This window comes from Pseudoalteromonas luteoviolacea (assembly GCF_018100925.1).
GTDB classification, from domain to species: Bacteria; Pseudomonadota; Gammaproteobacteria; order Enterobacterales; family Alteromonadaceae; genus Pseudoalteromonas; species Pseudoalteromonas obscura.
Genome location: NZ_JAGJEH010000003.1, coordinates 519,044 through 576,714, shown reverse-complemented (window position 1 = coordinate 576,714; position 57,671 = coordinate 519,044). Strand labels below are relative to the sequence as shown.

Below are 57,671 nucleotides of genomic sequence, written 5' to 3'. Positions count from 1 at the left end.
AAGCGGGTGACTCAGGCGCGTAAAGTCGATGTAGAACAGGCTCAAAAAGCACTTACTAATCAGTTAAGAAACCTGCGAATGGAGCAGGATTCCAAGCTATTGGACTTGCAGAACCAATTTAAGTCTTCAGTCAAAAATGTAGAAGACATATTGGAAGAGAATAACCAACTTAGAAAGCAGCTCAGTGATATTTCAGACGAATTGCAAAATGTCCGTGATCAACTTGGCAAAGACAGCGAAATTCAACAGCAGTTGAAAGTTGTAATTGATATGCAAAGCGAAATGATCGCACAGCAAGAAGCTGACAAAATGGCTGAGCAAGAGTCGAGCTTAAGCAAAACGTTATCAAACCCCATCGTAATTGCCTTACTCGCAACAATTCCTGCGTTGTTAGTTATTGGCGGGTTGGTGTTCTTTATGCGTAAACGCAAACAGGCAGCTGAATCGAGTGCTGAAGACGATGAATTCTTACCTCAAGCGCCAGTTGCAGCTGCAGCAGCTACGGGAGCTGCTGCCGCGGCGGCAGACCCTCTTGATCTTGACATGCCAGTCACAGATGATGTTGCACCGCTAGATGAAAGTATCCAGCTTGATGATGATATTTTACCTGAAGACGATGATATCGTTTTTGATTCTTTAGATGATGACGATGACGGGTTTGAGACGGGAAGCAGTACGCTCGATCAGGACGAGCTGGACAGTTTGTTAAATGATGACATTGTGTTCGATGACGAGTCGTCTTCGGAAGAATCGTCAGACGATATAGATGATTTCTTACAGCAGAGCTTTGATTCAACTGATGATGCACTGGGTGATGAAGTCACACTAGACGTAGAAGATGCAGCCTCAGACAGTGATGACATTCTTAGTGCCGATGATATAGATGACCTATTCAATGAAGTTGGTGACGAGCAAGATGATACGCTGGATGTAAGTGACGATGCACTAGCTGCACTAAGTGAAGAGCTGGCTGAAGAGCCAGAATCAGAGCCTGCGGGTGATGATGAGCTAGATTTAGATGACATTGATAGCTTAATTGAAGAGACGGAAACAGAAACTCCGGCTACTGAAGAAACAGTTGATAATGATAGCATCTTAAGTGCTGATGATATTGACGACCTACTGGATGGTGCGTTAGATGAAGATGATCTAGGTATCGAAGAAGATGGTTTGGAAATAGATGATGTTGATGGTTTGCTTGAAGATGCGCAGCAGCAAGTAAGTGAAGAGCAGCAAGATATTGATGATTTAATATCTCAAGCTGAACAAGAAAGTGAGCTTGCAGGTGAAGAAGATATTGATGCGCTTTTAGCTCAGGCGAGCAGCGAAACTGAATTTTCAGAGCCTGCAGATGAAGACGATCTAGGGGACGTTGACGATCTGTTGGCAGATATTGGTGAAGAAGCGCCGAGCTTGGAGGCCGAAACAGAGTTTGCAGAGCCAGAAGGTGAAGATAGCCTTGGTGATGTTGATGACCTTTTAGCAGACATTGGCGAAGAAACACCAAGCTTAGAAGCTGACAGTGAGCTGACAGAATTAGCGACTGAAGGCGATCTTGGTGACGTTGACGACCTGTTAGCAGACATTGGCGAAGAAACACCGAGCCTAGAAGCTGACAGTGAGCTGACAGAATTAGCGACCGAAGGCGATCTTGGTGACGTTGACGACCTGTTAGCAGACATTGGCGAAGAAGCACCAAGCTTAGATACTGACACAGAGTTTGCAGAGCCAGAAGGTGAAGATGATCTTGGAGATGTTGAAGACCTTTTAGCTGACATTGGCGAAGAAGCACCGAGCTTAGAGGCCGACACAGAGTTTGCAGAGCCAGAAGGTGAAGATGATCTTGGTGATGTTGACGACCTGTTAGCTGACATTGGCGAAGAAGCACCGAGCTTAGAGGCCGACACAGAGTTTGCAGAGCTAGAAGGTGAAGATGATCTTGGAGATGTTGACGACCTGTTAGCTGACATTGGCGAAGAAGCACCGAGCTTAGAGGCCGACACAGAGTTTGCAGAGCCAGAAGGTGAAGATGATCTTGGTGATGTTGACGACCTTTTAGCTGACATTGGCGAAGAAGCACCGAGCTTAGAAGCTGACAGTGAGCTGACAGAAGGCGATCTTGGTGACGTTGACGACCTGTTAGCAGACATTGGCGAAGGATCACCAAGCTTAGATACTGACACAGAGTTTGCAGAGCTAGAAGGTGAAGATGACCTTGGTGATGTTGACAACCTTTTAGCAGATATTAACGAAGAAGCACCGAGCTTAGAGGCCGACACAGAGTTTGCAGAGGCAGAAGGTGAAGATAACCTTGGTGATGTTGAGGACCTTTTAGCAGATATTGGCGAAGAAGCGCCGAGCTTAGAGGCCGACACAGAGTTTACAGAGCCAGAAGGTGAAGATGACCTTGGTGATGTTGACGACCTGTTAGCAGACATTGGCGAAGAAACACCGAACTTAGATACTGATACAGAGTTTGCAGAGCTAGAAGGTGAAGATGGCCTTGATCAGGAAGGGTCGATTATCACCTCAAATGTTGAAGTAGGCCATTTGGATGGCATGCTAGGTGAAGATGAAAATGTCCCTGAGGCGAAAGGCGCTTCACTTGCTGAAGCTGAGCCAGAACTAGAAGCAGAGCCAGAGCTAGAAGCAGAGCCGGAACTAGCAGCTGAGCCGGAACTAGCAGCTGAGCCGGAACTAGAAGCAGAGCCGGAACTAGCAGCTGAGCCAGAACTAGCAGCAGAGCCGGAACTCGAAGATGAGCCAGAACTAGCAGCTGAGCCAGAACTTGAAGCAGAGCCAGAACTCGAAGCAGAGCCAGAACTCGAAGCAGAGCCAGAACTAGCAGCAGAGCCAGAACTAGAAGCTGAGCCAGAACTAGAAGCTGAGCCAGAACTCGAAGCAGAGCCAGAACTCGAAGCAGAGCCAGAACTCGAAGCTGAGCCAGAACTCGAAGCTGAGCCAGAACTAGAAGCTGAGCCAGAACTAGAAGCTGGGCCAGAACTAGAGGATGAGCTTGAACTAGAAGCAGAGCCAGAACTAGAAGCAGAGCCAGAACTCGAAGCAGAGCCAGAACTAGAAGCTGGGCCAGAACTAGAAGATGAGCTTGAACTAGAAGCAGAGCCAGAACTAGAAGCAGAGCCAGAACTAGAAGCAGAGCCAGAACTAGAAGCAGAGCCAGAACTAGAAGCAGAGCCAGAACTAGAAGCAGAGCCAGAACTAGAAGCAGAGCCAGAACTCGAAGCAGAGCCAGAATTTGAAGCTGAGCCAGAACTCGAAGATGAGCCAGAACTAGAAGCTGAGCCAGAACTCGAAGATGAGCCAGAACTCGAAGCTGAGCCAGAACTAGAAGCAGAGCCAGAACTAGAAGCAGAGCCAGAATTTGAAGCAGAGCCAGAACTCGAAGATGAGCTTGAACTCGAAGCTGAGCTTGAATTCGAAGAGGAGCTTGAACTAGAAGCTGAGTCAGAACTCGAAGCAGAGCCAGAACTCGAAGCTGAGCTTGAACTAGAAGATGAGCTTGAACTAGAAGCAGAGCCAGAACTAGAAGCAGAGCTAGAGCTGGAAATCGAGCCGAGCGAACTTTTACAAGACATCGAAAGTACCGAACCACAAAATGTCGACGACATGTTAGATGCGTTGGAGGCTGAAGCAGAGCTTGCTTCTCTCGATGAGGAGCTGATGGCTGAAGATGTTGAGATCGACTTAGGTGATGATCCTCTTGGTGATGAAGTAGATTTACTTGCGGAGGAATCTCTTCCAGAGGAAGATTTTGTAACACCAAGTGCGCAGTTAGAAAGTTACCCTGAGCTTGAATTAGAAGAAGTTGGTGAGCCGGAAATTTCATTAGATGATGGGCCTCTACCAGAGGGAATGAGTGAAACTGAGCGCCAATTAGCACAGAGCTTAGATAGCCAACGTGACTTAAATGCAAACATTGAAGGCGATTTAGAAGAGTCTTTTGGTGATGAACTAGATGATTTATTCGATGACTTTGATGAAGCTCCAAGTGCTATCTCTGAAAGTAATATTAGTGATGATGCGACGCAGACTCCTGTTACAGAGAGTGGTGAGAGTGAGCTATCTCCCGTAGCTGAAGATGAATTGGGTGACTTGGGCATAGATCTAGATACGCCTTTTGATGAAGATGCGGCGCTAGCTGCAATGGATGAGGAATTACCGAGTAGTGAAGCTCCTCAAAGTACAGATCTTCCAATGGCTGAACAAGAGTTGGAAATCGATCTAGAGACGCCTTTTGATGAGTCTGCTGCATTGGCCTCTTTAGAAGCTGAAAGCTCAGAAACGTATTCATCGAATGAAAATGATGAAATAGCGACGTTAGAATCAGCAACCGCTCAAGAAACCAGCATTAACCCAGATGCATTTTTAGCGGAATTAGAAGAAGTTGCAGAAGCGGGCAACGATGAGCAAGAAAGTTCGATAGATATTGATGAAAGTGCCATCGAAGATGAATTTATGGCAGATTTAGAAGGTACGGATTTTGATGCTTTATTGGATGAATATGCCGAGCCAGAAGATCTGGCTGGAAATGAACAAGAGCCAGAATTGGAAGTCGACTTTGATGCATTGTTAAGTGAAGACTTAGATGAACAGTTCGAGATTGAAGAAGATTTAGAGCAAAACCACGAACAATCAATGCCGGAAGACTTTGTGGAAATTGAAGACTTGATTGCACAAAGCGATGATGTTCTTACCACAGAGGAGCCTTATCAAGAACCAAATATGGATGTCGGTCTAGATGACTTTGAAGATTTACTAGCGGGAGATAACCCTAAAGATGTTGATCTAGAAGAAGATGGCTTCTCAGCAAAGCTAGACTTAGCACGGGCATATCTTGAAATAGAAGACTTTGACTCGGCAGTTTCAGCCTTGGAGGAAGTCATGGAGAATGGTCCTGAGTCGGTACAAGCGGAAGCCCGATTGCTAAAAGAGCAAATAAAATAGTGTTGGATAATTAACAAAGGGGGCGATATCGCCCCCTTTGCTTTTCTTCCCCTTGCCAATAGCATAAAATGCCCGGCTATAATTTAGTGAAGAGTTTGCAAGTGTATGCGTGTAGTACTAGGTATCGAGTATAACGGTGGCAACTACTCAGGTTGGCAGCGTCAAAGTCATGTAAGTAGTGTCCAAGAAGAAATTGAAACAGCGCTTTCGCGGATCTGTAACCATCCCGTCGAAATTGTTTGCGCAGGTCGAACGGATGCTGGTGTACATGCCACTGGGCAATTAGTACATTTTGATACCGATGCCGAGCGCGAAATGAGTGCATTTACACTTGGTATGAACTCGCAATTACCGGATGACATTGCGGTACGATTTGCCCAACAGGTTGATGACGAATTCCATGCACGCTTTAGTGCCACAGCAAGGCGATATCGTTATGTGATATACAACCATACTTATCGCCCTGGTATTTTAAGGAATGGGGTAACGCACTTTCACTATCCCCTAGATGTTGAAAGAATGCAGGCTGCATGTCCACATATGCTGGGTGAACAAGATTTTACCTCTTTCAGAGCAGTACATTGCCAGTCAAATACACCTTTTCGAAACATTCACCACCTTCAGGTCAACAGATTTGGAGACTATGTCGTCATAGACATCAAAGCGAATGCATTTTTACACCATATGGTTAGAAATATCACAGGGTGCTTGCTAGATATTGGAATTGGTGAGCAGTCGCCAGAGTGGATGGCTGAATTGTTGGCAGTAAAAGATAGAACACAGGCCAGTGCGACAGCAAAACCTAATGGTCTATACCTAGTTGATGTTGATTACCCAGAAAAGTGGGGGATCCCGAAAATGTCTGTGGGCCCGCTATTTTTGCCAGAAGTCGAGATTAAAAAATAAAAATTACTGAGAAGCTGGTAGTCCTGCATAAGCTATTTAAATTTAGCAAGTAGCTGTCTGTGTTGTGTACATTAAAATATCAGTTCCTCATACGTCTATTACTTGTTAAGACTACTAAGACCAGTTTTTTATACCGCTGTTGCCTTAAACATGTTTTAATTGGGAAAATCTGTCTGTGTGCACAGACTAATATACAGAATAAAGACAAGAGAGTTGCCAATGAGTTGGTTAGAAAAAATCTTGCCTAAAGCTGCTAAATCGGCAGGTAAGAAAGAGGTACCGGAAGGTGTCTGGGCAAAGTGTACGGCCTGTGATTCCATCTTATATAAAGCTGAACTAGAAAAGTCGCTATATGTATGCCCTAAATGTGATCATCATATGCGTATTTCAGCTCGTGAACGTCTAACACGTTTCCTAGATGATGGTGAGCTAGTTGAATTAGGTACACAATTTGAGCCTCAAGATGTGCTCAAATTTAAAGATTCTAAAAAGTACTCAGACCGTATCACCGCAGCACAAAAAGTCAGCGGTGAAAAAGATGCTTTGATCGCGATGAAAGGTCGCTTGAAAGGTATGCCAGTTGCTGCCGTTGCATTTGAATTCTCATTTATGGGCGGCTCTATGGCATCTGTTGTAGGTGCGCGTTTTGTAGCAGCCGTCAATGAGTGTCTTGAGCATAATATGCCTTTAATTTGTTTCTCTGCATCAGGCGGTGCACGAATGCAAGAAGCGTTATTCTCACTAATGCAAATGGCTAAAACCAGTGCTGCACTTGCAAAAATGAGCGAGCAGGGCCTACCGTTTATCTCTGTGTTAACCAACCCAACTATGGGTGGTGTATCAGCTTCATTAGCAATGCTAGGTGACATCAACGTGGGTGAACCAAAAGCATTGATCGGTTTTGCTGGCCCTCGTGTTATCGAGCAAACAGTACGTGAAACCTTACCTGAAGGGTTCCAGCGCAGTGAATTTTTACTAGAGCACGGTGCTATTGATGTGATTATTGACCGTCGTGAAATGCGTGACTCTCTAGCACGTATGATTTCTAAGTTTATGGACTTGCCTTCTACAGAACAAGAGCATAGAGTAGCGTAAATTTTTCGAAATTGAGCTAGCTATGTCACACATCAAACCTAGCCAATCATCGAGTTTAGATGATTGGCTTTGTTATTTAGAGCAACTACACCCGGCCAACATTGAGATGGGGTTAGAACGTGTTGCTCAAGTCGCCAATAATATTCACTTACTAGACACACCCAGTAAAATCATCTTAATTGGTGGAACCAATGGCAAGGGCACAACCGCGCGCTGTTTGGAAGCGATGCTGTTAGCTCAAGGCTATTCAGTTGGTACATACGCATCCCCTCATCTTATTCGTTATAACGAACGAGTTCGTATCAATGGCCAAGAATTAGCGGATCAAGATCACGTAGATGCTTTCTGTCAGCTAGAACAGGGTAGAGGCGAGACGCAGTTGACGTACTTTGAATATGGTACATTAGGTGCGCTTGCACTTTTTAAGCGCTACGAAGTGGACTATGTGTTACTTGAAGTGGGCCTAGGTGGTCGATACGACGCAACCAATATTGTCACACCATATGCCAGTATTATCACTACGATAGATCTTGATCATAAAGAGTATTTGGGCGATACACGCGAACTGGTTGGTTATGATAAAGCCGGTATTTTCAGAACCAACACACCTGCAATTGTAGGCGATTTGAATATTCCCCATACTGTGACGGATTACGGTTTAGAAATTGAGGCTGAAATGGTTTTATCCAAGCGCGATTTCTATTTTACCCCTCTTGAAAGTGGCCTGCGTTGGCAGTATCTAGATTATGATCTTACGCTTTCTCAACCTGCAATCCCTGCACAAAATGTTGCCACTGCCCTGACTGCCTTAGCACACTTGAATTTATTACCTGCTGAGCAAAAGGTACGTGAGGTGCTGGATAGCTTGCAAGTGGAAGGTCGCTTTCAGAAATTAAGTACCAAACCTTTGGTGTACACTGATGTAGCGCACAACCCTGAATCTGCACGCTATTTACGTACAAAGTTGCTTAACCTAAAAAATCAGGGCTTTAAAATTAACGCCTTAGTCGCTATGCTTGCTGATAAAGATAAAGCTGCGGTGATCGATGAGCTAGGTGATGCAGTCGATAGTTGGACATGTGCAGCCCTCAATGGACCACGCGCTGAAAGCGCAGAAAATATGCGCCAAGCATTGAGTAATACGCAACAAGAAGAGATCCTAGCGTTTCAAAGTGTTTTTGCGGCACTAGATGCAATGCTTCCAGAGCAAGATGACAACTCAGCGCTGATTATTTTTGGTTCGTTCTTTACCGTTGCAGACGCGATACAGTATTGGAAAAATAGAGAGTAAAACGTGAACTCAGGATTTGTAAACCGCCTTGTAGGCACCAGCATCATAGTAATTGCTGCGATCGTTTTTATTCCAAATATTTTGGACGGCGAAAAAGTGCACTATAAAGAAGGGTTTCAACAAATTCCTGAGCGTCCAGAATTCAAATCTATTGACCTGCAAAAGCCCATTGATGCACGAGCTCAGCTCGCTCCTGAGCCAAAAGCAGAGGTTGTTGAAGAGGTTATCGCAGATGATATAGATACTCAGATACCTGTCGATAGCACTGCGGATTCAGCATCAGTAGATAGCGCATTGGAAAGTCAGACTATTGCGAAATCTAAAGATACCGATACAAATGCAGTTACTAAACCGAGTGACAATCGTAGCGAGCAATCACCTGCACCAAAAGCTGAGCAGCCAATGACAGAGCAGGTTAATAAGCCAAAGCAAGCAGTCACGGTGGAAACAAAAGAGCCCAAATTGGCACGGCCGGAAGATTCTAACTTTTCAAAAATGGCCTATGTGATTCAATTAGGTAGTTTTTCACATAAAGCCAATGTGGACGCACTGATCGCTAAGCTGAAACTAAATGGCTTTAAAACTTTTACGCGTCCCGTCAAAACGCCGAATGGTACCCTGACCAAGGTGTTTGTCGGACCAGATTTAAATAAGCAAAAACTTGAAGCTAAGTTACCAGAACTAAAGAAGTTAACCAAGCTTAATGGTAGGCTTACCCAGTTCAAGGTTGCAAATTGATCTGGCAATTCTAGGGCGTGTCTTATAAAATGCGCCCAAAATTAACGACTTGTTGGTTATTATGATTTGGGTTGATTACGCCATATTTACAGTTGTCGGTATTTCTACCTTTTTTGGCCTGATACGCGGCTTTGTAAAAGAAGCTATGTCCCTTGTAGTTTGGGTTGGCGCATTCTTTATATCCAGTCTATTTTATCAATATCTATCCACTTTCCTTACCTTTGTTTCAGAACCCCTTTTGAGAAACGCAGCAGCAATAGCCATACTATTTGTCGCAACGCTGGTATTAGGTGGATTGGTTAATTTTATATTGGGCGAGCTGGTACAGCGTACCGGATTGTCTGGCACAGATCGTATTGTTGGCATCTTATTTGGTGCGATGCGTGGCGTGCTAGTAGTCAGCGCCCTGTTGTTTTTTCTCGATGCTTTCACTAAAGCCCCAGATACAGATTGGTGGAAGTCATCGGTAGTAATCCCTGAATTTGGATTTGTTATTGAATGGTTTTTTTCATATTTGGAAAATAATTCGAGCTTTTTAAATTCAGCAAACCGTTAATCGGCGAGGAATTTTTTAATGTGTGGTATCGTTGGGATAGTCGGAACATCACCTGTTAATCAGGCATTGTATGACGGCTTAACTGTTTTGCAACACCGCGGTCAAGATGCTGCAGGCATCATTACCATTGACAACAATACGTTTAGCCTTCGCAAAGCGAACGGCTTGGTTAAGGACGTGTTCCATACGCGTCACATGAAACGACTACAGGGCAATATTGGCATTGGTCATGTGCGCTATCCAACGGCTGGTTCTTCTAGCTCAGCAGAAGCGCAGCCTTTCTACGTAAACTCTCCTTTTGGTATTTCTTTAGCACACAATGGTAACCTAACCAATGCTGCCGAGTTGAAAGAGCGTTTATTTACCAAGGCTAGACGACATGTAAATACGACATCGGATTCAGAGATCCTGTTAAATATCCTTGCCTATGAGCTGGGTCGCAGCGATAAAATGAAGCTTGATGCAGACGATATGTTCACCGCTATTGCAGCTGTAAACGAGCAGAGCTCAGGTGGTTATGCAAGCATCGCGATGATCATTGGCCATGGAATGTTGGCATTTCGTGACCCGCACGGTATACGTCCGTTGGTATTTGGCAAACGTGATACTGATAATGGCACAGAGTACATGTTCGCCTCAGAAAGTGTTGCACTCGCGATAGATGGTTTCGACTTTGTACGTGATGTGGCGCCAGGCGAAGCAATTTACGTGACAGAAAATGGACAGTTCTTCTCAAAAATGTGCGCTGATAAAACAATGTTGGCACCATGTATATTTGAGTTTGTATATTTTGCACGTCCTGATTCTACCATCGATAATATGTCGGTATACGCGTCACGTGTAAACATGGGTACTAAGCTGGGTGAAAAGATCCAGCGTGAGTGGGCGGATAAAGACATCGATGTAGTTATCCCAATTCCTGAAACGTCATGTGATATTGCGCTGGAAATTGCATCCGTGTTAGAGCTGCCATATCGCCAAGGTTTCGTGAAAAACCGCTATATCGGCCGTACCTTCATCATGCCAGGGCAAGAGCAGCGTAAAAAGTCTGTACGTCGAAAGCTAAATGCAATCGATCGAGAGTTTGTTGGCAAGAATGTACTGCTTGTTGATGATTCGATTGTACGCGGTACAACTTCTGCGCAAATCGTAGAAATGGCTAGAGAAGCAGGAGCAAAGAATGTGTACTTTGCATCTGCGGCGCCGGAAGTGCGTTTCCCGAATGTATATGGCATCGATATGCCATCGGCATCTGAGCTGATTGCTCATGGTCGAGAGTTAGAAGACATCAATGCGAGCATTGGTTCTGACGGCTTAATTTATCAATCAATCGAAGATTTGATCGCTGCGGTTCGCATTGAAAACCCAGAGATCAGTCAATTCGAGACATCAGTTTTTGATGGCCAATATATTACTGGTGACGTGGACCAAGAATACTTAAATCGTGTTGATGCGTTGAGAAATGACTCAGCCAAGTCGACGCGAGAAAAGGCAATGTCTGCAAGTCTTGAATTACATAATCAGGAGACAGGTGAAGGCGAGTAACCTTTGCTTCACATTGAGTATGTAAAAAAGGGCGATGGTTGATACCATCGCCCTTTTAGTTTGATTTCGTTTTTAGGATAAAAGCAAAGAAAGCGTCAATCACAACGCTCCCCTAAGTAAATGTAGGGCTAATTATGCCATTCGTCCATAAAATCGCTGTGGCAGCCAAAATGATAACTAATAAAATAAGCCCACACGTCACCATCGAGCTTGCATAGATAAAACCGCGTTCCTCAGGTATATGCATTAGAATAGGCACGCCTGTATAAAGCAAGTAGACAGAATAAGCGACAGAGGCTATGCCAACACTGACTACAAACCACAGTTCGGGATAAAAGGCTGCAATTGCAGACATAAAGAGTGGTGTTGAAGTATATGCTGCTAATTCTAATGTTTGTGTAAAGGTTGGCGCAGCACCAAAAGTCACCGCCATCCAGTGAGCTAAGTAAGCAAGTGCAAATACGCCAATGATCAGGGCAAAATACATGGCTATGGCAATCAACAAGGCACTGTCATGTGTGAGATAAACTGCGTCACCCGTGCCTATTTTCCAGCCTAAATGAACCGAAGAAATATACCCCATGATACTTGGAATAAGCGCTATCAATACCATATGGGATAGACTAAACGTGGCATTTTCATGATGATTGTCAATCGTTTGCCATTCCTCGATTGGGTGCGCATAGAGCCCCCACAAATGGTTTAAAATCATACAAAGCCTCTCTTTAATTTTTGGGTGTTTTTTACACTACTTCAATTAACATATGAAATATTGGTTAAATTTTGTCAAGAAACTCGAGTTAAATGACTTGTTTGTTTGATCCCAATTAATCAAGATTGAGCAATTGCAGAGCGTCAAGATAGAGCGCTATGCGGGGTGTGTGGTAGAATAGGGCATTAGTTCGATAAACTTTGATGATGATGTTAGACAAATACGCTGAGCTGCTTGCTCCTATATACGATTTCTTGGGCACCTGTACGCCGGATAGCTGGATAGACGAGGCTAAAAAACCAGAAAACTTGCAGCGATTACTTGTTGATCATATGCATTGCGAATTAAAAGCAGCACAAAGTGCAGCTTTTTTGATCCGAAAATATGCGGTTGATAATGAATCTGCAAAAACCTTGCTTGGTTGGGTGAAGCCCTACGAGGATTTTGTATATCGTAAGGTGGGGGATGGTAAATTTTCAGCCAGTAAAAACGAGTTAATTGGCAGCCTGACAGCAAAACCTGAATTTGCCTATAACCAAGATATCCTTGAAAAAATGGTGCGTTTAATCAAAGAAGAGCTTCATCACTTTGAGCAAGTTCTAGAAATTATTCAGCAAAGGGGGCTGCGTGTACAAAGTTTAAACGCATCTCGATATGCAGCGGGCATGATAAAACATGTGCGCACATTTGAGCCAGCTGCTTTAATCGACAAACTGATCATAGGTGCTTTTATTGAAGCGCGTTCTTGCGAACGGTTTGCTAAATTAGCACCATTTTTAGACGATGAATTGGCGCGCTTTTATGTCTCATTGTTGCGTTCTGAAGCACGCCATTACCAAGATTATATTGAATTGGCTGAGCAAGTTGCACAGGCAACTGATCCTAAGCGTTTCGATGTTGCTGCACGCATCGCTGAATTAAAAATCATTGAAAATGCATTGATAGACTCACCGGATGAAGACTTTAAGTTTCACAGTGGCACACCGGTTAATGGTTCAGTAGCCGCATAAATTAGGTTATTTGCGGCCTGCGCGTCTATTTGGAAAATACTCTATCTGCCTTTTTTTACGCCTAGATGCGCGATACGCTTTTTCTCCTTTAAAAACTAGGCCAAACCATAGTAGGGCTGGCCAGTATAAAAAAGATAGGATCTCTAGATTCTCAAAAAAACTGTAGCAGATAAACACGGTCATTAAACACAATGCAGTTTGTGCGGTTTTAGAGTCTTGTGACTTCCATAAAAAATATACAAAGGTAATGGCCATAGGGACCGCAAGTGCTATCGCGCCTACGATCCCTTTAACAAATAATAGGCCATACCAGCTGTGATGGGAACCAATGGGCATTCTCTCAACCAGTTTAGGCCCGCGTTCAACAATGCCATGCCCCCAAATTGGTGCTTCAGCTTCCCAGCGCTGAATAGCAATATTAGCTAATGCTTGGCGAACCCGCGTTGAGCCCGGTCGCTGCTGTTTTACCGCTTCATAGGAATCCATGATCCATTGATAAACCGGTTCTCCGAGTAACAAAATAGCGGGGATAAAAAAACCAAGTAAAAATAAAAACCAAGGCTCTTTAAATTTGTCGCTAAACATCACCATGGGAAAAAGCATGATAAATATTGCGATACCAGCACGAGATTGAGAGAGAAGCAGCATGGCCCAGCAGCCTGCGATTGCCCAGCGGCGAATGCGCGCATTTTGCTCTTGAAGGCAGAACACCAGATAGATACAGGCCATAAACCCAGCAGCGGGTGCCCAAGGCGTGAAGAAGCGCCATCTACCAGCTCCGGTTTCTGGGTTTATCCCGTAAAAGCTGACCATAAAAAAGCTTTCCCCAGGACCCCCAATGACTTTTAATGGCGAGAGAAAAATATCGCCAGGAAGTCGGCCTAAATAAAAAATGAAAGAGACGACAGCGAAGATAAAGGTTTGTATTCCAATAATGCATACGGCGCGAACAATCACTTCTTTTCGAATTTGAATAAGGTTGCCAATCAATGGAAAGAGCGCAAGCAGAGCCCAACCTTTCATCCACCCAATGGAGGACTTGATGGTTTTTCCGATGCCCAAAGACCAGTTGAAGTGGGCGATAATGAGTGCCACCAGCATCACCAGCATAGCGACTATCCAAAGCCATACCATCGGGTTTATTGTGGCGTGCTTTTTATCAACTTCTACATAGAGGCGGGTGATCACCATAGCGAATAACAGCCAACCGATCACGGAACCAAGCACATACAAAGTGCCAGTTAAAAAAGAAGGGTAGGTCAGTACAAGGCCAGCCCAGACGACAAATTCCTCTGAGCTGACAAACTCTTTTTTTTCACCGGGCAATGCCGATAGTAGCAGCATGCATTATCCTTTTGCCTTTGGTTTATCAACGACCAGCGCCACGATCTCTCTGCGCTTGTTGACCATAAATATAGCAAGAGATGTGAAAATCATTGCAAAAAGGGCTGCTGCAACAGCAAGGCCTTTTTTCGGGCTGACAGCTTTAAATGCCAGCGAAGGCGGTGTCATTAGCTGAACAATCGGGTAGGAAGCGAATACGTCGGCTTTGCTTGCTTCTAGGCGCGCTGCTGCAGAAGTAAATACCGCTTCGGCCAAATCAAATTCACGCTGTAGGCGTTCAAGTTCAGCTGCTTCTCGCGCATAAATCTTAATTTTCTCGTTCAACAGTGTTTGCGCTTGGTCTAGTTCAACAAATTTTGCTTCTTTGCCTTTTTTGACCGCATATGCATTGATTAAATCTGCAAAAAGTTGCGCGCGTTTTGGATTGTTTTTTAAATCCAGCGTGGTAAAAATGTGCGCAGCATTTGGGCCGACCAAGCCTTGTGAACGATTTCTAAGTGACTGTTTTGAATGCTCAAAACGTGCAAATTCAGCTTTCACTTTAGGATGTCCATCGCCCCAGCGTGAGCGGTATTCGCTTAATTGAGAGGCACTGGAGGTTAGCTCAGACAGATAGCCGCGAAACTCACTATCTGACTGTAATACAAATGCTTGACCTGCCATTGCCGGTGATACACCTAAATCAACACTCAATTGACTCACGTAGTCTTCACCTTGGCCGATTTCAGCTTGGATCATCACCATCTTCTCTTTGATTGAAGACAGGGTTGCAGTCTCTCTTTGCAATTGCTCAGCAGATACAATTAATGAGCGCTGTTGAAAGTCAATGATGTTATTACGGGTGGCATTGAGTCTTTCACGATACTGATCGAGTACTGCTTTGATACTCTCGTCGCGACGTTTTACTTCATCGGCACGAAGGTGGTCTAGTTGTGCTTGCAGTGCATCATAAATTGCCCATGCTTTGTTTTGGGCAAGCATCGCGGACTTACCTGTTGTTTCAATATTCAGGATAGATGTTTGCTCTGTTAAACGTACTTTTGGGCTGCCAAATTCGTGTGCTGTCAAGTTAAGCGTCTTTGCTGCATTGTCTAGCAGATTACGGCTTTTGATCATTTCTTTATAATTGACACGCGGATTGTAGCCTTTGCCAAACGGTGCACTGGTTGACGATACAACCTGACCAACTTCGTCAATGTTTACTTGGCTGTTGGCTCCGGTGCCAGGCAAAACAATATCAAAATCGCTTTTATAGGTCGGTGCTTTTTGCAAATAGGCAATTACCAACAGTGTGATAACAACATAGCTAATCGCACATGCAGCTAGATATGGTCTGTGCAGCCAACGATAAATGGTTGCTCTAAAGCGACTGTATGGCGTTGTGACTTGAAGTGCTGTACCCATGATACACCTCCTAAAACACCTTGAATGGTGCGACTAAATCTAAAACTGTTTGTGCTACATCTCTAAGATTTGTAATATCAGAGTCGTAACACGCAATAGCGTCGTTTGGCATTACGTATGGATTTATTCTATCTCTGTAAGGCATACGCATTAATTGCTCAATTGAACGCTCGATAACCTGTGTTTGCTTGGTAATTGGGTGGGTGCTTACTAACACTACCCGGCGCGGTGCATTTGTATATGATTTACCACCCACACAGTTTGCAGACACTGCCGCTTGTAACAATCTTGTGCCGTATGGCAAGCTACTTGAAAAGCGCCCGATGGCTGCGTTTGAATTGCTTTCTGCTGAATCGATCAAATTAGACATAAAGACACGGAAACCTTTAGGTGTTATTTGCGACGGTCGAACTAAGTGAGGTTGAAAGCAACCAGTACTAGGCACAATCACTTGATCACCAGCAATCAATGCATAATCAGTAACTGGTTCGCCTGTCAGAATACCGGTGAGGTCTACTTCAACTTGCCAACCAGAACGAATTAAAATGACTTGATCCAGTTTTGCGTCAGGACGAATACCTGAAGCTGTTCTGACTGCTTCCGACAACAAACGTTTTTTGCTTTGATCGCCTGATGCTGCGAGACGCTCTTGCTGGACCTGAGAAGGAATAGAGGCATTTATCGTTACACGGCCCGGCTCAAAAACAGCGCCCGACACAGGCACTTCGATAGCAGCTAAATTTAGCACTCTAATATTGACATCTAGGGTATGTGCTTTGAATATGTTTGCTCTAATAAGGGCGAGTTCGATTCGCTCGCTCAGGTGTTTTGTTGTCAAACCAGCAGCGAAAATAGGTTCGATTACAGGCATTTCAAGCAACCCTGATGTATCTAGTATGTAACGACCATTAAACCCTTCACCATATTCCATCGATATTTCGATCAGATCGCCTGGGCTCAACGGCAGAGAACTTGCATCTTTCCCACCTAGTACAGGAACTGGCGCTTGGTTGTTTGGGTGTGTGGTGATGGCTCTGTCTACCCGATACTGTTTTGAAATGGCAAACTCATTGGCACCAGAACAGTCTAATCCAGCTGCAAATACGGTACCTGGTTGTGCTGGGTTAATTACGGTGCCTTGCGCATCAGGGTGGCCATAGAAACGGTTGTCGTTATCTTCTAACTCAGTTGTTCCGTCAATATGTGCACAGCCAGCAATCAGCGCGATATGGCACAAAAGTGCCAATATACTGAGCTTATTTTTGAGGCTGGTGACTGTCATAGTCTATTCCTTAATGAAACGATACTAACTTAAATAAAGCATTAATTAGGCCAGTTGTCTAAATCCTTTTAGATCAGTTGTTTATGGTTTTGTTTTGCATTTAAAAAGAGGTGTTTTGCAATTTGCAGTGTGGGGTGTTTGCAAAATAGAAAAACCAGCGAATGCTGGTTTTTCTATAAGTAGCGGCATCGAAGCCGTTTTACGTCGTTCAGTGTGACTTTTGAATGTAAGAGACTCCACGCATGGCGGTGTTTTCGATGGCGTTATAAATACAGGCTGGTAAAGCACTCAAGTAAGCGCAGGCCCAAGTAACTAAAGTTCGCTTTGGCTCTTCTTTTAGAATACGCCAATTTGTAGTAAGCGCTTGGTGCATAAGTTTTATAGCTTGTGTGCTATTTCTCGATTGAATTGCACGGCGACATAAATAGCGGAGCTGGTATGCTTTAGCTAGTGGTGCATACCTGTTAAAAAACGCTTCATGGCCGATTCTGTTTTGATCGACGGCATATTGCCAGCTGGTAAATTGTTTGTGCAAGTTTGACGACAGGCCTGATGCGTTAACTCGGTAGTAAGTCAGCGGCTGTGAAATACCCTCAAATTCAAAGTCAGTATCAAGTGCCATTCTCAACCACATTTCAATGTCTTCTGACTGACGTAGCTCCTCATCAAAATATTGTGTCCACGCACGCATACCATCTTGAAAGGCGACCGCTTCGAATACCGCTTTTCTGATAACGGGTGCTGAGCCATTGCCAACAGGGTTGCGACAGAAAATCTGCTTGGTAGTGATCTCTTTTAACGCTGGAAATTGGCCAATACCCAATGGCGCACCATCTTCATCGACAAATAAAGATGGACAATAGCTTACACCTACTTTGGGGTTGTTATCTAAGTGCGCAACGTGTAACTCTAATTTTTTTGCAGACCAAAAATCATCGGCGTCCAGCAGTGCGATGTATTCACCTTTTGCAGCGCGGATCCCCGTGTTTCTTGCACCAGATAAGCCGCGATTAAGTTGCTGAATCACTTGGATGCGTGGGTCATTGAATTGTGCAACTTTAGCCAGTGTGTCATCACTACAGCCGTCATCAACACATAGGATTTCAAAGTCTTGATAAGTTTGTTTCAGTACCGAGTTAATGCTTTGCTCTATGTATTTACCAACGTTGTACATTGGAATAACGACGCTAACTGTTGGATTGATTAAAGTATTCATAACAAGCTCCTTAGGCGGCTTTGATGGCGCTGAATTTGACAAGAAGCACGTTGATAGCTGGAAATATAAGCCACAAGGTGCTGCTTAAAAGTAAAACAAGTGCAAATGTGTCTGGCTGCTGGGGGGCTATAGCCAGCACACCGATTAGCGATACAGTCAAGCAAAACGCACATTGCTGCGTTTCTAACTTGAATAAGCCTTTGCTACGCAGCATGGCACTGTAGGTATCTGACCATACAGTGGTGATAGCAATCAGGCACAATAAGCTGGTAGTGGTAAAACTCGCTTGCCACTCAGTTGAGAATAAAAACGGCACATAGACTGGCACTAACACGGATTGGCAAACAAAAATGGCAGATACAGCAGTGGTTACCAACATAACTTTTTGGTTCAACTGATTTGTTTGCGCATTTTTTTGTTGTTGGCATACATAAGGGTATAGTGCCGTGATGTACGCTTGGCTAATGGACATTGCCAATCCAATCCCTGCACTTTTTGCAAAACTATAGAGACCAAATAACTCTGGTGATAGTAATCTTGCACCAATAAAGATGTCCATGTTCATGCGCAGTGAACGCAGGCCTTCAGCAGCAGCGAGCTGTGTTGATGAACCAAGTAAATAAAAGAAGGTATCGCGTTTGAAGCCAATTTTATGTGGCAATGTATCAACCACTGTAAAAGCACACAGCCACAGAATAGCGAAGGCCCATTTTGCATAAACAATCGATAACAAGCCCGCGTCAAAGTACAGAGCGACAGCGATGGTGGCATTTTCTAAGATGATGCAGCAGCTACTTATCATGCTAAACAGCGCCATACGATTATCACGCTGTACTAAGAATGCGCGTGTACTGACGATTGGAAACAATAAATAAGTAAAGGCCATTAGTGCGACTAACGTCGTTATATCATGCTCAGGAAATAGCCACTGCGTTGCGTACGCAACACCCAATTGTACAATGCAAAGCAAGATGCACAGTGCCCACTGGATACATAAGCCATTTGATAAAAAGTCTGATAAATCGCTTTCTTTGGCGCGGATAATCTGAGCGCCAGTGCCCGAGCGTAAAAGCAACCGAATAACTTCGTGAATACTCAGAGCCAGCATTGCAGCGCCATACTCCACAGGGATTAGGAACGCTGCCATCGCCATAATGCTGAGTAAGCGGGTTGCTTTAGCAACGACCTCAGCACCTACCAGCCAAGATGTGTTGCGTAGCAGTTGTGAAAGGGAGTGTTTACTTGATTGCATTGGCGCTTCTCAATAATCGGTCATACCTAAACCAATCAATAATTGCGCCAACTCAAATTTATAATTTAACTCTCTGTTAGATATAGTAATTAAAATTTATCGCCGCAGTTTCTCTAGTGTGTTATTGCAAATTGCGACGCATATATTTTTTAATTTGCAAAGTGGCTTTTAAGGTGATGGCTCCCATTTTTGTATCTTGCGATATAAAGTGGAAGGACTGACTTCGAGTAATCCAGCGGCCTTGACGACGTTGTCTTCACAAACCAGCAGTGCTTGTTCAATGGCAATCCGCTCTACTTCAGAAAGAGGGACTATGCTGTTTATCATAGGTGATGCGTTGCCATTTAAAGTGGTATCGGCTGTCGTAGTAGGCAAGGTGTTTTTTGCAGAAGCGACGTTTTTTGCTCTAAAGAGGTCTTCATTCGGTTTTAAGTGCAATTGCTGCATGAGCGTCTCTTCACTCACCATAGGTCCGTCAGACATTACAACGGCGCTGTGGATCAAGTTCTCAAGCTGCCTGACGTTGCCCGGCCAAGCATAATTCAATATGAGCTGTTCTGCCCGTTTCGAAAAGCCGACAAATAGTTTGTTTTCTATCTCGCTAAATTTGTTGAGATAAAACAGGGCAATTTGCAAAGGATCTTGATCGCGATCGGACAGGGCAGGCATATCTATGGCAATGACATTGAGACGATAAAATAAGTCTTCTCGCAATAGCTGCTGCTCAATGGCTTCGAGAGGATTGCGGTTTGTTGCACAGACAAACCTCACATCAACGGTTTCCACCTTCCCACTGCCCACTCGCTGGAATGTTCCGGTTTGAATAAAGCGTAAAATCTTGGCTTGCAATGCCATATCCATTTCGCCAATTTCATCTAGAAATAGGGTACCACCATCTGCGAGGGTTGCAGCGCCATCTCGGTTGTTTGTGGCTCCAGAGAACGCGCCTTTAACATGACCAAAAATTTCAGACTCCATTAACTCCGAAGGAATTGCAGCGCAATTGATACAAATAAGGTCTTTGTTATGGCGAGGGCTTAAATTATGAATAGCTTCAGCCGCGAGTTCTTTACCTGTACCACTTGGTCCTGTGATAAACACATTTGCTCGGCTTGGGGCGGCTTTATCAATACATTTATACACGACTTGCATGGCCAAAGAGCTACCTATGAAGCGTTGAAACTGCGATCTATGTTCACGTTTATAGCGTTTTAAGCTCGCGCGTAGCATGTTGCGCTCGGCAATGAGCATTTTGGTTTGTAGCGCTTGTTCTATGGTGATCCTTAAGTTGTCATTGTCCCAAGGCTTTTGCATATAACCCCAAACTTTACCTTGGTTTATGGCGTCAATCAGCGCTGCTTGCTCGGTAAAAGCGGTGAGCATAATGCGAATGGTATCAGGATATTGATCAGCGATAATAGCGAGTAGTTCATTGCCAGTCATCTCGGGCATATTCTTATCTGTGACAACCACATCAATAGATTCGTTCGCTAATATCTCAAGTGCTGCTGGCCCACTTTCTGCGGTATGAATATGATATTGCTCGGAGCGCAGTGCTCGGCTGAGGGAGCGCAAAATGTGCGGCTCATCGTCAACAAGCAAAATATTAAGTCCTGTTATGTTATCCATCTAAGCGCTCCTTTATTAATTTTTATTCTCTATTAAGATATAGCAGTCTAACTCTCAGAGTTCCAAAGACTTTTGGCAGAAAGTACTGAACAATTAATATTTATCACGATGCGACAAACGCGACCGCAACAAGCATAGACAAAGTTCTTGTTTAAGTATAAAGATCCGGCAATTTTTATTGTATAGATAAAGTGTAATGCACGACTAAGGTATGAGCAGAGAATAAAGTGCGCCCCACGCTAACAGAGCGCACTTTGGTTTGGAGAGCTTACTTAAATGTATGGACTATGGTTTCGTCTGAATCGAGCAGAAACAGTACTTGGTTTGTCTCTAACATACTATCAACGCGCACTAGCATGGTTTTTGCTGTCTGTGGTAGCGTAAGCGTATGTTGTAGCTGTCCTGAAGGATTAAATCTTAAAGTAGCAACCAACTCTTTATTACCCATCAGTTCGTCTTCCACAGAAGGTACTTCTACATCGAACGAATAAATTTTAATTGTTCTTCCTGCTAGAGATTCACCAAACACATTTTCACCGCTGAACTCCATGGTTACTTCGTCGCTGGTTCTAAATTTAAAATCAGGCATGACGTAAAGATCAGTCGAGTCAGTGGCAGCGGATTCTTTAAGCTCTGCTTGTGGCATATAGTCCTCCATAGAAGCAGCTGTCTCTTGAGCTGGTGTTTGTGTTGGTTCGGTTTGCTGCGGTTCACTGGCCGCTGCATTGGTATTTGTCGATACAGCTGGTTGCGTATTTGTTTGTGTTGCCGCAGGTGCTGGCGAGCTTGATTCTGAGCCGCCACCTCCGCCACCACATCCAGTCATCAGAGTTGCAAGTAGGGTGATACTGAACATCGCAGTTAAATTAGTTAATGTTTTCATGGTACGCTCCTAATTACTCTGATTCTGGCATGTAGTAGTGGGTGTCTCTGTCACTGGTTTTATACCAGTCCTGTGCCTGTGTACCGCTTGACTCAACCCAGGTTTCATAATTAGGGTATGCCCATAGCACATCAATATATTCACGCGGGTAGTTGAATTCTTCACTCACTGTCAACGCCCAAGGCAGGTTATCTGCGGTTCTGAAGTAACGGTTTAGGCTTGGATCTGATGAGTCATCAACCTTACCAAAGCGGGTCTGGTCAAATAAATCTGTCGGCGGATAATCAGCCATGTGGACTTCGATTGTGCGATCTGCTGTTCTAAAGATAAAGAAATCTAAATCGGCGATACTCAAGCTTGGTTGTGATGCTTCAAAGGTCACATCTAATGTAAACGGTATCGGTTCAAAGTAACTACACTCTTTCACTGTATTGAAATGCGTGCATTTGCCTGACTCACCAGTTTGGGTAAATAATTGTGTATTACTCCAAAGTTGTAAAACAGCATTACTTTGGTACTCTTCTACCGACTTTTCAAAAGCTTGACCATCTATGGTGATGGTTGCACTTTCGATTAAGCTCGGTACTGTGTTCATTAATCTTAGCGCATACCCGTTTTCATATGCTGCGCCGCGTGCCGTTATCCAACCGTGCAAAATAAACCCACTGACTTCGTTGTTAGCATCAAAGGTTGTTTGAATGCGCTGCTTAACAACTAAGTCGTTTAAGTCGTAGTCACCACGCTGTGGCCAATTATCTTCATAAGCAAGTGTTGAGACACCTGTTTGCGAAGGGAAGTATTGGCTGTGTGAACGTCTAAAGTTGTTCGGGAATTCATCTTGGTCGTCTGGAATTCCGTCAGCATCGCTATCATTGGCCTCAGGCATAACAACGAGGTTGCTCGATTGGATAGCAGTGCCTGGACTACTTTGAACACTGAAAACAGCATCGTTAAAGTCGTTATCACCCCAAGTACGTGGTAAGTCCTCGAAACCAATGACCACTTCTTGCTCTTGCTCATCATATAGCAACACGCAGTGCTGTCTTAAGTCCTCAGTTGGTTCTGGGTTGAGGGATGAAAGAGAATAATAGTATGGGATCTGCCAAGGTTTTACGCCGGTATAATACCAAAAGCCATTTGCAGCTACAAAAAAGCCAATACTGGTGCCTGCTGGGTGTGTACCAATACTGACTCTGTGACCATTGGTTAAGTGCGGATAACTTAAGTTTGGAAACACAATGGTTTCTTGGATTTGATCCGCGGATGTAGGGGGATTTTCTGGATCAAATGTAAAGTAGCCAAAAGAGTTTTTGTAACCAGCACCTTCGTGAATAAAAGTGATAAATACTTCTGCTTCCTCGGTCAAATGAATTGTAGACCCACTATCACCAGTAATGAACGCTTCGTTTACTTTCGCTTCAGGTAGTGCGTTGCTAATTCTCTGAAAGAAGTCGCTTCCATACTGATCTCGTGCATAGATGAGATCACTGGGTTTACCTGTATTTTGATTATAGCCACCAGGCCACACCTGACCTGACTGAAACTGCCATACGTAGTTGCCATCGACTTGTTGCACAGCGACCGCGTTGGATGCCAAAGTGCACAGTGCAGCAGAAAAGCACATCTTTGTTAAATAGCTCATAACGTGTAGACCTTGTTTTCGAATAAGTTAAGTACACGTGAGCAGCAACCATGCCAAAATATTAATTCATTATATTACAATGATATATGGTTTTTAGTGTGCGTTTTAGAGCCTATTTTTTGCAAATTCATATGCATATTTTTTAGATTTTTTAAAATGAAAAAAATATTTTTTATGCAAACTAAGGCTGAGTTTGCTTTATTTTAAAAAAGCGCGAAATCATATTAAGGAGTAGTAAGTGATAAAGAATAAAAGTGAGACTCTGGTATTTAGCGTTGCATTAAATGGCTACCAATGGCGTTATAGCCACTGTATAAAAAGCCAAAAGCAATACGCAAAAAAAATGGGCTATGACTATGTGGTTATCACTCGGCCACTATTTACCTCGTTAGGGGTAGAGTGCTGCTGGCTTAAGCTTTTACTATTAAAAGCAGCGTTGCAAGCTGGTTATAATAATGTGCTGTTTGTTGATGCTGATGCATTCATACAAGACGATTGCCCACAATTAGGATCGCTTTTCGTGGCAGGTAAGTTCATTTATATGGCTCATGGTTTTAGTGGAGAAATTAATTCCGGTGTGATGTTAGTACGTAATACACCGGCAGCGATAAAATGGTTTGAACAAGTACTTGGTGCGATTGAAACCCCAGTAGCAGAGTCGCAAGGGATTGGCTGGGGAGAAAATGGCCATGTGGCGCACTTTGCGAAAAGCTCCTCTGGGTTTCAGTTGATTTCTGATAAATGGAATAATACGCACTCGAAAGACATGAAGGATTATATCCGTCACTTTAATTATGGCCCTTTGAAAAATAGCTTTTTTGATAAAATGGTCCATAAAATCATTTTTAAAGTGAGTAAGATGCTTCTTAAGTGCGATCTCAATGATACCCAGCAACAAGGTAAAAAACTCTCAGTCGTTAATCGTAAATTGCCGGCGCTATTTAACAGAGTACGTCGTATTTATCCGCAATTTAGTAAGTAACTAAGAAGTGTAGCTGTAAGCCGGTTCGTGTTTTTTATATTAAAAATGACTTCTCGTTGTGCTTTGCAAATTAAAAAACTCTATTCAATAGAAAATTGTAAAATGAGATTAAATTCATTTAATTCAACACTTTAAATTTTTCATTTCATTTGGCACAGTCCTCGCAATTACCTCTACATCAAAGATTATGGAGGTAGTAACATGGCTGCTCAGACCAAAAAACATACAACTGCATCGACAGGCAAAACAAATGCAACACGTACTGCAATTAGATCTACGTTTGCATTGGTTTTGATGTTCGCTTTATTACCACTGTATTTACTGAACACACTACTTGCAGTGCTTTTTTTTAAAGCACCACTCAAAAGTGAAAACTGGATAGATGTCGGCGGAGATGTAGTAGCGCTTTATCGCTGGCAAGTTGGCCTTTTCAAATCAAGCGCTAATTTAATTAATGTTGCGTTGGGCCAAGTTCATTTTGTGGGCACGCCCATTATTCGCGGCACAACATCAATTCCAAACGTGAAACGGTTTAAATCGCCGTGCGAGAAAGCCGGGTTATATGATTGTTTGCAGCTACATAATGCCACAGGTCTAGTTGTGAGTGATGAGCTAACGCTGCTTGAGGCCCAAACGCAGCAAAATTGTATTCAAGATGCATTGATGGTTATGAAGCTAGTTATGTGCAAAACGCTGTACAAAAAAGGCGGTAGCAAACAGGCGGAAAGCCACATGTTTGGTATACCGTTCGCCAACACCAAGATGCACGATGCAATTGATTGGGTATGTCAAAATGAACAGTCACAGACAAAATGTCGTGTTGGATACTTCCTGAACGTTAACTCAATCAATTTAGCGGCTAACAACATCGAACTACACAGTACACTTTGCGGCAGTGACAAGAACTTCGTAGACGGATCAGGCATGCGGATCGCAGCGCAGCATTCAGGCATCGATTTGGCGGACAACATCAACGGCACAGATATGCTGCCCCTACTATGCGAGCAAGCTGTACAGACAAAACAGTCTTTCTTTTTGCTAGGCGCAAAAGAAGGTGTTGCCCAAAAAGCAGGTGAGTCATTGCAAAAACAATATGTAGGCTTAGACATTCGCGGCGCGCATCACGGGTATTTTAACAGTGATGACGACATTATCGAGCAAATTAATCAAAGCGGAGCGACTATTTTGCTGGTGGCTCTTGGCTCACCTCGCCAGGAACTATGGCTTGCTAAAAACAAACATCGTTTAAATTGCCAGTGTGCATTGGCAGTAGGTGGCTTATTTGACTTCTTTTCTGGGGCAATACCAAGAGCGCCGCTCTGGATGCGTGAATTGGGCTTAGAGTGGGTTTGGCGCTTAATGCAAGAACCTAAAACCAAGTTCAATCGCTATGTCATTGGCAACCCAGTGTTCTTATTCCGAGTTTTCATTTTAAAACAATCTATCAGAGGGCTTTAATCATGGATATCACAACTAAAATTGCGACAAACGTGACAACTGCATCAGCTCAAGCTGCGAACAAAGTAACTAAGCACCATATTGACGGTGTTCACCATGGCATTCCAGTGTGGTTCCAAAGAACGGTTGCTGCACTCGGTTTATTGGCTATTAGCCCTCTGCTATTGCTACTGATGTTAGCAATCAAACTAGAAAGCAAAGGCCCTGTAGTATTTCGTCAAACTAGAGTGGGTAAATTTGGTCGTCGTTTCACTATGTACAAGTTCCGTTCAATGTATATGCAAGACGACCCGCGTTTCCAAGCGCCTGATCAAAAAGACAGTGCTAGAGAGGGGGTATGTCAAAAGTACATTCATGACCCTCGTATTACTTGCATCGGCCGCTTCATTCGTAAATATTCGATTGATGAGCTACCACAGTTACTGAATGTAGTAAGAGGCGACATGATGTTGATCGGCCCAAGACCTGCTCTAGAAATGGAAGTGGCACAATACAAACCAGCACAACTGTCGCGCTTAAACTCAGAGCAAGGTCTAACAGGTCTTTGGCAAGTAACAGGTCGTGCAGATACGACGTTTGAGCAGCAAGTGCAATTAGACGAACAGTATATTGTTGAACAGAGCATCATGAGCGACGTTAAGATTTTACTAAAAACGGTACCATGCGTAGTAGGTGCAAAAGGTGCATATTAAATTTCAATCCCTTCACTTTACCCAGCCAGTAAGACGTTTACTGGCTTTTTTATTTTAAAAATCCCTGCATATTGCATTTTCGTTCTGCAAATTTTCATATTGAAAACCCCTAAAATTTAACACTCCTTGGTTTTAACTTGTTGATTATTAATGTTTATATTTTTAATTTTGTTTTGGCATAGCACCTGCAATATCTAGTTATATACACAGAGTTGGGAGTAACACATGCAGAGCAAACACGACACCTATGTTGTTGGTTACTACGGCATGCGCAACAGCGGAGACGATGCGCTGATGTTAGCAAGCATTGAGGGGGCCAAGAGAGCATTTGGCAGCAGCAATATTGCGGTTAATGCGAGTAATCAATATGGTCTGGTTAGGCAACTTGATGTGCAAGGCCAAGCCCCTATGTTATTTCGAGGTCATCAAAGATTGACCCATTATCAAAGAGCTTATGGCGCGAAGAAAATTGTATTTGGAGGTGGCTCAGTACTGCACTCAAGTCGAGATATCGCACAAAAATGTCATATGATTTCGCTCTGCGGTAAAGAGTCGAGTTATGCCGTGGGCGTTGGGATTGAGGCATTTAAGACGACGGCAGATGAAAAACAGTGCGCGAAGTTTTTAAACAAATGTCATTTTATCGGAGTCCGCGATGCACAAAGCTTAGATATTGCTAAGTCGATTGCACCTACTGCGAATATCGCTCAGACATTTGATTTAGCGCCTTCACTTCTACATTACTTCGGCAATGCGATTCAATCTATCGAGCGTCGGGGAGTTGCTTTTAATTTTTGCCAGCAGGCTATCAATGCATTTGGTGAAGCTGATGTTGTCAGCGAGCGGGCTAGGATACGAAAGGCAGTCAAGTTGGTCACAGCCATATGGGAGATGACACGTGAAGATGTTTACTTGGTCGATTTTAATGACCATGGCACCTTGGGTGATAACAATGTTCACGAACAAATCTTACGCAAGATACCTAGCTATGTGCCGGTAAAACGCATTCGTTACACGGTGAACCCGTTGCGTCTATTGCAAAGTATGGCGATGTTTAAAGCTGTGATAGGAATGAGGTTGCACGCTGCTGTGTATGCTTACATGGTTAATACCCCCTTTATCAGTTTGCAATACCATAGCAAATGTAAGCAGTGGTCGAATCAAATAGGTATGGCAGATTTATATCAATTTGATGCCAACAGCTATGAACCTCTAGACGTTATCAATATCACCAATCAAGTCGTTTCAGGGCAGTGTATTTCACCAACATTACCCGTAGAGCAAGCGGTCGCTTTATCAATGAATAATTGGAGCAATGAATATGAACAGCATCAAATTCTCAGTTGTCATCCCTCTGTACAATAAGCGTGATTGCATAGAGCGCGCAATAAACAGTGTCGTTGCTCAAAGCCATCAAGCTGACGAAATTATCATTATCGATGATGGTTCAACTGATGGTAGCGCGGATATTGTCAATGGCTTAAAAATCGCGAATATCAAATTGGTTACACAAGTTAACCAAGGTGTATCTGAAGCGCGAAATGCCGGTGCCAACCTTGCGAGTAATGAGTTTATTGCATTTTTAGATGCGGATGATACTTGGTCTCCCTTTTTCTTAAGTCGTATTGCTGCACTCATCGAGCAATACCCTGAAATGGGGCTATATGCAACGCGCTATCAAAAAGTTTACGGTGATAGTGATTATCAAGATGCGAAAATAGCCTTAACCAAATGGGATGCAAATGGTTACGAAATGGATAATTATTTTGAGGTAGCAGCAAGTGGAGACTTGCCATTTACGATGTCTAGCATCGTCGTAAGGAAATCAACGTTTAGAGATTTAGGTGGATTTCCTCGCGGTGAATGGATGGGTGAGGACCAGAGTTTTTATGTTAATTTTGCGCTATACGCTCGTATTGCATATTCCCCGTTGATAGAGAGCTTTTATTTTCAAGGTACGCAAAACAGTGCATGTGATAAAGCACCACCAAAAGAGCTGTGCCCATTCGCTGAGCGTTTACTGTGCGATGTGGCTGAAGGGCGGATTACAGCACGGTTAAAACCTATGGTGTTGAAGTATGTTGGTGCGCATATTTGTGATTTGGCTAAACGCCATATCAAACATGGTTCTTACGATTATGCGGCGCAGTTACTTTCGCACCCGGTATCACGTACTAAACCAATTCATTGGAGCTTATATAAATTGATTTCAGCGCCAATGGCAATATTCTCAAAAGCGGCATAGGTAACCAAGGTTAGTGAGTAGAGTACTTCAGTACTTTACTTGCTAAATTCATGTTGCTCCAAGGACTGAGACTGTTCAGTCACAAGTAAATACGAGCTTTGGCTATACCAATCTCCCAGAACCGTTCTCGTTTTAGTTTGACTTCTGTGTACTTTCGGTCGATGTGTATGGCCATGGATCATATGCTGAACATGGTACTTCTCGAACATATTGGTGACAGCATCATCGGTTACGTCAAGAATACTTGGAGCTTTACCTTGTTGATTGAGTTTACTTTTAGCTCGGGCATTTTTTGCAACTCTGCGACGATACCAAAGTGGCATAGAAAGCATGAGTCTTGGCCACCACCACCCTCGGCTCTTTTTACGAAACTTTTGGTACTCAGTGTCTTGGGTGCACATTTCGTCACCGTGAAGAATAAGCGTTGGGGTACCATACAAATCAATAACAGCTTGTTCTGGCAGCAACGTCATACCGCATAATTTCGCGTAGTGTTCACCAACTAAAAAGTCGCGATTACCGTGGATGAAGTAAATACTTACATTACTATCACTGATTGCCTTGAGCTTTTTAGCAATTGCTAACGCGAGCGGATCGCCTTCATCATCCCCGATCCATACTTCGAAGAAGTCCCCCAAAATATATAAAGCGTCCACATCACTGTCTATGTGAGTATCCAAGAAAGCGTAAAAAGCATTGGTGATATCAGGCCGGTGTTCGGTTAGATGGAGATCAGAAATAAAGTAGGTCTTGCGCATGGTGTCTCTTGTGTGAATAAGAGCGCCGCAGCGCTCAAATTGCAAAGTCGGGATTATTCAGTGATAGACGCACTTTCGATGATGACATCTTCCAGTGGTACGTCTTGGTGAAAACCCGATGAACCTGTTGCAACACCTTTAATCTTGTTGACAACGTCCATACCTTCAACGACTTCGGCAAAAACGCAATAGCCCCACCCTTGCGATGTCTCGCTAGAGAAGTTTAGGAAGTCATTGTCATTTACGTTAATGAAAAACTGCGCTGTCGCCGAGTGTGGATCTGGCGTACGTGCCATAGCCAGAGTACCAACTTTGTTTGTAAGTCCATTGTTTGCTTCATTTTGAATTGGCGCCTCAACTTCTTTTTGGCTCATGCCAGACTCAAAACCACCACCTTGGATCATGAAACCATCAATTACGCGGTGAAAGATGGTGCCGTTGTAGAAACCACTTTCAACGTATTTTTTGAAGTTTGCAACGGTTGCTGGAGCTTCTTTTTCAAATAGTGCGATTTTGATTTCGCCGAAGTTTGTTTGTAAAACAACCATAATGGGTCCTTGAATTACAATAATTAGATTAAAACGCTATTTTATAGTACATCTGCTGAACTACAAAGTGTTGAAATAACTTTGACAGTTTTACTGTTTAATTTTTGTTACCTAGATAGGGTAAAATTCGCCTTTTTACAGTGGTGGCGAGCTTTTTCAAGTGATATGATGCAAAGGTTTCAAACTCGAATTTAGGAAAATCACTACATGTTGCAGATATACGACACACTGACACGTCAAAAGTCACAATTTAAACCGCTTGTTGAAGGCAAAGTCGGCATGTATGTGTGTGGTATTACAATCTATGATTTCTGTCATGTAGGACATGCACGCACATATGTATCTTTTGATGTTATCAACCGTTATTTTCGCTACCTTGGTTATGATGTTACTTATGTACGTAACATCACAGATGTAGACGATAAAATTATCAAGCGTGCTGCTGAGAATAATGAAGAGATCAACGATTTGACCGTGCGTATGACTAAAGCAATGCACGATGATTTTGAAGCATTAAATATCCTACCTGCTGACATTGAGCCGACAGTAACGGGCCATATGGATGAAATCATTGAAATGATTGAGCGCTTAATTGCTAAAAAGCATGCCTATGTTGGAAAAAGCGGCGATGTGTTATTTGATGTTTCAACGTTTAAAGATTACGGCCAACTATCGCAACAAGACCTAGATATGTTGCAAGCAGGTGCACGTGTTGAAGTTGCTGAAGGCAAAGATGACCCACTTGATTTTGTATTGTGGAAAAAAGCTAAGCCGGGCGAACCATCTTGGACATCACCATGGGGAGAAGGCAGACCTGGTTGGCACATTGAATGTAGTGCCATGAGCTCGAAGCACTTAGGCGATTTATTTGATATTCATGGTGGTGGTTCAGATCTACAGTTCCCGCACCACGAAAATGAAATTGCGCAGTCTTGCTGTGCAAATAATGGCTGCTACGTGAATACATGGATCCACACGGGCATGGTGCAGGTCAACAAAGAAAAAATGTCTAAATCTCTAGGCAATTTCTTTACTGTGCGTGAAGTATTAAAAGCGTATGACCGAGAGACTGTTCGTTATTTCCTTATTAACGGTCACTATCGTAGCCAGTTAAATTATTCACAAGAAAACTTAGACCAAGCACGCTCTTCTTTAGAGCGAATCTACACGGCTCTGCGCGGTGTGGAGCTGGTGGAAGTTGAGCTGACGGGCAACGCATACGCCGAGCGTTTTGAAGCCGCTATGAATGATGACTTTAATACGCCTGAAGCTTTACCTGTCATTTTTGAGCTGGCGAAAGAAGTGAACTTGTTAAAAGATTCAGATGCAAAAGCCGCAGGAGAGCACGCGTATATTTTGGTGAAATTAGCTGAAGTATTAGGTATCGCTCAACAGACGCCGGAGAGTTTCTTACAAGGCGAACAAGACGATGATGAAGTCGCTAAAATTGAAGCTTTGATTGAGCAACGCAAAACGGCACGAGCTAATAAAGATTGGGCTGCTGCTGATGAAGCGAGAGATGCATTAACTGCTCTGGGCGTAGTACTTGAAGACAGTGCAGGTAAAACAACTTGGCGCAAAGCTTAATAGCGCGATAAGCATTTTAAAAAAGGAGCACTAAGTGCTCCTTTTTTATTAGCAAAAATACGTATGGCAGGGGCCATTAGAGTGACATGCGTAAGTGGTGCCATTACAACCCGTTTTAGTGCGATAACCACCTGCAATATTAGGTGTTTGGGCATAGGGTAGAGCGCGGCTGTCGTTACTTAGGGTTTTAACTTTCTTTTTATTTAAATTCAGTTTCATAACTAATCCTTTATCAATTTTTATGGCTGTTATCGCCTTTTCATATGCACTCTAGAGTAATTTTTCCAAAAGAGTACTGTAGGTGCATGTTTAGGCTAATATTTGTACGATTTAATTGCCAATGAAAAATTATCAAGTATGGTTATTTGGGGAGCGTGACTGACTCAATTTGGTTTTATGATGAACAGTGGTATTTTGGATATATATCACATTAATTTATGGAAAAAGAAGATGAAGGAAAAGATACTTGTTTTAACTTTATTGGCATTGTCGGGGCTGTCGTATGCCAAATCTGGAAAAGGTAGTCAGGTTGAGTTTTTAAACTCCTATGCCGTGCTGCCTGCGGGACACAATTTACCTTTTTCGGAAGCTGTCCGGGTGAATGATATCGTGTACTTATCTGGCCAAATAGGTATTCAACCTGGTACAACTCAGCTGGTGAAAGGCGGTATTCAAGGTGAAAGCAAACAGACTATGGAGAATATCCAAGCAAGCTTAGAAGCACATGGTTTGTCGATGAAAGATATTGTGAAATGCACAATTATGCTTGCGGATATCAAAGAGTGGCCCAAGTTCAATGAGGTATATACGAAGTATTTCTCAAAACCCTATCCTGCTCGCAGTGCTTTCGCTACAAATGGGCTTGCGCTAGGTGCTCGGGTGGAAGTTGAATGCATGGCTGTGCAAGCGAAATAAAATGAAAATGTGTCGTGCGGTGTTGCTATTCTATAGCATGACATATTTTGTCTTTGCAGTGACGCCGATTGACTCAGCTAGCCTGCTTATTTTCAGTTGAGTAGTACACGCTTAGCCAGTATGTACCCGTTCCGTATATGAGTGTTGTCTATTACAAGGAGCAAATATTCAATAAGGGATAAGCGACTATATATTGGCGTGACACTTGCTTTAAACAAGGCGAAAAGGCCGCAGTAGGCAATTGCTGGCCGACGTTTAAAGGAGATAATGATGCTGCTACACAGAACATCCGCAATGAACCACACAGAAAGCCTTTCGGATAAGCCTGCCACCGCAAAAAAGACCCAAGAGCGAGATACTCAGACACATATGTTTGCAAAAGAGATGAGTAGCCAAGTTGTTGAGTCGGAGCTTTCTTTAGCACTGAAGCAAAAAGATCTTTCGACATCGCGATTGAATGACAGCTTTTTAGCTAAGGCACAGCAAACTATGATGTTTAACCGCCTTGGCGTCAATGAAGAAAAAATCAAAGAGATAGAATCCCAAATGAGAGAGCTGGTTGATAGATTAGAATCAGGCGCGATAGAACAAAAGGAATTTGAAAAACAAATGTCCATGTTACAGTCAATGCTTGCTAAAGAGTATAGAGGGGGCAGGGATGGAGAAACTGAGGAACAATTGGAGCACCCATAGCAGGCGAATGCTCCAATTGGTTAACTAGCTGTGATATTTATCGCAAGCTTCTAATGTATTTTCTATAAGGCTAGCGACTGTCATTGGACCGACGCCTCCAGGAACAGGAGTGATGAAGCTGGCTTTTTGTTCTGCGATATCATACTGCACATCACCAACGAGTTTACCTGACTCTAAACGGTTAATTCCAACATCAATAACAATCGCACCTTCTTTTACCCACTCGCCCGGAATGAATTCCGGTTTGCCTACTGCAACGACAAGTAAATCGGCACGGCGAACATGCGACTCAAGGTCTTGTGTAAACTTATGGCACACGGTTGTAGTACAGCCTGCGAGCAATAGCTCTAGTGACATAGGTCTACCAACGATATTTGATGCACCAACAACAACGGCATGCATGCCTTTATAACGGACGCCTGTTGACTCTAATAATGTAATAATACCTTTCGGTGTACACGGTCTCAGCGCGGGCATTCTTTGTGCCAACCTTCCAACGTTGTACGGGTGAAACCCATCAACATCTTTATGAGGTTGAATACGTTCAAGAATTTTCTCTGCATCTAGCCCTTCAGGTAAAGGTAGCTGTACTAAGATTCCATCTACTTCTGGATCTGTATTTAGGCTATCGACTAGCTCGAGTAACTGTGCTTCGCTTGTATCGCTTGGTAGGTCGTAGGATTTTGATACAAAGCCAACTTCTTCACATGCTTTACGCTTTGAGCCAACGTATACTTGACTCGCCGGGTCTTGTCCGACAAGTACTACTGCTAATCCTGGAGCTCTAAGCCCTTGAGTTACGCGCTGTTCAACACGAGTTGCGACTGTATTGCGAACCTGTTTCGCAATTGCTTTGCCATCTATGATGTTTGCCGTCATGGGTGACCTTTATATATGGGGGTTAGTTACTTGAACGATTATAGAGTCTATATAGAGGGACTCTAGTAATAATTTTTACTACAGCTGATATATCTAGCAATTACAGAGTTGCATTAATAGATAAACCAACGGTGTTGCCTATATTTTCGCAAACTTAAGCTAATTAGCCAAGTTAGATTCCGAGATTAAGCATGTGTATTAGTATAAGTCACGGCGGAAGTTGGGCGAATTTTGGCTTTTTCAGCTGCTTTTTGACCCTTTTGTGTCAAAAATAGGCAGTTGAACGAATTTATAAAAAAAATGTTTGACCTCAACAACTCAAATCTCTATTATGCACCCCGTTGCCAACGAGGGGTGTTAAACAAAAACATTCTTAGTAAGTAACAAAATCGGCGATTAGCGCAGCTTGGTAGCGCACTTGGTTTGGGTCCAAGGGGTCGCAGGTTCAAATCCTGCATCGCCGACCACTTTCTTCTAAAGTTAGTGGGTGGATAGCACACAAGTGTTGTTTGTGTTGCGCCCGTAGCTCAGCTGGATAGAGCAACGGCCTTCTAAGCCGTGGGTCGAAGGTTCGAATCCTTCCGGGTGCGCCATTTAAACAAAGTCCACAAGTATGTAGTGGCGGCTGTAGCTCAGTTGGTAGAGCCCTGGATTGTGATTCCGGTTGTCGTGGGTTCGAGCCCCATCAGTCGCCCCATCTACACACTCAAAAATATATCGGCGATTAGCGCAGCTTGGTAGCGCACTTGGTTTGGGTCCAAGGGGTCGCAGGTTCAAATCCTGCATCGCCGACCACTTTTCTGAAAAATATATATTATCGGCGATTAGCGCAGCTTGGTAGCGCACTTGGTTTGGGTCCAAGGGGTCGCAGGTTCAAATCCTGCATCGCCGACCACTTCCTCTCATAAATTTCATCATTTTTTTTATCTCTTTAATTTACTCCTATTTTATCTATCAATTATTTGTTCTGATTGCTCGACTCTCCCGTTTTATAGGTTATAATGCCGCGTCTAATGTTTAACATAGTGCCCTGATGGGGCAGGCAGCAAGCCTGACATGTAATTGGTTTTGAATGAATGCGATTAAATGCGTTGTTTCCGATTACACTTTAATGTCGACTTGTTTGTGAAGGAAGGCGCGTTGCCGCCAAAAATGAAAATTGAGGTATATCATGCAAGTTTCTGTTGAGACGACTCAAGGCCTTGAGCGCCGTCTGACTATCACCGTTCCTGCAGAGAACGTTGAGACTGAAGTAAAAAAACGCTTACAACAACTGTCTAAAACACAGCGTATTGACGGTTTCCGTCCTGGTAAAGTACCAGTTTCTGTGATCAACAAGCGCTACGGTGCAGCAGTTCGTCAAGAAGTTGCTGGCGACCTTATGCAGCGTAACTACATCGAAGCAATTGTTTCTGAGAAAATTAACCCTGCGGGTGCTCCAAGCTTCGCGCCAAAAACTTTAGAAGCTGGTAAAGATCTAGAGTTTGAAGCAACTTTTGAAGTTTACCCAGAAGTTGAGCTTAAAGATCTAGATAAAGTAACTGTTGAAAAGCCAGTTGTTACAGTGACTGAAGATGATTTAGCAAACATGCTAGAAACACTTCGTAAGCAACATGCATCTTGGACTGAAGTAGATGCTGCTGCAGGCGAAAGCGACCGTGTAACAGTTGACTTCCTTGGTACAGTTGACGGTGAAGAGTTTGAAGGCGGCAAAGCTGAAGACTTCCCTCTAGAGCTTGGCCAAGGTCGAATGATCCCAGGTTTTGAAGATGGTATCGTTGGTAAAAAAGCAGGCGAAGAAGTTGTTGCAGACGTAACTTTCCCTGAAGAGTACCACGCTGAAAACCTAAAAGGTAAGCCTGCTCAATTCACTATCACAGTGAAAAAAGTAGAAGTTCAAGAACTTCCTGAACTAAGCGATGAGTTCGCAACTAAATTCGGCGTTGCTGAAGGCGGTGTTGATGCGCTTAAAGAAGAAGTTAAGAAAAACATGACGCGTGAACTTGACCAAGCTGTAAAAGCAAAGGTTAAAGAGCAAGCAATCAAAGGTCTACTAGACACAAACGAAGTTGAAGTACCTAAAGCGCTTATCGATCAAGAAATCGATGCACTTCGTCAACAGGCTGCACAGCGTTTTGGCGGCGACGCTAAAAACATGCCAGAGCTACCAGCTGAGCTTTTCCATGAGCAAGCTGTAACACGCGTTAAGACTGGCCTTCTTCTTGGTGAAGTGATCAAGGCAAACGACATCAAAGTTGACGATGCTAAAGTTGAGTCACTAATTGAAACTGTTGCTTCTGCATATGAAGATCCTTCAGAAGTAGTTAACTACTACAAAGAAAATGATCAATTAATGCAGCAAATGCGTAATGTTGCAATGGAAGAGCAAGCTGTAGAAGCTGTACTTTCAAGTGCAACGGTTACTGATGTTGAGCAATCTTTCGACGACATCATGAACCCTCAGCAAGCTGCAGAGTAAGTTTCTTACCTCGTCTTAGAGGAAAGCATTGACTTACAGCTAAGCTAACGCTTAAATGGCTCGTAATGCTCTGTTAAATGCAGTGCTGCGAGCCTTTTTCGTTATTAGAGTTAATAATTTAAGGTCTGTTCAAGAGAGAGTCTTGAATGACGCAGCAAACCTGCCTCGCATATAAAGGAACCAATAATATGAATGACGGTATGATAGACCCGCTAAACGCCTTAGTACCTATGGTTGTTGAACAAACAGCAAAAGGTGAGCGTTCTTACGATATTTACTCGCGCCTTCTAAAAGAAAGAATTATCTTTTTAACAGGCCAAGTTGAAGATCATATGGCCAACTTAATTGTTGCGCAGATGCTGTTTTTAGAGTCAGAAAGCCCTGACAAAGATATTTTCTTGTATATCAACTCCCCAGGTGGTTCTGTAACCGCGGGCATGTCGATCTACGATACCATGAACTTTATCAAGCCAGACGTGAGCACGGTATGCGTAGGGCAAGCTGCGAGCATGGGAGCGTTTTTGTTATCTGGTGGTGCCAAAGGCAAACGTTACTGTCTACCAAACTCTCGTGTTATGATTCATCAACCATTAGGTGGCTTCCAAGGTCAGGCATCTGACTTCGAGATTCATGCCAAAGAAATCTTAACAATCAAAGAAAAATTAAATAGGTTGATGGCTGAGCACACGGGTCAACCGTATGATGTCGTTGCCAATGATACTGACCGTGATAACTTTATGAACGCTCAAGAAGCGGTAGAGTATGGGTTAGTTGACGCGGTACATACAAGCCGCTAAAGATTAAAAACTAAAGAAAGGTGGTACATTACACCTTGAAATAATAAAACTTGGATCTATATCTTAAGGATGTCCAAGTTGACTTACTTTCGGTGTAAAAAAAGCTACTTTTGACCGAGTAGCACCACTTTGCTTTAGCTTAGTTATGCCAACTGAAAGTTTATTTGGTATAGTTAAAGCATGTATTGTGTTATCGAATTAGAGATAACTCACCAAATTTAAGAGGTAGTTGAATGTCAGACACTCCTACAGACGGCGACAAGAATAGCAAGCTCTTGTACTGCTCATTTTGTGGTAAGAGTCAGCACGAAGTACGCAAATTGATTGCTGGTCCATCAGTATATATTTGTGATGAATGCGTCGAACTGTGTAACGACATCATTAGAGAAGAGATCAAGGATATCGCGCCGCAGCATGATGCGTCTGATAAACTTCCGGTGCCTAAAGAGATCCGCAATCACTTAGATGACTATGTTATCGGTCAAGAACATGCCAAGAAAGTGTTGTCAGTAGCGGTTTATAACCATTACAAGCGACTCAAGAATCAGGGTATCAAAACAGACGTAGAACTAGGTAAAAGTAACATTCTGTTAATTGGCCCAACAGGTAGTGGTAAAACATTACTGGCAGAAACTTTGGCGAGATTATTGGACGTGCCATTTACCATGGCTGATGCGACTACCTTGACCGAAGCTGGTTACGTTGGCGAAGACGTTGAAAATATCATTCAAAAGCTTTTACAAAAGTGTGATTATGACGTTGAAAAAGCGCAGCGTGGTATCGTTTATATCGATGAAATTGATAAAATTTCACGTAAGTCTGATAATCCATCAATTACGCGAGATGTATCTGGTGAAGGTGTTCAGCAGGCGCTATTGAAATTGATCGAAGGTACAGTTGCATCTGTTCCTCCGCAAGGTGGACGCAAGCACCCTCAGCAAGAGTTTTTGCAAGTAGATACGTCAAAAATTCTATTCATTTGTGGTGGCGCATTTGCGGGCCTTGATAAGGTTATTGAACAGCGCAGTCATACCAATACCGGTATTGGTTTCGGTGCAGAAGTAAAAGCGTCTGACAGTGAACGTTCATTAAGCGAAACATTTAAAGACGTTGAGCCAGAAGATTTAGTTAAATATGGCTTAATTCCTGAGTTTATTGGTCGTCTACCAGTTGTTGCTACGCTAACTGAGCTAGATGAAGACGCATTAATACAAATTCTGAATGAGCCAAAAAATGCGCTGACAAAACAGTATGGTGCGCTATTTAAGATGGAAGGCGTTGAGCTTGAATTCCGTGAAGATGCTTTAAAAGCGATTGCGCATAAAGCAATGGAACGTAAAACAGGTGCTCGTGGACTTCGCTCTATCGTTGAAGCTGTGCTCCTTGAAACTATGTATGAGCTTCCTTCGATTGAAGATGTTAGCAAGGTTGTGATTGACGAGACTGTAATTAAAGGGGAGTCAGATCCCATTTTAATTTACGAAAATAGTGGTCAAGATAAAGCTGCATCTGAATGAATTATCAGATAAGTTAGAAAAGGAGCCTAGTGCTCCTTTTTTTGTCCAAGAGTTGAACTTTATAGAGGTCATCCCCATATACCTCTGTAATCTTAAAAATAAATGAAGTGCAAAGAGAACATAATGACGCTTGAGAGAACGGATCGAGTTGAAATTCCAGTGTTAGCACTGCGCGATGTCGTGGTTTACCCTCATATGGTGATCCCGCTATTCGTTGGTAGAGAGAAATCTATTAGATGTCTCGAAGCTGCAATGGAAAATGACAAGCAAATTTTTTTAGTGGCTCAAAAAGAAGCCTCCATCGATGATCCTAGCACTGACGATATCTATGAAGTCGGTACGGTTGCTACGGTTTTGCAGTTATTGAAGTTACCTGATGGTACCGTTAAGGTGCTGGTAGAAGGGACACAAAGAGCAAGAATTGATGAGTTTTTAGTAACGGATGAGTATTTCTTAGCGCAAGCTCAATTTATTGCCTCTGAAAATATTGCCGAGCAAGAGCAAGATATTTTTATCCGTAGCGCAGTAAGTCAGTTTGAAGGGTATGTAAAACTCAATAAAAAAATCCCACCTGAAGTACTGACTTCCGTGTCTGGTATTGATGAAACTGCGCGTTTAGCAGACACGATGGCAGCACACATGCCAATTAAGGTACCTGAAAAGCAAAAAGTACTTGAATTGTATAATGTGACGGAGCGACTCGAGTATTTAATGGCTTTGATGGAAGGTGAAATAGACTTACTTCAAGTTGAGAAAAAGATCCGTTCTCGCGTGAAAAAGCAGATGGAAAAGTCACAGCGAGAGTACTATCTCAATGAGCAAATGAAGGCCATTCAAAAAGAGCTCGGTGAGTTAGACGACGTCCCTGATGAATTTGAAACCCTGAAAAAGCGCATCAGTGAAGCTCAAATGCCTAAAGAGGCAGAAGAAAAAGCGGCGTCTGAACTGAATAAGCTGAAAATGATGTCGCCGATGTCTGCAGAAGCGACAGTTGTTCGCTCCTATATTGATACACTGATCAACGTTCCTTGGAAAAAGCGCTCCAAGGTGAAAAAAGATTTGGCGAATGCGCAAAAGATTTTAGATGCCGACCATTACGGGCTAGATAAAGTTAAAGAGCGTATTATTGAGTATCTAGCGGTTCAGCAGCGCATTAACAAGCTTAAAGGCCCCATTTTATGTCTCGTTGGTCCACCGGGTGTTGGTAAAACGAGCTTGGGTCAATCTATTGCGCGATCAACTGGGCGTAAATATGTTCGCATGGCGCTCGGTGGCGTACGTGATGAAGCCGAGATCCGTGGACACCGTCGTACGTATATCGGCTCAATGCCTGGCAAGCTGATTCAAAGCATGAGTAAGGTTGGGGTTAAAAACCCGCTGTTCTTACTCGATGAAATCGACAAAATGTCATCAGATATGCGTGGCGATCCTGCTTCTGCGTTGCTTGAGGTATTAGATCCTGAGCAAAATAGCAGTTTTGCGGACCATTATTTAGAAGTTGAATATGACCTATCCGACGTGATGTTTGTTGCGACATCAAATAGTTTCAACATTCCGGGTCCGTTACTTGATCGTATGGAAGTTATTCGCCTCTCAGGGTATACAGAAGACGAAAAGTTAAATATTTCAAAGCAGCACTTGATCCCTAAGCAAATTAAGCGCAATGGCTTGAAGGCTGGTGAAATCGAGATTGAAGACAGCGCGATTATTAACACAATCAGATACTACACGCGTGAAGCGGGTGTGCGTAATCTAGAGCGTGAGATGTCTAAACTGTGCCGTAAAGCTGTGAAAGCAATTTTATTGGATAAAGATCAAAAGAAAGTCGTAATTAACGCAGACAACCTAGAGAGCTTTTTAGGTGTGCAGCGTTTTGACTATGGTAAAGCAGAAGATGGCGACCGCGTTGGTCAAGTGACTGGTTTGGCATGGACTGAAGTGGGTGGTGATTTACTGACGATAGAAAGCGCTGCGGTTCCTGGTAAGGGTAAACTATCCTATACAGGTTCCTTGGGTGATGTTATGCAAGAGTCTATTCAGGCTGCGATGACTGTGGTCAGAAACCGTGCTGAAAAGTTACGAATTAATGCTGACTTTTACGAAAAACGTGACATCCATGTTCATGTGCCAGAGGGCGCTACACCTAAAGATGGTCCAAGTGCGGGTATTGCGATGGTCACAGGCTTAGTATCGAGCTTGACAGGTAATCCTGTGAAAAGCGATGTGGCTATGACTGGTGAGATCACACTCCGAGGTGAAGTACTGCCTATTGGTGGCTTGAAAGAAAAGCTTTTGGCTGCACATAGAGGTGGGATCAAGACTGTGGTCATTCCTAAAAAGAATGAAAGGGACTTAAAAGAAATCCCTGAAAATGTCTTAGAGGGCTTAGAGATCCACCCAGTTACTTGGATTGAAGACGTTTTATCAATCGCCCTTGCTCAACCTGTGGACAGTTTTACTGTTGAAACGCAAAAAACTGCTGCGAAAGCTTAAAAAAGTCGAGAAAAAGGGTTTTCAAATCCTAATGGTGTGCTAAGTTAAGCACTGGATTTAGGCCTAGGGCACGGGAAGCCCCGTAGATTCTAGGCTGTAATACATTTAAGCAATAGAGAATCGAAAGATTTCTCGTAGTTAACAACAAAAGTGATGTTAGTTTTAAACCACCATCGCTCTTGATAATAACAATGTAAGAGGATGATATTGTGAATAAATCTCAATTAATCGATCAAATCGCAGCTGATGCTGATATTTCTAAGGCCGCTGCTGGTCGTGCTCTGGATTCATTCATTGAGTCAGTAACCGCTGCGCTAAAAGATGGCGACTCAGTTGCCCTTGTAGGCTTTGGTACTTTTTCTGTTCGTGAGCGCGCTGCACGTACAGGTCGTAACCCTCAAACGGGTGCTGCAATTGATATTGCTGCTGCTAACATCCCTGCTTTTAAAGCTGGTAAAGCTTTAAAAGACGCGGTTAACTAAGAAAAGCTTATATTTTTACAATCACACTATTGTTAAATAGATGTAATTGGACGCATAAGCTTCAAGATAAAAAGCGTATCTGGTAAGATACGCTTTTTTTACATGAGCTAACTGATGCAAAGTACCTTGGTGCTTTGACTTAGATAAGAGATAGAACAAATGCTTGAAAAGATTAGAGAGGGCTCTCAGGGCCTTGCTGCCAAGATCGTTCTTGGTGCAGTTATCTTGTCTTTTGCGCTGGCAGGGATCGGTGGTTACCTAGGTCAAACCACAGAGCAACCAGTTGCAGAAGTCAATGGTGTTAAAATTACCCAGTTGGAATTTGCAAGGGCGTTCGAAAATGAACGTGGTAGATTAGAACAGCAATTTGGCGAGTACTTCGAGCAAATCGCTTCTGATCCAACTTATATGGCACAAATTCGTCAAGGTGTTGTAGATCGCTTGGTACAACAAGAGCTACAAAACCAACTTGCTATTGAGCTTGGGCTACGTGTGAGCGATGAGCAGATCAAGCAAGCCATTTTTGAAATGCCGTATTTTCAGATTGGTGGTCAATTCAGCAATGAGCGTTATTTACAGCTGATCAGACAAATGAACTTTCAACCAGATGACTTCCGTGAATATCTGCGCGAAGAGATGACGCGTAACCAATTGGTTTCTGCGATTGCTGGTTCTGATTTTGCGTTGGAGAGTGAAGTAAAACAGACGCTTGTTTTACAACAACAGACTCGTGATGTGGATTATCTAGTACTAGATAAAGAGACCTTAAAAGATCAGGTTTCGGTAACAGAATCTGAAATTCAAGACCATTACGAATTGAATCAAGACCAGTTTATGTCACCAGAGCAAGTTGCGCTGAACTACATTGAACTTAAAGCTGATGATATGGAACTACTAGAGCCTGTCACAGATGAGCAGGTAAGAGCTTATTACGATGAAAACCAAGCTCAGTACTCTGAAGATGAAAGGCGTCGTGTTTCACATATCCTAGTTGAGAACTTGGAAGATGCGGAAGCTGCTAAAACAAAAGTACAAGACCTATATGCTCAGCTTCAAGCTGGAGCAGATTTTGCGAAGCTTGCACAAGAGCATTCAGACGATGTTGCAAGCGGCGAGCTAGGCGGTGATCTTGATTGGATTGAGCGTGATATGATGGATCCAGCATTTGAAGAAGCCGCTTTTGCTTTGGCAAACGTAGGTGAATTTTCAGATGTTGTAGAATCAGAATTTGGTTTTCACATTATCCAATTGACAGATCTTCAAGCGCAAGAAGTAAAACCTTTTGCGGAGCTAGAAGCGGAATTACGTGCTGAGTTAGAACAAAATGCGAAAATTGATGCGTTTTACGGCAAGCAAGAAGAAGTACGTGAGTTAGCGTTTGAAGTTGCAGATACACTAGAAGATGCAGCGGCAGCAGCTGAAGTAGAAGTGAAAAGCACTGAACTTGTTGCGCGCAACTTATTACCTGCACCGCTAAATCAGCCTACGGTAACTCGTGCTATTTTCACACCAGAATTACTGGAAGACGGCGTGAACTCTGAAGTAATTGAAGTTGCACCTGAGCATGTAGTTGTAGTGAGAGTCGTTGAGCATAAACCAGCTTCTGTTAAACCGCTTGAAGAGGTGTCTGCGCAAATCAAATCACGTTTAGAGAATGACAAAGCATCTGAGCTGGCAAAAGAAAAAGCAGAGACGTTATTTGCACAACTTGAAGAAGGCAAAGCGCTTGCAGATATCGCTACTGCTGAATCGCTTGAAATGAAGACTGAAGCTTCGTTAGCGCGTCAGAGCTTTGCTGTTTCACCTGCTTTGGTGACTAAGGCGTTCAAATTGCCTCACCCTGCTGAAGGAAGCACATCTAAAGCAATGGTTGAATTAAATAACGGCGATTCAGCATTGTTAGTTGTTAAAGCTGTGAACATTGCAGATGTTGCAGGTGAGCTTGAACCTCAACAGAAGCAAAGCATTACTAGAACTCAAGTGAACAAGAACTATCTTGCACTGTTAAGCGCATTAGAAGGCACGGCGGATATCGTGAAGCCGAGCACGTTTGAAGTAGCAGAAGAAAACTAAGACACTTCTAATGATGAATAAAAAAACCACCGCAAGGTGGTTTTTTTATTTTAACAGAGGTCTTTTATTGTCAGATTTACACCGCCAATAGCTTTTTCATCACTTTGGATTGAGGGCGATTGAATATCGTGTCACAACAGCCATATTCGACAGCTTCACCATTGTTCAATACCAACAGTTTATCACTCATATGTTTTACTAGGCTAAGGTGATGAGTGATAAGCACATAGGTTAAATCAGTCTCTTGCTGCAGCTTAAGTAATAAGTTAACTATTTGCGCTCTGACAGACGGATCCAATGAAGATAGTGCTTCATCCAAAACTACTACTTTAGGATCTAAAATCAGCGCTCTGGCAAGTGCTACACGTTGTAATTGCCCTCCACTAAACATATGAGGGTAATATTCATAGTGTTCAGATAACAACCCAACACGAGATAATGTCAGCTCAATTTTTTTATTACGCTGCACTTCCGTTAATTTGGTATTGAAGCGCAGACAATCATCTAACATTTCACCTATAGTAAGGCCAGGGTTGAGAGAGCGTGTGGGGTCTTGGAATATAAGGCGAATATGATGGCATTCTCGTCTAGTTGTGCCATCGTCGACAATCATGTCACCATTTAATAATATCTGCCCTGAATCAGCGTCTTCGGCTCCGGCAAGCACTTTAGCAAGTGTACTTTTTCCTGAACCAGTTTCACCTATCACAGCCAGTGTTTGTCCTGGCGCTACCGCAAACGAAATATCATTCAATACTTTAACTTTATTGCGGCTAAATAGCCCAGAGCGTGTTTTAAACGTTTTACTCAGCGCCTGAACTTTTAACACGGGTTGCATTTTTTCTTCTCTCTATTGAGTGGAAAATGACATGCATAAGAATGACCATGAGACTTGACCAACAAAGGGGTTGCAACACATTCTTTTTGCGCCTGTGGACAGCGAGGTCCTAATCGGCAGCCAATGGGTAAGTGCTGCAAAGGCGGAATTGTGCCTTTTAGGGCGTAAAAAGGGGCTTTGTGGCCTAAGCCGTGGGCATAGTCTGGTAATGACTTGACCAGTGCTTGCGTGTAAGGGTGATATGGATCAGTGAACACTTTTTTGGTCGGGCCCGCTTCAACCATCTGTCCGCAATATAAAACATGGATTGCATGAGACCATTGAGTTATTTCTTCTAACTCATGGGAAATCATTAGTATCGACATGTTTTTTAGTTGGTTTAAACTCTTGAGCAGCCTAAAAACTTGAGCGCGTGTGGTGCTTTCTAACGCGGTTGTGGGCTCATCAGCAATCAGTAATTGCGGATTTCTCGCGATTGCCATAGCAATCATTACTTTTTGGCATACTCCTTCGGACAATTCATGCGGATAACTGCTCGATACTTTTTCATCTTCACGTATTCCTACTTTGTGAAGAAGTGCTTTTACTTTCGTCTTCCGCTCCTTTTTTCGGCCAAAGAAGCCGGCCTTGAAGCAATCATCAGGCAGCGATTCAGCTACCTGCTCGAAAATCTTCGCCGTTGGATCTAAGCTTCTGCGGGGTTCTTGATATATCATCGCCATATCCCGGCCAACCACTTTTCGGCGTTTTTCCGGGCTTAGGCGCATTAAATCGACACCACGCCAATGCATTCGGTCAGCCGTGATACGCCAGCGGGCATTGAGTACACCAACAATGGCTTTTGCAATTAAACTTTTTCCGGAACCTGACTCACCAACAAGTGCATGTACTTCGCCTTCTTTAAGGCTCAAGTTTACTTTATCAACTGCACGGATCACGCCATCTTCGGTCGGCAGTTCAATGGTGAGATTTTTAATGTCAAGTAGTTGCATTAGGTTGCCTTTCTAGCTTGGAGTGCTTTTCTCAGCCCATCTCCAACAAGGTTAGTGGCTAACACAGACAAAAACAATAGGGCACCAGGTAAACCTACAGTCCAAGGTGCGAGATATATAAGCCCCAAGTTTTCGGCCAGCATGGCACCCCATTCTGTAGTTGGAGGCTGAGCTCCCAATTTTAGAAAGCCAAGTGCTGCGATATCAAGGATAGCCGTAGAAAGCGCTAGGGTAAATATGACCACAACATGTTCATAAATATTTGGAAATACGCCACGAAATAGGATGTGAGTTCGACTTGCACCGTCCAATCTATAGGCGCCAATATAATCTTTATTCAACTCGTCTACGACTAGGTTGCGGATGGAGTGAATATGTTGCGGTAACAAAGCTAGAATAATTGCCCAAACCGTGTTCAGTAGTCCGGGGCCTAAAATAGCGATAATAATGATTGCCAAAAGCAGTGATGGTATCGCCAGCGTAATATCAAGTAAGTGATTTAAAATACTAGATTTAAACCCTCGGTTGATCCCTGCAAGAGTACCAAGAATCACCCCTAAAACAGTTGTTACAAGCGCGGCAACGATAGACAAACCAAAGGTATAGGTAGCACCATTCATCAGGCGAGAAAGCACATCTCTGCCAAGATCATCTGTGCCGAGAATAAAGTGTACATCACCATCATCATGCCAAGACGGAGGTATAAGCAGTGCGTCACTGTGTTGTTGGTCAATGCCATATGGGGCCAATAGCGGGGCAGTCATTGCTAATAGGGTTAGTCCGATGAACATCCACAGCCCAACAAGAGCGAGGTGATTCGCTTTGAAATTTCGCCATAGGCGAGATAGTGGTGAGCGGTTCGACTCTTCGCTATATAAACTAAACTTTGCCATGAGACTGGTTCCTAGACACGGGGTCAAGTAAAGAGTGAGTCAAATCCGCCAGCATATTTGCAAAGATAACGAACATTGACACAGCGAGCAGTCCGCCCTGAATGGCTGGATAGTCCCGTTGATAAATACTGTCTATTAACCATCGACCTATGCCGGGCCAAGAGAAAATGACTTCGGTGACCATAGCCAATGTGATCAGTGTGCTAAATTGTAGGCCAATTTGCTTTATGACAGGTAACAGAGCATTGCGCAGTGCATGGTCCAAAATAATTTGTCTGCGGTTTAGGCCTTTTGCTCTTGCGGTCTTAATGTAATTTTGTTCCAACACATTGAGCATAGAATCTCTAGTAAACCTGGTAAGTACGGTTGTTGGATACATTGCTAGAACAATTGTTGGTAGTGCTAAATGATGCAGTGCGTCAAGAAATGCTTGTCCACCATAAGGAAAGTCAAGCAGCCAAATGTCTAACAGAATAAAATTAGTAACGGCGGGAATTTCGTATAAAAGGCCAATTCGGCCAGACATGGGAAACCAGCCAAAGCCGAGGCAAAAAACCATAATAAGCAACAATGCGAGCCAAAAAACTGGAATAGAGAAGCCAAGTAGGGTGAGTGTACTAATGACTTTGTCAGGCCATTTTTTATGGTAGGCACTGGTAATGATCCCCGCAGGGATCCCTAATAGAATGGCGACAACCAAAGCGTAAAAACAAAGCTCAAGTGTTGCAGGGAGCAGCAGTGCAACATGTGAGGAAACGGTTTGACCAGATGATAAAGATACACCCCAGTCACCTTCAATTAATCGTCCGATAAAGGCGCTGTATTGCACAATAACGTTATCTTCGATGCGATACTTTTCTTCGAGCAATTGAGACTGACTAAAGCTGGTATTGATCTGTCCACTAAAGTTAGTCAGCAAATCCCCGGGAAATAGGTAATTTAAGCTAAAAGTGAATGCAGTTAGTGCAAATAGCATGAACAGCAGTAAGCTTAGACGTCGCAAAAGATAGTCCAGCATTATTGTGTACCCTTCCTTACATTTGCCAGCGAGACGCCACCAAAAGGTCTCAATTCTGCACCTGAAATTTCAGCGCTGCGAGCTTGAAATCGAACTCCGTGGGCTATTGGCACTAATGGCAATTCGCGGATCAGCATCTCTTGCGCTTGTTGATAGTAGAATTTGCGCATTTTCAAGTCATTTGTATCGAGTGCTTGAGTCAAAAGAAGATCAAATTCAGGGTTACACCAATTAGCAGGGTTTTTACCAGTAAATGTCGCCGTGCAACTCAAAAGAGGACTAAAGAAGTTATCAGGGTCCGGGGTATCTGCGGCCCAGCCCAACAAAACACTATCGTGTTCATGGCGGCCAATTCGCTCGATAAAAGTATTCCATTCATACTCAACTATTCTGGTACGGATCCCTATTTGGCGTAAATCACTTTGGATAAGCTCAGCCATTTTTCGTGCGTTGGGGTTATAGATCCGAGAAACAGGCATGGCCCATAAAGTCATTTCAAAACCATTTGGAAACCCTGCTTCCGTTAAATATTGTTTTGCTTTTACAGGATCATAATAAGGCATGGCCTGTGGCGTATATGCCCAAGAAGATGGAGGTAGAATAGATTGTGCAGCGATGCCATTACCATAAAATACAGCCTGCATAATTTTATCAAAATCGATACTATGAGCGAGGGCCTTTCTAACTAACGCATTATCAAAAGGGGGCTTTTCAGTATTGAATGCCCAATATCCAACATTTAAGTTAACAGCTTTGTCGACCACGATATCTTTACGCTGTGACAGAGCTTCTAACTGCGTTGCACTTGGATGAGAGGTAATGTCGCATTCTTTTGTCAGCATTTTAGCAATGCGCGTTGTATTGTTGGTGGTAATGTCATAAACCAATTGGTCGACAGCGTGGTTGTGTTTCCAGTAAGCGTGATGTTTGTGAAAGCGTACTAAATTGTCTCTTAAGAAGTGTTTGTATTTGTATGGACCTGTGCCAATGGGCAAAGTATCGAAGAGATGTTTTTTGTCTTCACTTGCTCTAAACATGGCATATTCTTCAGAGAGTATGACCGCAAAGTCCGTGGCGATATTAGACAACAGGCTACTTTCGGCGCTAAACAGCTCAAAGCGAACCGTATATTCATCGACTTTGATTATTTTTCGGATCAGTTGGTCCATACCGACACTTTGAAAGTACGGATAATTGGCGTCGTGTACAAAGTGATAGGGGTTATAGACGTCAAACAGGCGACTAAAAGAGAAGATGACATCGTCTGCATTCATTGTGCGGCTAGGGGTAAAGTAATCAGTTGTATGAAAAGCGACGTCTTTTCTCAGTTTAAAGGTAATTTTTTTACCGTCGTCACTGATCTGCCAGCTTGTCGCCAGCTCAGGCTTAAATTCAGCCGTGATTGGATCAATACTTATCAAAGAGTTATATAATTGGTTTGCAATTATATCTATGGTGGAACCAGTGGTTGTAACCTGTGGGTTAAAGGATACTGGATTCGCCTCTGCACAGTAAACAATACCTTGTGTTTTACTGGTGGGCTTTGTTTGTGGCACTTCTCCACAAGCAGATAGAATCAAGGCCGCTGCAGCGCCTATTGTGGTTGCTTTGTATCTTTGGCTAATGTTTAACAGGCGAGTCATTCTGGTGACCACAGCTAAGCCTCTTGTTGTGAGTCTAACAAATTGTATTTTTTCAAATATCCCCTTAGCTGATGATACGTCAATCCGAGGTTTTGTGCAGTTTTCTTTTGATTAAATTGGCTAAATTCAAGTGCTTTTTTCAGCAATTCTATTTCGTAATCACTGGAGAGTGTTTTTAAATCACATGGAAAGGAATGTTGTGTGTTTGTAATTGAGCTCACCATGGGGGTCTCTGCGGCCTCTACCACTGCTTCCTGAGTGGGTGAAACATGGCTTGTTAGGTCGGTAACTGGCGCTTTTATTCTTTGTTTTGGTCGAAATGGACTTTCGAATGGGTCAAATGTAATTTGGTGAACAGCGAGGTGTTCATTGCCATGGCGGTAAAGACTGCGCTCTATTACATTTTTCAGTTCTCGAATATTTCCTGGCCAATCATAGTCGAGTAAAGTTTCGGTTGCTTTACGAGTGAAGCCGCTAAACAAAGACCAACCCAGATCTCTGGCCATATTGATGGCAAACTGCTCAGCTAACAATAAAATATCTTCCTGACGCGCTCTCAGTGGCGGCAGAGTAATAACGTCAAAAGCAAGCCTATCGAGCAAGTCATGTCGGAACTCTCCTTGATCGGCTAGGCTGGGCAAATCTTCATTGGTCGCACAGACTAGTCGGGTGTCCACTTTAACGGTTTGCTTGCCACCGACACGCTCGAACTCACCATATTCAATAACACGTAGCAGCTTTTCTTGCACCATGGCAGATGTATTCGCCAATTCGTCTAAAAATAAAGTACCGCTATTTGCGCGCTCAAAGCGGCCTTCATGACGTTTACTGGCTCCGGTAAAAGCGCCCGATTCATGACCAAACAATTCACTTTCTAGTAGGTTTTCGTTTAGAGCGGCGCAATTGAGTTTGACGTAATTCTGGTCCCAACGCTCTGATAAGAAGTGCAGTCGGGCAGCTATGAGCTCTTTACCTGTACCACGTTCCCCGATAATAAGTACGGGTTTGTCTAGTGGAGCAAGCTGAGATACCTGATCGAGAACAGCTAAGAAACTGTCGGATTGGCCGAGCAAATTATCCTGTTGACGGAACTGACTCATAATTGACTAACTCTTAGTTTTTTTGACTAATATATAGTTTATTTGAAAAGAGTGTGGATAGAAAGCTTTTTGTTTTAATTGTAACTTATTGAAAAATAGTATTTATTTTTATTTTCAAAGTTGGCAAGCTTATTGATACATATTTATCAGCAATATAATTCACAACCAATGAGGTACAAGATTATGGGAATTTTTTCACGTTTTGCTGACATCGTTAATTCTAATATTAATGCAATATTGGATAAAGCGGAAGATCCAGAAAAAATGGTCAAATTGATCATCCAAGAAATGGAAGACACACTTGTAGAAGTTCGCTCCACTTCGGCAAAAACACTTGCTGAGAAAAAAGAGTTAGAAAGACGTGTTGAGCAACTTAACGGCCAGGCAAATGATTGGCAAGAAAAAGCTGAGTTGGCACTGACAAAAGAGCGTGAAGATTTAGCGAGAGCGGCTTTGCTTGAAAAGCAAAAGGCCTCTGATGCTGCGCAAAGTGTTGCCGAAGAGCTAAGCCATGTTGAGTCGCACATCGAAAAACTGCAACAGGAAGTGACCACGTTACAAGAAAAGCTGGCAGATGCCAAAGCACGTCAACAGGCTATTGTGTTGCGCCAACGCTCTGCAGAATCACGTCTAGATGTTAAAAAGGCACTTGATAGCACAAAAGTTGAAGATGCATTGAATCGCTTTGAGCGTTATGAAAATAAAATTGACGGTTTAGAAGCGCAAGTCGAGTCTTATGACTTAGGTAAAAAGTCACTGGCTGATGAGATTGCTGATCTGCAAAAAAATGAAAAAGTAGATGATGAACTTGAAGCTTTAAAGAAAAAACTCGCAAATAAATGAACCTAAGCGCACCTACTGTTAAAGTAGGTGCAATAAAATAAAAATACGCTGCCAAGACCAAATAAACAGGAGAAGGTTATGTTAGACGCAGAGATACTGGTTGCCCCAATTATTATTTTTATGATCGTGGTAGCCCCGCTGTGGCTCATTCTTCATTACAAGAGTAAAAAACAGGTGAGCCAGGGTTTAAGCGAGCATGAACACCGTCAGCTGATAGAGCTGGCAAATAAAGCAGAGAAAATGGCTGAGCGTGTCGAAACATTGGAGGCACTGTTAGATCAAGAGTCACCAGATTGGAGGCGTAAAGTATGAGTCATCGACGCAGAGAATTATATCGTGACCCAAAGCGTGGGAAATTAGCTGGGGTTTGTGCAGGACTGAGTGATTACTTCAACATGGAGCTATGGCTTGTACGCATATTGTTTGTGACAGCCGTATTATTGTCTGGAGGGCCATTATTTGTAGTTATCTATATCGCCTGTTGGTTTATTTTAGACCGTAAAGTCAGTGAACCAGAGAGTGCTACTCATAGCCAAGATGCAGATCCTGTTTCTGTTAAGTTTAAAGTATGGCAAAAAGGCGAGCCACCGCGCCAAGCGCTGTTTGACTTAAAAGACAGATTGGGCAAATTAGATGATCGCATTCAATCAATGGAGCGTTATGTGACATCGCCGGAGTTTACGGTGAAAAGGGAAATTAACAAATTATAATGGCTCGTGGCGACTATTCGCCACGCCTCTTTATTTATAGGGACTAGCGATAAGAATGAGCGTAAGACGTGTTACCCACAAAGCACTTGAAAAGCTGCAAAATACAGCACAAAAAACATTGCAACGTTCGTTAGACCAGCATGTTAAATTAGCTGTTACAGGGTTTAGTGGAAGTGGAAAAACAGCGTTTATAACGGCCTTGGTTAAACATTTAACGACTCAAGCAAACAGTCAAAACTTGCCGTTTTTTGATGTGGTAAGGGAGCAACGTTTAATAGCCTGCAAACAGGTACCCCAAACAGCACTCGATATTCCCACTTTTGATTATACTCATGCATCGACCTATTTATTGGGCGATCCTCCCAATTGGCCGCCATCGACTGAACGCATAAATACCCTGACATTGGCCTTAAAGTTTCGCAGCGCCAGTGGGTTGCGTCAACATGTGGCAAATGATCATACACTGTATTTAGAGCTAATCGATTATCCAGGTGAATGGCTAATGGATTTGCCGCTCTTAAATATGACTTATGAACAATGGAGTAAAGCACAACTCGATGTTTTATCGAATCCCGCATTTAGTACGTTTAGTGACTCTTTCTTGGCGGCATTGAAAACATTTGATGCAACACAACCTGTAGATATGTCTGTGCTCAATGAGTTAGCCGATATCTACTCAGATACCTTAATTAAGCTGAAACAAAATACCAAGCTGTCCCAGTTGCAGCCTGGGCGCATGTTGATCCCCGGAGATTTGGCTGGTGCGCCAATAGTGCAGTTTTTCCCTATTGCCATGCATGGAGAGCATGGTGAAGGTAGCCAATATACGCAATTAGAAAGTCGCTTTGAAGCCTATAAAAAACAGGTTATTTCTCCGTTTTACAAGGATTATTTTTGCGCATTCGATAGGCAGCTTGTCTTAGTGGATGTGCTTGGTGCACTGAATGATGGACCTGCAACACTGGCCCAAACTAAACAGGCATTGAAAGACACAGTGAGTATGTTTCAGCACGGTAAAAGTGGTCTATTTCAGCGTTTATTTAAGCCGAAAATAGATAAAGTGCTGTTTGCTGCGAACAAGTGCGATGCAGTGGCTATTACTGAGCAAGATAGCCTTACCCGTTTATTACATGAGCTGTTATGTGAGCAAGAGAATGAACTAAAATTCTCAGGAGTTGAAGTAGATACGATGACCATTTCTTCTGTGAAGAGCTGTCAGTCCAAACAAGTCAAAGAGGGGGAGGGTATACTACACTGTGTATACGGTCGACCTCTGACAGAGTCACAGTACATTACGTATTTGCCGCCTGAACCGCCAGAGCATGTTTTATCTGCGTCTCAGTGGCCACAAGAAGGCTTTAACTTTTTGTCTTTTTACCCTTTCCCCGCTTATCAAGGACAATTAGACCATATCCGGTTAGATCATACACTGCAGTTTTTGATTGGAGATAAGCTAACGTGACAAATTCGAAACATAGATACTCAGGTCGGCGAATAGAGACTGAAGAACCAAATCAAAGTGCTCGTGAAGCCACTCGACCTACCCACCGGTTTGGAGAGCGTATCGATGATGAGGTTGCACCGTTCGACTCTGAGCAAGTGTTTAAACCTTTCTCAGTTGATGAATCTGTAGATAACAGCTTGCAGCCTCAAAAATCAAAGCTGGGATGGCGACATGGGCTGTTGGCGAGTTTATTGATATTGATCCCAGTTGAGCTTGTTTTTACGATTTACAATGCCTTTCAACAAAGTATTATCTTGGCAAGTTTGTACTTACTTCTTTTTATTTCTGCACTAGGCTGGGGAGCCAAGTTTTTATTGCGTGAAGTAAAAGCGCTGCGAACGTTGAAGAATTTAGAAGCGCGCCGAGATCAGGCAGAACGCTTGCTCAACAGCAACCAGATTGGAGAAGCACAACATTGGCTTAGCCCTTTATTGGCAAACTTACCTACAGATACCGTTTCTACATTTCAAAAAAGCTTAAAAAGCCACTATACAGATCAGGAGGTTCTGCAGTTGTATGAAGTCACCTTGTTGCGGGATCAAGATTTGCAAGCCAAGAAAATCATAGCAGAGTATGCGACGACTTCTGCATTGATGGTGGCGTTGAGTCCGATGGCGGTCACTGACATGCTTGCAGTGTTATGGCGAGGTGTGAGCTTAGTCGAAAAGCTCAGTGCGCATTACGGTATTACTTTAGGCTATCGCAGCCGAATAAAGCTGTACAAGCTATTGGCTAAACAAATCGTCTTTGTGGGAGCATCAGAATTGCTGAGCGACCTTGCGGCGACGAGTTTGGGCGCGGAATTACTGGGTAAGCTATCAGCTAGGTCCGCTCAAGGGCTGAGCGCAGGTGTATTTACTGCTAGGCTGGGCTACAAAGCCATGGCGTTGTGTCGACCAATTCCACGTATGGAAAATAAAGCCAACTTTCTTGCTGATTTTGCAAAAAAGCTCACCAATCAATTGATTAAGCAAAACTAATAACTGAGTTTCAGATAAGTTGTTGCTTCTTAGGTGACAACTTATGTGTACAGAGTCACTATATTAATTCTTCTCACATAGCCTTCTGAACTTCCAGCATGCTTGTACATTTATCCATCATGGAATATCTAATTACATAAGATATAAACAGTTTGAATAATAACAACAGGCAAGCAATGAAGAAGTTACACGATCACACTAATTGTATTCACGGTCCAAACCACTTTGATGACCCGCATGGTGCACTAACGGCACCGTTATATCAAAGTTCCACTTTTAAATTTGAGAATGCTGCACAGGGCGCTGCTCGATTCGCTGGTGAAGAAGCTGGCTTTATATATACGCGACTTGGTAACCCAACGACCCGAGAATTGGAAGAAAAGCTGGCGCAGTTAGAGGAGATGGAAGATGCGGCTGCAACAGCAACAGGCATGGGAGCGGTTTCTGCTTCAGTATTGAGCTTTCTTCAACAAGGCGATCATTTGATTGCTTCAAGTGCACTATATGGGTGTAGTTTTGCTTTATTTGCACATATGCTGCCGAAGTTTGGCATCGAAGTAAGTTTTGTTGATATGACGGACAGAGAAGCCCTAGAGCGAGCAGTACAGCCAAACAGTAAAATGTTATTTGCGGAAACACCTATTAACCCAAATATGACGGTATTGGATTTGGCAATGCTCGGGGAGTTTGCCAATAAGCACAATCTATTGAGTGTGATTGACAATACCTTTATGACCCCATTGCTACAAAAACCCAAGCGTTTTGGTATTGATATTGTTATTCACAGCGCGACCAAGTATCTAAATGGTCATGGCGATGTTGTTGCAGGTATTGTGTGTGGCAGCAAAGAGCATATTGAGACAGTAAAATTAACGGTTTTGAAAGACATTGGAGCGACGATCAGTCCGCATGATGCTTGGTTGATAAACCGTGGCCTAAAAACGCTGCATATTCGAATGGCTCGGCATTGTGAGAGTGCTCAAAGAGTTGCTGAATTTTTAGAGCGCCACCCTAAAGTTGAAAAGGTTTATTACCCAGGATTGGCATCGCACCCTGGTCATCACTATCTTGGCGAACAAATGCAAGGTGCAGGAGGGGTGATTGCATTTGAGATAAAAGGTACGCTCGCTGATGGTGAAGCATTTATCAATGCTACGGCTCTGTGTACTTTAGCTGTGAGCCTAGGTGATCCTGAGACGTTAATTCAACACCCTGCTTCGATGACACACTCACCTTATACACAAGAAGAGCGCTTAGCTGCGGGCATTTCAGATGGGCTGATCCGCATTTCGGTAGGTCTGGAATCCGCAGATGATATCATCGCGGATCTAGATAATGCATTTTTATGTATATAAATGTTTACACTGGATTCATCTGTATGCGCCGTAATTAAAGGGTGTATTATTTTGTGTTCAATTTTGTAATTTATAGTTTACGAAATTGAGGTTCTTGAGGTGGGCCATTTCAGGCCTGCCTATTAATATTTTGCTCACTTTTACATAGTATCGAAATAACAGGTTTGAACGCTCCATCATGAGAAATGGGGATCAAAATAAAGAAGGTTACTATGGCTAAATCTAGTAAATACACTTCCAAGCAGCCTAATGAGCAAGGCGTTATTGAGTGGAGTGACGAAGAAAATAAAATCTGGTCTGAGTTAGTTGCAAGACAGCTAAAGTGTATTGAAGGTAAAGCATGTGATGAATATATGGAAGGATTGGAGAAAATCAATCTACCCCATGATCGCATTCCTCAGTTGCACGAGATCAATGCTGTGCTTGAAAGGGAGACTGGTTGGCAAGTAGCTCCTGTTCCCGCGCTGATCGATTTTGACGAGTTCTTCAGATTGCTTGCCAACAAACAATTTCCTGTAGCCACGTTTATTCGTTCACGTGAGGAGTTTGATTACCTTCAAGAGCCTGATATTTTCCATGAAATATTCGGCCACTGTGCAATGTTAACGAACCCTGCGTTTGCAGAGTTTACACACAAGTATGGTCAGTTAGGTTATGCCGCAGAGAAGAAAGATCGTGTCTACCTAGCTCGTTTATACTGGTTTACCGTTGAGTTTGGTCTAATGCAAACTGACAATGGTTTGCGTATCTACGGCGGCGGGATCCTATCTAGTCCTGGTGAAACCCAGTACGTGTATTCAGATAAGCCTGAAATTAACAAACTTGAAGTACAAGATGTACTTCGAACGCCATATCGCATTGATATCATGCAGCCCTTGTACTACACAATTAGTTCGATAGATGATCTATTTGATATTTCTCAAATGGACATTATGTCTTTAGTACAAAGAGCAAAAGAGCTTGGGCTGTTTGAGCCAAAATTTCCACCTAAAAATAAATTAGCAAGTTAAGGAACCACCCATGTCTGATTTAAGTGCACAAAATTGTGAAGCGTGTCGTGCGGATGCGCCTAAAGTGTCAGATGAAGAGTTAGCAGTATTGATCAAGCAGATCCCTGATTGGGTACCTGAAGTACGTGATGGGATCATGCAGTTAGAAAGAGTGTATAAGTTTAAAAACTTTAAGCTAGCGCTTGAGTTTACAAATAAAGTGGGTGATATGGCCGAAGAAGAAGGTCATCACCCTGGTTTGTTAACCGAGTGGGGTAAAGTGACAGTGACTTGGTGGAGCCATTCTATCAAGGGTCTTCACAAAAATGACTTTATCTGTGCTGCAAAAACTGACGAAGTATTTGCTGCACTGTAATTGTTTTATTTCGGAATGTTAAGGGCGCCTAGGGCGCCTTTTTTATTGTCAGTTTCAAGCGGGATCTGAGCCCCCTTCCGGTGAAAATGCACCTTATACTACAAACTGGAAGTTGCCGTGATTTCAGCGTCATCATTCAAGTTGGTCAGCTCATCTATTAGGTCTAAAACCTCAGGCTCGACGTAATCGAAGCCTTTATCTTGTTTAAGTGCCGTTTCGATGGTTTCAGCTAACGCTTTCAGTTTGGGTACTCCGGTATAGCAGCATGCGCCGTGGAACTTGTGGATGACTTTTAAGAGCAACTCTGGATCCGCTTGTTCACTGGCTTCATTGAGGTGTTCAATGGTTTCAGGAACACTTTG

General features: G+C 43.1%; 50 protein-coding genes and 5 tRNA genes (2 of these 55 running past the window's edge). 35 read left to right on the top strand and 20 right to left on the bottom strand.

The window, feature by feature from the left end; translation table 11 throughout:
• The 7 genes from J8M00_RS08620 to purF all read left to right on the top strand — a co-directional run.
• On the top strand, positions 1-4,965 hold the 3' portion of the coding sequence (locus J8M00_RS08620) for a FimV/HubP family polar landmark protein (RefSeq protein WP_211009854.1). Its footprint begins 417 nt before the window's first position; the window shows 4,965 of its 5,382 coding nt (coding positions 418-5,382); its start codon lies off the left edge, out of view; its stop codon occupies positions 4,963-4,965.
• A gap of 105 nt (positions 4,966-5,070) precedes the next feature.
• Positions 5,071-5,871, top strand: coding sequence for a tRNA pseudouridine(38-40) synthase TruA (truA, locus tag J8M00_RS08615; protein WP_211009853.1), 801 nt, complete (start codon positions 5,071-5,073; stop codon positions 5,869-5,871).
• Positions 5,872-6,090: 219 nt separating this feature from the next.
• A complete protein-coding gene (gene accD / locus J8M00_RS08610) occupies positions 6,091-6,966 on the top strand; it encodes an acetyl-CoA carboxylase, carboxyltransferase subunit beta (RefSeq protein WP_023397192.1) in 876 nt (291 codons plus the stop codon).
• 22 nt (positions 6,967-6,988) lie between these two features.
• Positions 6,989-8,257, top strand: coding sequence for a bifunctional tetrahydrofolate synthase/dihydrofolate synthase (gene folC, locus J8M00_RS08605; protein WP_211009852.1), 1,269 nt, complete (start codon positions 6,989-6,991; stop codon positions 8,255-8,257).
• A 3-nt stretch (positions 8,258-8,260) separates the two neighbouring features.
• Positions 8,261-8,995 carry an SPOR domain-containing protein gene (locus J8M00_RS08600; protein WP_211009851.1) on the top strand — a complete coding sequence of 245 codons (735 nt, stop codon included), beginning with the start codon at positions 8,261-8,263 and terminating at the stop codon, positions 8,993-8,995.
• A gap of 61 nt (positions 8,996-9,056) precedes the next feature.
• Positions 9,057-9,551 carry a CvpA family protein gene (locus J8M00_RS08595; RefSeq protein WP_023397189.1) on the top strand — a complete coding sequence of 165 codons (495 nt, stop codon included), beginning with the start codon at positions 9,057-9,059 and terminating at the stop codon, positions 9,549-9,551.
• A gap of 18 nt (positions 9,552-9,569) precedes the next feature.
• The gene (purF, locus tag J8M00_RS08590) at positions 9,570-11,096 is read left to right on the top strand and encodes an amidophosphoribosyltransferase (protein ID WP_211009850.1); all 1,527 of its coding nucleotides are present in this window, start codon (positions 9,570-9,572) and stop codon (positions 11,094-11,096) included.
• A 112-nt stretch (positions 11,097-11,208) separates the two neighbouring features.
• Here purF and J8M00_RS08585 read toward each other — a convergent pair whose 3' ends face one another.
• Positions 11,209-11,808: a Yip1 family protein gene (locus tag J8M00_RS08585; RefSeq protein WP_211009849.1), complete on the bottom strand. Its 600-nt coding sequence runs from the start codon at positions 11,806-11,808 to the stop codon at positions 11,209-11,211.
• Between the two features lie 209 nt (positions 11,809-12,017).
• On the opposite strand from J8M00_RS08585, the gene miaE reads away from it, so the two are divergent.
• Positions 12,018-12,818 (top strand): tRNA isopentenyl-2-thiomethyl-A-37 hydroxylase MiaE, encoded by an 801-nt coding sequence (miaE, locus tag J8M00_RS08580; RefSeq protein ID WP_211009932.1) that lies wholly within the window; start codon positions 12,018-12,020, stop codon positions 12,816-12,818.
• Positions 12,819-12,824: 6 nt separating this feature from the next.
• Here the strand turns inward: miaE and J8M00_RS08575 are convergent, their stop codons facing one another.
• The 8 genes from J8M00_RS08575 to J8M00_RS08540 all read right to left on the bottom strand — a co-directional run bounded on the left by J8M00_RS08575 (position 12,825) and on the right by J8M00_RS08540 (position 23,470).
• Positions 12,825-14,162, bottom strand: coding sequence for an O-antigen ligase family protein (locus J8M00_RS08575; protein ID WP_211009848.1), 1,338 nt, complete (start codon positions 14,160-14,162; stop codon positions 12,825-12,827).
• A 3-nt stretch (positions 14,163-14,165) separates the two neighbouring features.
• Positions 14,166-15,566 (bottom strand): GumC family protein, encoded by a 1,401-nt coding sequence (locus tag J8M00_RS08570; protein WP_211009847.1) that lies wholly within the window; start codon positions 15,564-15,566, stop codon positions 14,166-14,168.
• Between the two features lie 10 nt (positions 15,567-15,576).
• Positions 15,577-16,848: a polysaccharide biosynthesis/export family protein gene (locus J8M00_RS08565; RefSeq protein WP_211009846.1), complete on the bottom strand. Its 1,272-nt coding sequence runs from the start codon at positions 16,846-16,848 to the stop codon at positions 15,577-15,579.
• Between the two features lie 208 nt (positions 16,849-17,056).
• Entirely contained in the window at positions 17,057-18,064 is a 1,008-nt protein-coding gene (locus tag J8M00_RS08560) for a glycosyltransferase family 2 protein (RefSeq protein WP_211009845.1), read from the bottom strand.
• Positions 18,065-18,074: 10 nt separating this feature from the next.
• Entirely contained in the window at positions 18,075-19,316 is a 1,242-nt protein-coding gene (locus tag J8M00_RS08555; protein ID WP_211009844.1) for an oligosaccharide flippase family protein, read from the bottom strand.
• Between the two features lie 168 nt (positions 19,317-19,484).
• On the bottom strand, positions 19,485-20,945 hold the full coding sequence (locus tag J8M00_RS08550) for a sigma-54-dependent transcriptional regulator (protein WP_211009843.1): 1,461 nt from the start codon (positions 20,943-20,945) through the stop codon (positions 19,485-19,487).
• 268 nt (positions 20,946-21,213) lie between these two features.
• A complete protein-coding gene (locus J8M00_RS08545; protein ID WP_211009842.1) occupies positions 21,214-21,828 on the bottom strand; it encodes a hypothetical protein in 615 nt (204 codons plus the stop codon).
• Between the two features lie 13 nt (positions 21,829-21,841).
• Entirely contained in the window at positions 21,842-23,470 is a 1,629-nt protein-coding gene (locus J8M00_RS08540) for an LruC domain-containing protein (protein WP_211009841.1), read from the bottom strand.
• 238 nt (positions 23,471-23,708) lie between these two features.
• Here J8M00_RS08540 and J8M00_RS08535 point away from each other — a divergent pair, with 238 nt between their 5' ends.
• From J8M00_RS08535 to J8M00_RS08515, 5 genes are all read left to right on the top strand, one after another.
• The gene (locus J8M00_RS08535; protein WP_211009840.1) at positions 23,709-24,452 is read left to right on the top strand and encodes a putative nucleotide-diphospho-sugar transferase; all 744 of its coding nucleotides are present in this window, start codon (positions 23,709-23,711) and stop codon (positions 24,450-24,452) included.
• 201 nt (positions 24,453-24,653) lie between these two features.
• Positions 24,654-25,910 (top strand): WecB/TagA/CpsF family glycosyltransferase, encoded by a 1,257-nt coding sequence (locus tag J8M00_RS08530; RefSeq protein ID WP_211009839.1) that lies wholly within the window; start codon positions 24,654-24,656, stop codon positions 25,908-25,910.
• 2 nt (positions 25,911-25,912) lie between these two features.
• A complete protein-coding gene (locus tag J8M00_RS08525) occupies positions 25,913-26,602 on the top strand; it encodes a sugar transferase (RefSeq protein WP_211009838.1) in 690 nt (229 codons plus the stop codon).
• A gap of 225 nt (positions 26,603-26,827) precedes the next feature.
• Positions 26,828-27,967 (top strand): polysaccharide pyruvyl transferase family protein, encoded by a 1,140-nt coding sequence (locus J8M00_RS08520; RefSeq protein ID WP_211009837.1) that lies wholly within the window; start codon positions 26,828-26,830, stop codon positions 27,965-27,967.
• Positions 27,924-28,847, top strand: a complete 924-nt coding sequence (locus J8M00_RS08515; RefSeq protein WP_211009836.1) for a glycosyltransferase family 2 protein — start codon at positions 27,924-27,926, stop codon at positions 28,845-28,847. Before J8M00_RS08520 ends, J8M00_RS08515 begins: the two co-directional genes overlap by 44 nt.
• A 35-nt stretch (positions 28,848-28,882) precedes the next feature.
• Here the strand turns inward: J8M00_RS08515 and J8M00_RS08510 are convergent, their stop codons facing one another.
• Both J8M00_RS08510 and J8M00_RS08505 read right to left on the bottom strand, forming a co-directional pair.
• Positions 28,883-29,605 carry a UDP-2,3-diacylglucosamine diphosphatase gene (locus J8M00_RS08510; RefSeq protein WP_211009835.1) on the bottom strand — a complete coding sequence of 241 codons (723 nt, stop codon included), beginning with the start codon at positions 29,603-29,605 and terminating at the stop codon, positions 28,883-28,885.
• A 53-nt stretch (positions 29,606-29,658) separates the two neighbouring features.
• Positions 29,659-30,153: a peptidylprolyl isomerase gene (locus tag J8M00_RS08505; RefSeq protein WP_211009834.1), complete on the bottom strand. Its 495-nt coding sequence runs from the start codon at positions 30,151-30,153 to the stop codon at positions 29,659-29,661.
• A gap of 207 nt (positions 30,154-30,360) precedes the next feature.
• On the opposite strand from J8M00_RS08505, the gene cysS reads away from it, so the two are divergent.
• On the top strand, positions 30,361-31,740 hold the full coding sequence (gene cysS, locus J8M00_RS08500) for a cysteine--tRNA ligase (RefSeq protein ID WP_211009833.1): 1,380 nt from the start codon (positions 30,361-30,363) through the stop codon (positions 31,738-31,740).
• A gap of 48 nt (positions 31,741-31,788) precedes the next feature.
• Here the strand turns inward: cysS and J8M00_RS08495 are convergent, their stop codons facing one another.
• Positions 31,789-31,959 (bottom strand): hypothetical protein, encoded by a 171-nt coding sequence (locus tag J8M00_RS08495; RefSeq protein ID WP_211009832.1) that lies wholly within the window; start codon positions 31,957-31,959, stop codon positions 31,789-31,791.
• Positions 31,960-32,190: 231 nt separating this feature from the next.
• On the opposite strand from J8M00_RS08495, the gene J8M00_RS08490 reads away from it, so the two are divergent.
• Both J8M00_RS08490 and J8M00_RS08485 read left to right on the top strand, forming a co-directional pair.
• Complete coding sequence (locus tag J8M00_RS08490; protein ID WP_211009831.1) at positions 32,191-32,655, top strand: RidA family protein; 465 nt, start codon at positions 32,191-32,193, stop codon at positions 32,653-32,655.
• Between the two features lie 267 nt (positions 32,656-32,922).
• Positions 32,923-33,348 (top strand): hypothetical protein, encoded by a 426-nt coding sequence (locus J8M00_RS08485; RefSeq protein WP_211009830.1) that lies wholly within the window; start codon positions 32,923-32,925, stop codon positions 33,346-33,348.
• 24 nt (positions 33,349-33,372) lie between these two features.
• On the opposite strand, the gene folD is transcribed toward J8M00_RS08485, so the two are convergent.
• Entirely contained in the window at positions 33,373-34,227 is an 855-nt protein-coding gene (gene folD, locus J8M00_RS08480; RefSeq protein ID WP_211009829.1) for a bifunctional methylenetetrahydrofolate dehydrogenase/methenyltetrahydrofolate cyclohydrolase FolD, read from the bottom strand.
• A 390-nt stretch (positions 34,228-34,617) separates the two neighbouring features.
• Between folD and J8M00_RS08475 the strand changes: the two genes are divergently transcribed.
• The 11 genes from J8M00_RS08475 (at position 34,618) to ppiD (ending at position 44,068) form a co-directional block, all read left to right on the top strand.
• Positions 34,618-34,694 (top strand) — tRNA-Pro (locus J8M00_RS08475).
• A 49-nt stretch (positions 34,695-34,743) separates the two neighbouring features.
• A tRNA-Arg gene (locus J8M00_RS08470) sits at positions 34,744-34,820 on the top strand.
• 28 nt (positions 34,821-34,848) lie between these two features.
• A tRNA-His gene (locus J8M00_RS08465) sits at positions 34,849-34,924 on the top strand.
• Positions 34,925-34,945: 21 nt separating this feature from the next.
• A tRNA-Pro gene (locus J8M00_RS08460) sits at positions 34,946-35,022 on the top strand.
• A 23-nt stretch (positions 35,023-35,045) separates the two neighbouring features.
• Positions 35,046-35,122, top strand: a tRNA-Pro gene (locus tag J8M00_RS08455).
• A gap of 276 nt (positions 35,123-35,398) precedes the next feature.
• Positions 35,399-36,706 carry a trigger factor gene (gene tig / locus J8M00_RS08450; protein WP_211009828.1) on the top strand — a complete coding sequence of 436 codons (1,308 nt, stop codon included), beginning with the start codon at positions 35,399-35,401 and terminating at the stop codon, positions 36,704-36,706.
• A gap of 188 nt (positions 36,707-36,894) precedes the next feature.
• A complete protein-coding gene (clpP, locus tag J8M00_RS08445) occupies positions 36,895-37,503 on the top strand; it encodes an ATP-dependent Clp endopeptidase proteolytic subunit ClpP (protein ID WP_023397164.1) in 609 nt (202 codons plus the stop codon).
• Positions 37,504-37,736: 233 nt separating this feature from the next.
• Positions 37,737-39,020 carry an ATP-dependent protease ATP-binding subunit ClpX gene (gene clpX / locus J8M00_RS08440; RefSeq protein ID WP_023397163.1) on the top strand — a complete coding sequence of 428 codons (1,284 nt, stop codon included), beginning with the start codon at positions 37,737-37,739 and terminating at the stop codon, positions 39,018-39,020.
• Positions 39,021-39,143: 123 nt separating this feature from the next.
• Positions 39,144-41,513, top strand: coding sequence for an endopeptidase La (lon, locus tag J8M00_RS08435; RefSeq protein WP_211009827.1), 2,370 nt, complete (start codon positions 39,144-39,146; stop codon positions 41,511-41,513).
• Positions 41,514-41,722: 209 nt separating this feature from the next.
• The gene (gene hupB, locus J8M00_RS08430) at positions 41,723-41,995 is read left to right on the top strand and encodes a nucleoid-associated protein HU-beta (protein ID WP_023397161.1); all 273 of its coding nucleotides are present in this window, start codon (positions 41,723-41,725) and stop codon (positions 41,993-41,995) included.
• A 159-nt stretch (positions 41,996-42,154) separates the two neighbouring features.
• Positions 42,155-44,068 carry a peptidylprolyl isomerase gene (ppiD, locus tag J8M00_RS08425; protein WP_211009826.1) on the top strand — a complete coding sequence of 638 codons (1,914 nt, stop codon included), beginning with the start codon at positions 42,155-42,157 and terminating at the stop codon, positions 44,066-44,068.
• A gap of 76 nt (positions 44,069-44,144) precedes the next feature.
• Here the strand turns inward: ppiD and J8M00_RS08420 are convergent, their stop codons facing one another.
• Genes J8M00_RS08420 through pspF form a run of 6 tightly spaced genes read right to left on the bottom strand, consistent with a single transcriptional unit; the run spans position 44,145 to position 50,552 of the window.
• Positions 44,145-44,906 carry an ATP-binding cassette domain-containing protein gene (locus tag J8M00_RS08420; protein WP_211009825.1) on the bottom strand — a complete coding sequence of 254 codons (762 nt, stop codon included), beginning with the start codon at positions 44,904-44,906 and terminating at the stop codon, positions 44,145-44,147.
• On the bottom strand, positions 44,891-45,898 hold the full coding sequence (locus J8M00_RS08415) for a peptide ABC transporter ATP-binding protein (RefSeq protein WP_211009824.1): 1,008 nt from the start codon (positions 45,896-45,898) through the stop codon (positions 44,891-44,893). Before J8M00_RS08415 ends, J8M00_RS08420 begins: the two co-directional genes overlap by 16 nt.
• Complete coding sequence (locus J8M00_RS08410; protein WP_211009823.1) at positions 45,898-46,791, bottom strand: ABC transporter permease subunit; 894 nt, start codon at positions 46,789-46,791, stop codon at positions 45,898-45,900. Before J8M00_RS08410 ends, J8M00_RS08415 begins: the two co-directional genes overlap by 1 nt.
• Complete coding sequence (locus J8M00_RS08405) at positions 46,778-47,812, bottom strand: ABC transporter permease (RefSeq protein WP_211009931.1); 1,035 nt, start codon at positions 47,810-47,812, stop codon at positions 46,778-46,780. Before J8M00_RS08405 ends, J8M00_RS08410 begins: the two co-directional genes overlap by 14 nt.
• On the bottom strand, positions 47,809-49,452 hold the full coding sequence (locus J8M00_RS08400; protein ID WP_211009822.1) for an ABC transporter substrate-binding protein: 1,644 nt from the start codon (positions 49,450-49,452) through the stop codon (positions 47,809-47,811). Before J8M00_RS08400 ends, J8M00_RS08405 begins: the two co-directional genes overlap by 4 nt.
• Positions 49,453-49,466: 14 nt before the next feature.
• The gene (gene pspF, locus J8M00_RS08395) at positions 49,467-50,552 is read right to left on the bottom strand and encodes a phage shock protein operon transcriptional activator (protein WP_211009821.1); all 1,086 of its coding nucleotides are present in this window, start codon (positions 50,550-50,552) and stop codon (positions 49,467-49,469) included.
• A 183-nt stretch (positions 50,553-50,735) separates the two neighbouring features.
• Here pspF and pspA point away from each other — a divergent pair, with 183 nt between their 5' ends.
• From pspA to J8M00_RS08355, 8 genes are all read left to right on the top strand, one after another.
• A complete protein-coding gene (gene pspA / locus J8M00_RS08390; RefSeq protein ID WP_023397153.1) occupies positions 50,736-51,395 on the top strand; it encodes a phage shock protein PspA in 660 nt (219 codons plus the stop codon).
• 78 nt (positions 51,396-51,473) lie between these two features.
• Entirely contained in the window at positions 51,474-51,707 is a 234-nt protein-coding gene (gene pspB / locus J8M00_RS08385) for an envelope stress response membrane protein PspB (protein WP_211009820.1), read from the top strand.
• Entirely contained in the window at positions 51,704-52,105 is a 402-nt protein-coding gene (gene pspC, locus J8M00_RS08380) for an envelope stress response membrane protein PspC (RefSeq protein ID WP_211009819.1), read from the top strand. Before pspB ends, pspC begins: the two co-directional genes overlap by 4 nt.
• A gap of 55 nt (positions 52,106-52,160) precedes the next feature.
• Positions 52,161-53,567 (top strand): YcjX family protein, encoded by a 1,407-nt coding sequence (locus tag J8M00_RS08375; protein WP_211009818.1) that lies wholly within the window; start codon positions 52,161-52,163, stop codon positions 53,565-53,567.
• Positions 53,564-54,589 (top strand): TIGR01620 family protein, encoded by a 1,026-nt coding sequence (locus J8M00_RS08370; protein WP_348772550.1) that lies wholly within the window; start codon positions 53,564-53,566, stop codon positions 54,587-54,589. Before J8M00_RS08375 ends, J8M00_RS08370 begins: the two co-directional genes overlap by 4 nt.
• Positions 54,590-54,765: 176 nt before the next feature.
• The gene (locus J8M00_RS08365; protein ID WP_211009817.1) at positions 54,766-55,944 is read left to right on the top strand and encodes a trans-sulfuration enzyme family protein; all 1,179 of its coding nucleotides are present in this window, start codon (positions 54,766-54,768) and stop codon (positions 55,942-55,944) included.
• Positions 55,945-56,156: 212 nt separating this feature from the next.
• On the top strand, positions 56,157-56,954 hold the full coding sequence (phhA, locus tag J8M00_RS08360; protein WP_211009816.1) for a phenylalanine 4-monooxygenase: 798 nt from the start codon (positions 56,157-56,159) through the stop codon (positions 56,952-56,954).
• Between the two features lie 10 nt (positions 56,955-56,964).
• Positions 56,965-57,309 (top strand): 4a-hydroxytetrahydrobiopterin dehydratase, encoded by a 345-nt coding sequence (locus J8M00_RS08355; protein ID WP_211009815.1) that lies wholly within the window; start codon positions 56,965-56,967, stop codon positions 57,307-57,309.
• A 98-nt stretch (positions 57,310-57,407) separates the two neighbouring features.
• On the opposite strand, the gene barA is transcribed toward J8M00_RS08355, so the two are convergent.
• Positions 57,408-57,671: the end of a two-component sensor histidine kinase BarA gene (gene barA / locus J8M00_RS08350; RefSeq protein ID WP_211009814.1), read on the bottom strand. It continues 2,505 nt past the right edge of the window; only the last 264 of its 2,769 coding nucleotides appear in the window; the start codon falls outside the window, past its right edge; it ends in the stop codon at positions 57,408-57,410.

What these genes read in the sequence shown, in the direction of transcription:
- truA (WP_211009853.1), top strand. Translation starts at nt 5,071, where the DNA reads ATGCGTGTAGTACTAGGTATCGAGTATAACGGTGGCAACTACTCAGGT.
- accD (WP_023397192.1), top strand. Translation starts at nt 6,091, where the DNA reads ATGAGTTGGTTAGAAAAAATCTTGCCTAAAGCTGCTAAATCGGCAGGT.
- folC (WP_211009852.1), top strand. Translation starts at nt 6,989, where the DNA reads ATGTCACACATCAAACCTAGCCAATCATCGAGTTTAGATGATTGGCTT.
- J8M00_RS08595 (WP_023397189.1), top strand. Translation starts at nt 9,057, where the DNA reads ATGATTTGGGTTGATTACGCCATATTTACAGTTGTCGGTATTTCTACC.
- purF (WP_211009850.1), top strand. Translation starts at nt 9,570, where the DNA reads ATGTGTGGTATCGTTGGGATAGTCGGAACATCACCTGTTAATCAGGCA.
- J8M00_RS08585 (WP_211009849.1), bottom strand. Translation starts at nt 11,808, where the DNA reads ATGATTTTAAACCATTTGTGGGGGCTCTATGCGCACCCAATCGAGGAA.
- miaE (WP_211009932.1), top strand. Translation starts at nt 12,018, where the DNA reads ATGTTAGACAAATACGCTGAGCTGCTTGCTCCTATATACGATTTCTTG.
- J8M00_RS08575 (WP_211009848.1), bottom strand. Translation starts at nt 14,162, where the DNA reads ATGCTGCTACTATCGGCATTGCCCGGTGAAAAAAAAGAGTTTGTCAGC.
- J8M00_RS08570 (WP_211009847.1), bottom strand. Translation starts at nt 15,566, where the DNA reads ATGGGTACAGCACTTCAAGTCACAACGCCATACAGTCGCTTTAGAGCA.
- J8M00_RS08565 (WP_211009846.1), bottom strand. Translation starts at nt 16,848, where the DNA reads ATGACAGTCACCAGCCTCAAAAATAAGCTCAGTATATTGGCACTTTTG.
- J8M00_RS08560 (WP_211009845.1), bottom strand. Translation starts at nt 18,064, where the DNA reads ATGAATACTTTAATCAATCCAACAGTTAGCGTCGTTATTCCAATGTAC.
- J8M00_RS08555 (WP_211009844.1), bottom strand. Translation starts at nt 19,316, where the DNA reads ATGCAATCAAGTAAACACTCCCTTTCACAACTGCTACGCAACACATCT.
- J8M00_RS08550 (WP_211009843.1), bottom strand. Translation starts at nt 20,945, where the DNA reads ATGGATAACATAACAGGACTTAATATTTTGCTTGTTGACGATGAGCCG.
- J8M00_RS08545 (WP_211009842.1), bottom strand. Translation starts at nt 21,828, where the DNA reads ATGAAAACATTAACTAATTTAACTGCGATGTTCAGTATCACCCTACTT.
- J8M00_RS08540 (WP_211009841.1), bottom strand. Translation starts at nt 23,470, where the DNA reads ATGAGCTATTTAACAAAGATGTGCTTTTCTGCTGCACTGTGCACTTTG.
- J8M00_RS08530 (WP_211009839.1), top strand. Translation starts at nt 24,654, where the DNA reads ATGGCTGCTCAGACCAAAAAACATACAACTGCATCGACAGGCAAAACA.
- J8M00_RS08525 (WP_211009838.1), top strand. Translation starts at nt 25,913, where the DNA reads ATGGATATCACAACTAAAATTGCGACAAACGTGACAACTGCATCAGCT.
- J8M00_RS08520 (WP_211009837.1), top strand. Translation starts at nt 26,828, where the DNA reads ATGCAGAGCAAACACGACACCTATGTTGTTGGTTACTACGGCATGCGC.
- J8M00_RS08515 (WP_211009836.1), top strand. Translation starts at nt 27,924, where the DNA reads ATGAACAGCATCAAATTCTCAGTTGTCATCCCTCTGTACAATAAGCGT.
- J8M00_RS08510 (WP_211009835.1), bottom strand. Translation starts at nt 29,605, where the DNA reads ATGCGCAAGACCTACTTTATTTCTGATCTCCATCTAACCGAACACCGG.
- J8M00_RS08505 (WP_211009834.1), bottom strand. Translation starts at nt 30,153, where the DNA reads ATGGTTGTTTTACAAACAAACTTCGGCGAAATCAAAATCGCACTATTT.
- cysS (WP_211009833.1), top strand. Translation starts at nt 30,361, where the DNA reads ATGTTGCAGATATACGACACACTGACACGTCAAAAGTCACAATTTAAA.
- J8M00_RS08495 (WP_211009832.1), bottom strand. Translation starts at nt 31,959, where the DNA reads ATGAAACTGAATTTAAATAAAAAGAAAGTTAAAACCCTAAGTAACGAC.
- J8M00_RS08490 (WP_211009831.1), top strand. Translation starts at nt 32,191, where the DNA reads ATGAAGGAAAAGATACTTGTTTTAACTTTATTGGCATTGTCGGGGCTG.
- J8M00_RS08485 (WP_211009830.1), top strand. Translation starts at nt 32,923, where the DNA reads ATGATGCTGCTACACAGAACATCCGCAATGAACCACACAGAAAGCCTT.
- folD (WP_211009829.1), bottom strand. Translation starts at nt 34,227, where the DNA reads ATGACGGCAAACATCATAGATGGCAAAGCAATTGCGAAACAGGTTCGC.
- tig (WP_211009828.1), top strand. Translation starts at nt 35,399, where the DNA reads ATGCAAGTTTCTGTTGAGACGACTCAAGGCCTTGAGCGCCGTCTGACT.
- clpP (WP_023397164.1), top strand. Translation starts at nt 36,895, where the DNA reads ATGAATGACGGTATGATAGACCCGCTAAACGCCTTAGTACCTATGGTT.
- clpX (WP_023397163.1), top strand. Translation starts at nt 37,737, where the DNA reads ATGTCAGACACTCCTACAGACGGCGACAAGAATAGCAAGCTCTTGTAC.
- lon (WP_211009827.1), top strand. Translation starts at nt 39,144, where the DNA reads ATGACGCTTGAGAGAACGGATCGAGTTGAAATTCCAGTGTTAGCACTG.
- ppiD (WP_211009826.1), top strand. Translation starts at nt 42,155, where the DNA reads ATGCTTGAAAAGATTAGAGAGGGCTCTCAGGGCCTTGCTGCCAAGATC.
- J8M00_RS08420 (WP_211009825.1), bottom strand. Translation starts at nt 44,906, where the DNA reads ATGCAACCCGTGTTAAAAGTTCAGGCGCTGAGTAAAACGTTTAAAACA.
- J8M00_RS08415 (WP_211009824.1), bottom strand. Translation starts at nt 45,898, where the DNA reads ATGCAACTACTTGACATTAAAAATCTCACCATTGAACTGCCGACCGAA.
- J8M00_RS08410 (WP_211009823.1), bottom strand. Translation starts at nt 46,791, where the DNA reads ATGGCAAAGTTTAGTTTATATAGCGAAGAGTCGAACCGCTCACCACTA.
- J8M00_RS08400 (WP_211009822.1), bottom strand. Translation starts at nt 49,452, where the DNA reads ATGACTCGCCTGTTAAACATTAGCCAAAGATACAAAGCAACCACAATA.
- pspF (WP_211009821.1), bottom strand. Translation starts at nt 50,552, where the DNA reads ATGAGTCAGTTCCGTCAACAGGATAATTTGCTCGGCCAATCCGACAGT.
- pspA (WP_023397153.1), top strand. Translation starts at nt 50,736, where the DNA reads ATGGGAATTTTTTCACGTTTTGCTGACATCGTTAATTCTAATATTAAT.
- pspB (WP_211009820.1), top strand. Translation starts at nt 51,474, where the DNA reads ATGTTAGACGCAGAGATACTGGTTGCCCCAATTATTATTTTTATGATC.
- pspC (WP_211009819.1), top strand. Translation starts at nt 51,704, where the DNA reads ATGAGTCATCGACGCAGAGAATTATATCGTGACCCAAAGCGTGGGAAA.
- J8M00_RS08375 (WP_211009818.1), top strand. Translation starts at nt 52,161, where the DNA reads ATGAGCGTAAGACGTGTTACCCACAAAGCACTTGAAAAGCTGCAAAAT.
- J8M00_RS08365 (WP_211009817.1), top strand. Translation starts at nt 54,766, where the DNA reads ATGAAGAAGTTACACGATCACACTAATTGTATTCACGGTCCAAACCAC.
- phhA (WP_211009816.1), top strand. Translation starts at nt 56,157, where the DNA reads ATGGCTAAATCTAGTAAATACACTTCCAAGCAGCCTAATGAGCAAGGC.
- J8M00_RS08355 (WP_211009815.1), top strand. Translation starts at nt 56,965, where the DNA reads ATGTCTGATTTAAGTGCACAAAATTGTGAAGCGTGTCGTGCGGATGCG.